Consider the following 44,361-nt stretch of genomic DNA (forward strand, 5'->3'; position numbering starts at 1 on the left):
GTGGTATACCATACACCTTGCCACCTCGAAAAAACCGGCGGCAGCTTATACACCATCGAGCTGTTGAAGCAGATCCCGGGCCTTGAGGTCGAAGTCCTCGACAGCCAGTGCTGTGGCCTAGCGGGAACGTACGGCTTCAAAACGGAAAATTATGAGACCTCGATGGCTATCGGCGGCAACTTGTTTAACCAGATCAAGCGTTCCAAAGCCGATTATGCGATAACCGACTGCGAAACCTGTAAATGGCAGATTGAGGAAAATACCCACTTGGAAACCATCCATCCTGTTTCCTTGTTAGCGATGGCTCTGGCCTAAGTCACTAGCCTTAACCCTCGATCCCGAAGTTTGCCCCAGTTCCCCGACTTTAGGGCAAGTTTCGGGATTTTTTCATTTCTGATCCTATAGTTGTATATGACAATGCAGACTTTTGTGTAGTTGTTTGCCGACATTACGGCCCACACCCAGCACTCTACATCACTGGGGTATACCACTAAACGGGGAGAGTGGAATGCAAACTCATTTATTTACAACAATTAAAGCTAAGCTCTACCTCACCAGCCTGTTTCTTATCGGTGCCATGGTGGCGTTCGGTATCCTCGAAACCCTTTCTTTTATGAAATTGGACAACCTGCAACACGCTGCCCAGGAAACAGCTCACAGCAATGCCGACCTACAGGCCCTTCGACGCTACGAAAAAGACTTCCTAGCCCGACTGGATGAAAGCTACATTGAGAAATTCAACCAGAAGCAAATCAGCCTCAATGCGAGGTTAGAGCAAGTAAAAACCCTGCTGGCGCAGTACAGCGACGAGAATAACTCAGAATTCGAGCAGGTTATGGCATCACTCGACAGCTATGCCACCCAATTTAACCTCATCGCCGATCAAACCATCCTGCTGGGCCTGACACCTTCTGATGGATTGCGGGGCAACATCCGCTCGGCCGCCAACGAAACGGAAGAATTGCTACTGGTTAGCGGCAACGAAAAGCTCTACCGCCTTCTACTGACCTTGCGCCGAAATGAAAAGGACTTCCTCATCACCAAAGATCCGAATCACGTTGCCGCCTTTAATAACAATCTCGACACGCTTTTCTCAACCTTGTCCAATAGCGAACTCTCCACAGCGGAGCAAAAAACATTAAGAAGAAGTCTTATTATCTATCAAATGATGTTTGACGAGTTGGTACAAGGCCATACCGATATTGGCCTCACCTATTCTGAGGGGCTTTATGGCGAACTACGGGCTAATATCCATGAGGTTGAAAGCCATATTGAACACCTTGAACAAACGATCATCAAGGCAATAAATGACATGCAGTCTCAGGAAAAAACGATCCTCCTACTCGGGGGCGGCGCCATTACCCTTGTCATGACACTGGTACTGTTAGTGATCAGCCGTACCATCAGCCAGCGACTCAATGCGGTTAACCATATGATGGAAGACATCGCCCAAGGTGACGGTGACCTGACTGCGCGAATGAATGACAGCGGCGATGATGAATTGGCGCAACTAAGCCGCTCTTTTGATCGGTTTACCGGAAAACTGCAAGTCATCATCAGCAATATTGCCGAGATCGCCAAACAGCTCTCCCTGTCAGCCAACGAGTCTCAATCTGCCACCTCTGGCAGCTTGGCCAATGCCGAACAGCAACAGGGGGAATCCGCCAACGTTGCCACTTCAGTCAATGAACTGCTGGCTACCAGCAGCGAAATAGCCGGCAATATCAATGATACGGCGGCGGCCGCACAACACGGGCAGGAAAATGCGGTGAGAAGTTTGGAAATCAGCCAGCAGGCGGCAGCTTCCATCCATGCGCTCGCCCACGAAATTGAGGCCGCGCAACAACAGATCCTGACGCTGGAGACACAAAGTCAAAATATCAACAAGGTGACCTCGGTGATCAGGGACATTACCGATCAAACCAACCTGCTGGCCCTCAATGCAGCGATCGAAGCTGCCCGAGCAGGAGAGCACGGCCGAGGGTTTGCCGTCGTGGCAGACGAAGTCCGGCAACTGGCCCAGCGTACCCATAGCTCGACCCAAGAAATTGAGCAAACCATCGAACAGCTGCTCAACACTGTCAGCCAGAGTGTATCTGCGATGCAGCACAGCCAAACATTGGCCGGTGAAACCGTGGCACACACCCAACAAGCGAAAGAAGCAGCCGATCTTATCGTTGAGGCCATTACCGACATTTCGGATCGGAGCCTGCAGATCGCCTCGGCGTCCGAGCAACAGGCGGCGGTGTCAGCAGAAATCGATCAAAACATCCACCGTATTGCTGAGCTGGCCACCAATACGGCAACAGCCGTCGGCCAAGCCAGCGCTAGCAGCCAAGGTGTAGCGGATATGGCTGCTCAGTTAGATGCTATGGTCGGGCAATTCAAATACAAATAATCAAACAGCAAAGCAACTTAGGTTTCTCTGGCTGAAATAAAGCCTAGCGGGGCTCAGAGGGTAATGGGGCATCGGCGCTTCCCTCTGTTCCGGCATGTAGCCGGTAACATAGTCCTGCCAGCAAGGCATAAAGCAGAGAGCCTCCCGCAATCACCCCGGTCCAGCCAAAATACTGCCAACAACCAATCAGATAGAAGCCCCCCAAGCTGCCACCGGCATAGTAATGAACCAAGTAAAGCGCCGTTGCTGTTGCCTTGGCATTTTTGGCTCTTTGACTGACCCAGCCATAAGCCAATGAATGGGTAAAAAACGACCCCGAGCTGATCAGCAACAACCCAATCACCATAGCAACCACAGACTCATACCAAGCGACCCACATGCCCAGCGCACTGACACCGGTTCCCAGTACCATCCCCAGCACAGGCGAAAACCGTTGGGTCCAACGACCACTTAACTTGGCTGATACCGTCCCACTGAGATAGCATAAGAAAATCATCGACGCCCAACTAACCGGTACCGAATAAGGCTCCGCGACTAGGCGAAAGCCCATGACCGAATACAAGTTAACAAACAAGGCAAAGTTGACCCCGCCAATCAGCATCGCCTGCCACAGCTCTGGAGTTCGCAGGTGCACCAACACACTGTAGGTTTGCTGTCTCAATTGCCCCTTGACCGGCCTGAAGTTACGCTGCTCGGGCAACAGAAAATAAATGGCTATCGCCACCAGCAAGCTAAACACGGCCATGCAGACAACCGCACCTTGCCAGCCATAACGCTCGGACAAAAAACCGCCGGAGATCCTGCCTGCAATCCCGCCAAGTGAATTGGCGCTGATATATCCCCCCACGGCCAGCATCAAGGCCCGCGACGTAAACTCTTCAGCCATATACGCCACCGCCACTGCCGCGAAACCGGCCAAGGCGGCTCCCATCAGGGCCCGGCTCAAGCTCAGCATCAGCAAGCTTTCAACGGTCAGCATCATAAATCCAATCACCGGTAATAGCGCCAGGCTGATTAACATGACCGCACGCCGCCCGATACGTTCTGACCATACCGCCCACGGCACCAGTGTAACGGCCAGCGCCAAGGTTGCTGCCGCCACCAGCCAGTTAACCTGGGTAGCCGAAACTGAAAAATGCACGGCCATCAAAGGCAGCATGGGCTGGAACAAATACAGATTGCAGAAAATAAGGAATGAACCCAAGCATAGGGCGAAACTGGCCCTTCGGTATTCAGTCGTATGTATGTCTATCATGTCGGTTGTCAGCAAAAGAAAACTGCTTTAAACGTAGCAATTCGATAGGAATAATGAAAATATATTAAAAATATGGAAGTGATAAAGGAAATATATAGCCAATGGATATCCGACAGCTCAATTACTTTGTCACGCTGGCCGACACAGCCAACTTTACTCGTGCCGCAGCCAAGCTCCATATTGCCCAACCCGCACTTAGCATCGCGGTGAAAAAGTTCGAAGAGCAACTGGGTATAGTCCTGTTCGATCGCAATGAACGGCGGGTCTCCCTTACACCGGAGGGCGAGGTATTGCTTCGCCATGCGCGCCTGATCCTACAAAGCGTCCACGATGCCACCGTCGCGATGGAAGAGTTAAAAGGGCTTACCAAGGGAGAAGTCAAGCTGGGCGTGCCCAGCTCGCTGGGTTCATACTACTTGCCCGATATTCTGATGGGCTTCAAGAGCCAATACCCCAATCTCAAACTAACCATCGTTGAGGCCGGAACGCAAACCATCCGCCGGATGCTGCTAGATAAAGAGCTCGATCTGGGAATCATCCACTGCGACCATGTGCCGGACCGGTTGGCAACCGAGCACCTGCTCACCACCCAGATGGTCGCAGCCGTCCATCCTGAAAACCCCTTAGCCGACCTAGACAGTATCGACTTCGCAACCTTCTTCGAGCAAGAGCTGGTAATGTTCAAACCCGGATATTTCCATCGCGAATACATTGATCGTATTTGCCAAGAAAATAACTTCGAGCCCAACATTGCTTTTGAAACCAATTTACTGCCGATGATATTGAAAATTGTCCGTAATGACTTTGCTGTCGCAGCGCTGCTAGACATGGTGACAGAAAATGAGTCTGGACTGGTGCCGATCCCCTTCGAACAGCCGGTAATATTGAGCATTGCTATTGCATGGCGAAAAGACGGCTATTTGTCGGTCGCAGACAAAGCCTTCATGGAATATGTAAAGAACAATCGATAAATGTAATAATCTTTACATCCCGTAACACGACAAACCCGTTATGACTTCATATAGGCAATGTATTACCTGCATTTAAGCAGATATGATTAAAAGACAAGCAAAACATAATCATTAACGTCCTTTAAACATCTGATGTTGCGTGTCTTTTCATGGTTGTAGCGCAGCATTAACACATTACTCTAAATTCTGTTTCAGATCATAAACTGGTCCGATTATTGTCGTTCCTCCACCACTTTTTAGGTAAATTTATCGAAAATAATGTGTAAGAAAATTTGATCAATTGACACATTGTTTCTTAATTTTGTGGTTTAAGAGGATTTTTTCCATGTTGGAGCTATTGATTGGCCTAGCAGTCACCATTGCTGTTGGCTATTTCATTATTAAAGGATACAAACCTGCTGGTGTGTTATTGACCGCTGGCCTACTGTTACTGCTCATTACCGGCGTATTGGGATATCAGGTGTTACCTGCCAAGATCCAAGCAACCGGTAATTTCGTGACCGACTCATTAGAGTATGTGAAGTACATGCTGCAGTACCGCGGGGGCGGTCTGGGTATGCAGATCATGCTACTCTGTGGTTTTGCGTCCTACATGACGCACATCGGCGCCAACAACGTCGTGGTAAAACAATTCTCTAAGCCACTTTCTGTAATTAAGTCACCTTATATCTTGCTGGTAGCGGCCTACATCGTTGCCTGTTTGATGTCACTAGCAGTAAGCTCGGCAACCGGTCTGGGTGTACTGCTGATGGCCACCCTTTTCCCGATGATGACAGCTATGGGGATCTCACGCCCAGCGGCGGTCGCTATCTGTGCATCACCGGCGGCCATTATTCTTTCGCCAACATCCGGTGACGTAATTGTTGCAGCAGAAAAATCCGGCCTACCGCTGCACGTATTTGCTGTAGAAACCGTCCTGCCAGTATCTATCTGCGCCATTATCGTGATGGCAGCGGCTGCGTTCTTCTGGAACAAGTACTTGGATAAAAAAGAAAATATCGTTATGGAAAAAGTCGATATTTCTGAAATCGAAGTTAAGGCACCGGCTTACTACGCTATCCTGCCATTCCTGCCGATTATCGGTGTCTTCGCTTTCAATGGTGAAACCATTCCTGGCTTGTCGCTGGATATCTACACCATCGTGGTAATGTCTATCTTCATCGGCGCGATTGTTGATTTCGTGACCAAGCGCTTCAAAGGTAAAGAGACACTGGAAGATCTAGAGGCATGTTACCAAGGTATGGCTGACGCCTTTAAAGGGGTTGTGATGTTGTTGGTTGCAGCGGGTGTCTTCGCACAGGGCCTGATGTCTATCGGTGCCATCGACAACCTGATCGGCCTGGCTGAAGCCGCTGGCGCGGGCGGTTTTGCCCTAATGCTGCTTCTGACCGGCCTAACGGTTGCTGCTGCGATCGCTACCGGTTCGGGTAACGCCCCGTTCTACGCCTTCGTTGAACTTGCCCCCGCCCTAGCGGGTAAAATGGGCCTAAGCCCTGCATTCCTTATCATCCCAATGCTGCAGGCGTCTAACCTAGGCCGTACGATTTCACCGGTATCTGGTGTTATCGTTGCCACATCTGGTATGGGTAACGTCAGTCCGTTCGAAGTGGTTAAGCGTACGTCAGTACCGGTTCTGTGTGGTCTGTTGACGGTCATCATCGGTACTGTGGCCTTGGTACCTATGTACAGCTGACCCTTTGTAGCTATCGCAATTAGCTAGCAAGCATAGAGATCCCGATATGACATTCGTTATATCGGGATTTTTTATTATCAACACTTTACTTTGATTTTTGGATCTCTGATTTGGTAAAGCCGATAAACCGCTTCAAAGAAAGCCCATTATTAGATCTTTATGCCAATTTGGCATATTAAAACAAAATATTACAGCATTTCCCTGTTAGCTGTAATTTACCTTGTTCAAAACCAGTCTACAGTAGATGTTAGACCAGTTAGAAATCTACCATAAAAAACAAAATGATAGTTTCGGCCTAATAGAGCTGCAGTATCGCTTTTGTCGTCAGGCCTTTTGCGGATTGAAGAGGAACTTGCGATGAGAAAGAACCAGCATGTGAACAATCATGAGATTGAACTTAGGCCAGACTCACAGCTTGTCACCACCACTGATACCCAGGGCGTCATCACTTACGCTAACGAGGAGTTTGTGGCGATCAGTGGCTACCGCGCAGATGAATTAATCGGACAGCATCACAATATCATCCGCCACCCCGACATGCCACGCCAGGCTTTCGCCGACCTGTGGCACCACCTGAAAAAAGGTCAACCCTGGCGTGGGTTGGTTAAAAATCGCTGCAAGGATGGTAGCTTTTATTGGGTCGATGCCTACGTCACACCGCTCTATGAAAACAACCAATTAATTGGCTACCAGTCGGTAAGGCGTAAACCCTCGACGGCCATGAAATCCACCGCCTCTGCCATCTACCAGCAGCTCAACCAGAACAAGAATCCCTATGCATTCAAGCTATCAGTAATGCAAAAACTCGGTGTCGCCGCTTTACTCGTCCTCGGCTCCGTGATCAGCTCTTTTCTCTTCCTCGACCAATACAAACTGCTTGGCGAATTGCTTCCACTTTGTTTGCTTGGCGTGCTGTACCGACAAGAGCTATTCGTTACCCCGCGTTTTTTTGCACAGCTCGAAAAAGACTATGACAGCCTCACCCGTTTGATCTATTGCGGTGATACCCCCTCCTCAATCGCGCAATTTCACCTCGCCCTCGATGACGCCCGAATAAAAACGGTGCTTGGCCGTACGGCCGATGTTTCAAAGACACTCAATGCCGTCGCCGATGATCTGCTGACGGCTTCGCAAGAGACGCAAAGTTCCATTTCAGAGCAAGATCGAGATACCCAGCTAGTCGCTTCGGCAATCACCGAGTTATCAGCGGTTGCCAATGAAATTGCAAACAACACCCAAATGACCAACGACAAGGTCAACCAAACCCAGAAACAGTGTAGCGATACCGAAACGGTGCTAACAACCACGCTTGATAACATCAATGCATTGGCAATCGAAACCCAAAACACCGCCACAACGGCCAAGTCACTCACCAAGGTCTCAGATCAAATCCACAGTATGATGGTGGAAATTCAAGGGATTGCCGAGCAAACTAACCTATTGGCACTCAATGCTGCAATTGAAGCTGCCCGCGCGGGCGAGCAAGGAAGAGGCTTTGCCGTCGTAGCCGATGAAGTCAGAGCTCTGTCTCAGCGCACCCATGGTGCCACCGAGCAAATCCAGTCGAGTATCGGGGACATCAACACCACACTTGAACAGTGGCAACTAACCACCTCCGAGAGTATTACCCGCACCCAGCAATGCGTTGACGATACCAATATCACCGCCGAAAAAGTCAGAGAAGTGGCGAAAATGGTCGATGAAATTGCTGAAATATCCAGCCAGATAGCAACCGCGGCAGAGGAACAAGGCGCCGTGACCCAAGATGTCAGCAACAACGTCCATCAAATTTCCTACCTTTCAACCAAAAACCTCGAGCATGTCGGGGTGATGGAAGCGGCATCGAAGCAAATGCGGGAAAAAGTAACCATGCTGGAAAGAATGAGCAAATCATTCGACTAAATACCGTCAGCCAAGTTGCTTCAGGGCTCAGCGATGGCACACTTGTCCCACGATGTACCTTGAAGTTACTTGGTTATGGGCTTTCGCCAACGGAGCGCATATTACAAGCCAATAAAGCCAAAGTGGTCATAATCCTGCTTTATCAACACTTCGCATGCGATATATACTAGTAACTATCTGCTTCAAACCCAGCCGCATATAACAGAAAACTAACGGTGGAAGCCGTTTGTTCCTCTATATTGGCTTTTGACTTCGCATCAATTACGCAAACAGTATGGATAATAATCATCAACCTACATTGCCCTATATCTCATTACAGTCGTTGGTCATCTCAATCAATGATCTCACTATCAAACAGGCCAACACCGGCGCTCAAAACAAGCTTCGTGTCAAAGAAATAGAGTTACTGAAAATCCTTTGTCAAAACTATCCTGAAGTGACCCTTCGAAAAGAGCTAGCAGACACTATTTGGGCGGGAACCTACGCCTCTGATTTCACCATAAACCAAACAGTTAACGGTCTCCGATCTAAGCTCTTCGAGCTGGGAAAAACATATATTGTGACAGTGCCCAAACGAGGCTATAAGCTAACCATAGCGCCACAATACCATGACAGCGAAACACAGGCAGCAACCAATTCGATTAGCTCGCACATTTCGCAATTGTCACCGAAACACACTCCTTCGCCAAAGCCGACCGACACCGCTGCAGGCATGCCGGAATCGAGCCAGAGAAACTCCCTGCCCCTTGCCCATCTCAAATCATTCCGCTTTTACCTTTTTGCATTATGTTCAAGCATTTTGCTTGTCGCCCTGCTGCATTGGCTACAGCCAACCGATACGGTCTATATGATGGGAGATACAAGCGTACTGTTCATCCCAGATGATCATGAAACAACACTACTCGAACGCGTCACGGAGCAAGGCACTTATCAATACATCGACAAAATAAAGGAAACCCTTTATGGCTGTAACGAGAATCTCGCATGTTCGAAAATAAAACCGTAATTATCCATTTCATTATTTTGGTACTCCTTTTCTCTGCAGCACTGCTCACAGCCAAAGAAAAGATCCTGCCAACATTCCGCCAACACCAAGGGATGTGGTATGGCACCATTGAAGACGACTTACGTTTCTACGTCGAGTTAAACGGCAATCAGATGAATCTTTACGGTCAAGATAGGCAAGATCATAAATTTGAGGTGAAGTATCTCAGCCACTATCAAAAAGACGTGGATAACCGTATTGTGATCAGGCAAATTGCTGCCAATGCCGACGATCTAAAGTTGAAAAATAACCTTGATCACAAAACCCATATTGTCAGCTCAGTTCGTTTTATCGCCGTGGAAAACCGGCTGCTCGCCAGTTTTTACAATGGCTATGAACTCAAGGTATATCAGCTCAAGCCAGTTCAATAACAGGGTGATCTTTTCAAAACTAACCAGACAAAAGACGACAAAGGAGGCTCAGGCCTCCTAAGATCCGTTGAATAACCCAGCTAGGAACTGCCAGCTGTTTTATCCCAATAGCTAACCCGTTGCTATAGGCAAGCAATAAGCTCTAAATGATAGTTGTCGTCTTTGCTGCTTGGCGGGGTATATCGCAGATAGCAGTTATCATTCCTCAGCGCTGGCGCTTCATTAGCAATATTGCTGTAATCAAGATTCGCTGTATCGGTAATGATCATTTTACCGTCGATTCTCGTGATAGCCCAGTCCTTATCCTGCTGATAATGTTTGCTAATACCGTCAACCAACGTCGTAATGGTATAAAAGTCAGCTTCAGGGTAACCATATCTAAAAACACAACGCTGTGCTGTATTTAACTCACAGCCCGGAATAGGAATAGGCTCACCAATATACTTACCGGTATCCTTTTCGGAAGAGTCATTGTTTGTGATATGAGGCCGACTCTCTAGCCCCGCCATCACCATTTTGCCATAACCTATCCCCACCCCCGACTCAACCGCTCCCTTTAGCCCCGCCAACGCTGAATTGCGCGCATCGGTCTGCAGGTTCAAAAAACGAGGAGCAGCCGTGACAGCCAAGATGCCGAGAATTACGATCACCACCACCATTTCTATCAGTGTAAAGCCATTCTTTTTCATCATCCAACCCATCGAGTAATTACTCTAACCGGCGTCAATTTAATGGCGTTGATTAATTTAGTCAACATAACGGATGAATATAATATGGCTTGTCACTTAAAATACTAATTCCTATTACTGGCAACTTATTAATACAACCAAACCCTATACTGTATAAGGCGACTCTTCTAAGTGGCTTTTCCTTGGCAATTGATGAATCAGCCAATAGCCGACACTCATATTGAGAACAACTGCAGCAATTCCGTATAAATACGTCACCTCCATTTCTTCCACATCAATAATTATAACCTTCCGCACAATGGCCATTAATGCTGTTGCCATAACGATTTTTACATGGATGACTTTTTCGCGAAGATAGATCGTGATATTAGTTAATAACCACTTGGAGCCTTGCTAATAAGACATCATTACTATCAATTTTCATGCTTCGCCCATCCTTATGTCGTAAACAGTTACTATGGTGTAGCATTGCATCAACACCGAATATCCATGACGTAACAATAATTTCCCTCAATACTATTCCAATACCGGAGATTTAAAATTATCGGGCTTAAGGGTAATAACAGAGCTGCTAATGTCATTAAGCAAAAACTCAGCCGTATTACCCATTAGGAAACCTGCAATTCCCGTGCGTGATAGTGAGCCTAATATCACCAAGTCCGCCCCTTGATCATTGACGTAGTTAGGCAGTATTTGCCGGGTTTCGCCCTCCAGCACTTTGATTGAAATATCTATTGGCGTGTTTTCATACGGCATCAGCAGTGATTTCAACCTTCCGAACCTTTCTTCACGCATTTTTTTCGACAGTAGAGCGATCTCTAAATCATTGTAACCACTCCACTTTCGCAAGAAGCCTTCTGAATCGAGCCGCCAAGCATGACAAACCGTCAAACGCGCCCCGGTTATCGAGCAAAACTCAACGGCTAGCGCAAGGATCTGCTCATTGAATTCACGGTAGTCCTGGTTTGAAATATCCACAGCGGCCACGACCTCTGTTAACGGTTTAGGGGCCGTGCTTATCGACCAGATAGGCACCTGAGACTTACGCATGATATGCAGTGTCGTACTGCCGCGCTGACAGGCTTGTTCCTTTGCCTCTCTGTGCGTATCGAGGATCACCATGGTGGCATGACTGTCATGAGCCTCCTTGATGATCTCGATAAACGGGATCCCGATGCGTATCTTGGTCCGAAACTTTATATTGCTATATTCCTGTTTGAGCGATTGTACCCACTCTTTGAGAATGCCGTGATAAATCTTTGTTGATTTATCAAGCAGATCAAGTGTTGTACATGAAAAGCGAGAGATTTCCTTAAGCTCAGCCAAGTCCTCTATAACCGTCAACAGCGTAACCTGTGCCGACATTTGATTAGCAAGCTTGAAAGCTTGATGAAAGCAATCATCAAGTGGCTGTTCGGGCGCAATGGGAACAAGAAGTTGATTGAAACTCATACTGCCTCCTCGGGTGCTGAGCACCGTCATGGGTACCTTGCTCAAGGACAAATATGCAGGAGTTAATAACCAAAGTATAATTAATATTAAACATGACATTCATAGGTATTTATCTATACATGTCTCAGCACTTAAGAAACCGGCTCGGCAGTATCAGGCAGTTACGGGTCTTCCTAAGCGTTTATGAACTGGGATCCGTTACCTTGGCATCCCAAGTACTAAACCTGACCCAGCCAACAGTCTCGATTCAATTACGTCAACTTACCGAATTAATCGGTATGCCGTTGTACCATGTTGTCGGCAAGAAGCTTATATTTACTCAAGCTGCAGATACCTTGGCCAAATATGCCAATGAGCTCCTTGATACCATCGATAGACTCGAGATTGAACTCGCCGATCTCAACGAGATAAAAGCCGGCACATTGAAAGTGGCTGTCGTCACTTCTGCCAAATACTTTATTCCCCACCTACTGGGCAGCTTTTGCCGCACCTACCCTCAAGTTGATATCCTTTTAAAGGTAGACAACCGAGGAAACATCCTTGCCCGCTACCACCAAGGCCTGGATGACATCTACCTGTTCAGTCACTTAGAACCACAAATGGAGCCGTATTCAATCCAATTTCTGCCCAACCGACTTTATCCCGTCGCCCCCAAGGATCATCCGCTTGCCCATCAATCCCACATAGAGCCAGAAGATTTATTGAAGTACCCTTGGCTATCTCGAGAGCCGGGCTCAGGCACACGCCACGCCATCGATGCTCATTTTAAAAAACTCAACCTCCAGTTCAAACCGAACCTGGTTATTGAAAGCAACGAGGCCATTAAACACTGCGTGATTGCCGGTATGGGGCTTACCATACTGTCAGAATATGCGCTTGAGGATCAGCCTGGTGGTGACCTGGTTAAGTTATCTATCGCTGGCTTCCCTATACTGAGCAGTTGGCATATCGTTCAAGCCCCTTTAAAACATCAAACCCCGCTGGGGGAAGCCTTTATTCAACATGCGACAGAAGGTACGGCGCTTGGCAGCATTATTCCCACTCCCAACTAGCCAGAGGTAAAAAAGGTGTAATGCGCAGCAAACGTGGTAAACTGCTCCCCTTTTTACGCCCTATACTATTTCCTAGTGCTGATACAGACCTCAGCGCTGCTATTTATCATTGGTATAGGTAAAAATACACAAGTGATCAAAAAGGCAGGACATTCAATTGTCCGGCATATGCCCCATTTTGAGAAGTAAACTGTAAGCAAATGATTTCAGACAAAATTAACGAATATCCAAAGTACTGGGCGGAATGCTACGGTACTGCACCTTTCCTGCCTACCAGCCGTGCCGAAATGGACGCGCTGGGCTGGGATAGCTGTGACATTATTATCGTTACCGGTGATGCCTACGTCGACCACCCAAGCTTTGGTATGGCGGTCATCGGACGTTTGCTTGAGGCGCAGGGTTTTCGTGTCGGTATCATCGCGCAACCTGAATGGGGCAACAAAGATGCCTTCATGGCACTGGGGCAGCCGAACCTATTTTTCGGCATCACCGCCGGCAACATGGATTCGATGATCAACCGCTATACAGCCGACCGTAAGCTGCGCCACGATGATGCCTATACGCCAAACAACGAAGGGGGCAAACGCCCTGACCGTGCGGTTCTGGTATACTCCCAGCGCTGCCGTGAGGCGTACAAAGACACCCCAATCGTACTGGGCGGTATTGAGGCTAGCCTTCGTCGCCTTGCCCACTATGATTACTGGTCTGATAAAGTTCGCCGCTCAGTATTGCTTGATGCCAAAGGCGATATTCTGCTATTTGGTAACGCCGAACGTGCTCTGGTTGAAGTTGCCCACCGTCTTGCCGATGGCGAAAACATTGCCGAGCTGACCAATATTGCAGGTACTGCCGTTATCCTGCGTGAGTGCCCTGAGCACTATAAGGAAATTGACTCTAGCCGGATTGAAAAACCGGGCAGAGCCATGCCGATGCCTAACCCGTATGCGACAGAAGAAACCTGTGCAACCAACAAAAGTGAAAAAGCACAAGAATCGGAAGCCAAGCCGGTTCAAATCCAGCCTTCGCGCCATGATGCCGAGACCACGGTGGTTCGTTTGCCTTCTTTCGAGAAGCTGCGCAACGACCGTATTTTGTATGCCCATGCGAGCCGCGTCATGCACCTGGAGACCAATCCGTATTCGGCAAGAGCCTTGATCCAGAAGCATGGTGATCGTGAACTGTGGATCAACCGTCCACCGATCCCTCTGACAACAGAAGAGATGGATTTTGTGTTTGGCCTGCCTTACGCGCGCGTCCCACACCCGGCCTATGGCAAAGCCAAAATTCCGGCTTATGACATGATTAAGACCAGTGTCAATATCATGCGTGGCTGCTTCGGCGGTTGTTCTTTCTGCTCGATCACCGAGCACGAAGGACGAATTATCCAAAACCGCTCGCATGAGTCGATCCTCAACGAGCTGGAAGAAATCCGAGACAAGGTCCCGGGGTTCACCGGCACGATTTCTGACTTGGGCGGTCCGACAGCCAACATGTACCGCTTGGGCTGTTCTGATCCTCGCGCCGAGAAAAACTGTCGCCGTCCATCGTGTATCTTCCCAGAGATCTGTAAGAAGCTGGATACTGACCACAAACACACCATTGATCTATACCGCAAAGCGCGAAATGTCGATGGTATCAAGAAGATCATGATCGCCTCGGGTGTTCGTTACGACCTCGCGGTTGAATCTCCGGAATACGTCAAAGAGCTGGTCACTCACCACGTCGGTGGCTACTTGAAGATCGCCCCTGAGCATACCGAAAAAGGCACCCTGGATCTGATGATGAAGCCTGGTATGGGCACCTATGACCGCTTCAAGGAGATGTTCGAGAAATTCAGCAAAGAAGCGGGTAAAAAGCAGTACCTGATCCCGTACTTCATCTCTGCCCACCCGGGCTCTACCGATGAGGACATGCTGAATTTGGCCTTGTGGCTGAAGAAAAACGATTTCCAGTGTGATCAGGTACAGAACTTCTACCCATCGCCGATGTGTAATGCAACGGCCATGTACCACTCGGAGACCAACCCGCTCAAACGTGTGAAGTACAAGAAGCGTGAAGATCTGTTTGTTGCCAAAGGTGAACGACAGCGCCGGTTGCACAAGGCCTTCCTGCGCTATCATGACCCGCTGAACTGGCCATTGATCCGTGAAGCGCTGATCAGCATGGGCAAGAAACACTTGATCGGCGACCGAGCAAACTGTTTGGTGCCAGAAGAAGGCAGCGAAGCCGAGATGACCCCAGCGCAGCGTCGTGGGTCTGGCCGCCATGGTTCAAAACGCTTTGCAACCAAGCACCCTAACCAGCCGGATATCCGTAAGGACGGCAAGCGCGGCGGCCCGCGCAAGAATGGTAGCCAAGCTGGTAGCAACCATGCAGGCAAACCTGGCAATAAGCCACATGGTAACCGCAATGGTTCATCATCGAACTCGCGAAATGGCCAAAACGCCAAAGGCCCGACTAACGGTTCGAAGCCGCAATCAAGACAAGGTGGCAACGGTAAACCTAACAGCTCGCGTAATGGCAAACCAAGCCAGTCACGCTCCGGCGGAAACCCTAACCGCTCTCGCGCACGATAAACAACAAAGCCCGCATTAGCGGGCTTTCTTTTTCGATATCCTGCCTATCGCATCAGCTCTGATGCCATCAGCCCAACCACGGCCAGTGCCACCAGCACACCGAAACCAATCAATATTTTCTGTTGCGATTTTTCATCAAGATACTTGGTCAATAACGCTCCCAGCAACAAGAGTATGATGATTACAGCAAGCTTCAGCATCTCAACACCACAATAAATATTGGTTCATAAATAAACCATAACAGACCCATAGTGCATGATCTGTCTAACCAATCATGTTTTTGCTATTCGGCGCCGATTGTTTGTAACATACTGTTTAAACAGTAAATGACGACCTGATTCTTGCCGTTGGCCTTCGCCTGGTAGAGCGCCTGATCCGCTCTGGCAATCGACTTCTCCATATTTCCGCTGATCGCCGCAACACCAATACTGACATGAACCCGGCAAGACTTGGTACCGCTCTTGATCACCGTGGAGGAAACGCTGGCTCGGATCGCCTCCAGTATCTCCTTGGCCGCCATTAGTCCCTTGGCTGGCAGCAAAATAGCAAACTCTTCACCACCGTAACGCGCCACAATGGCATGGCGATCACTTTCCTGTCGAAGGCAATTGGCCACGGAAATGATAACTTTGTCCCCGAACAAATGGCCATAGGTGTCATTAATTCCCTTGAAGTCATCAACATCAATCATGGCCAGATAATATTTGCCGTTCGCTTTAATTTGCTTCTCTATTTCGGCCTGCAGGAAGTTCTTATTCATCAGGCCCGTCATTGCATCTGTTTGCTGGATTCTCTGCGCTAGCATGACTTGCCCCAAAGCACTTTGGGCATAGGTCCTTAGCATATTGATAAATAGCGTTAGATCCAAACGTGGGGAAATAATGTACAGCAGGCCGATCAGTTGCTTTTTCTTCGTTAGCGGAACACGAATGCAGGTTTTGCCCGGCGCGATAAATGCCGACAGGATATCCGGTTGATTCTCGGGCAGTCTGGCCAACCGGCCAAGCCTTTCCGCAGGATCATCTCGGAGCCCTTTCTCAGAAATATGGTGCTTGCACTGCGCCGATTCAAAATCGCCAGAATACACGTTGCGCATGTAAAGGTGGATAGATTGGCAGCCAATCACCCCTTCCACCATCTGCTGTAAGGCAATTTTCAGCTCGGCGATGCTTTCTACTTCACTAAGCTGCCGGCCATAATTATGGACGTGGTAAACAATATAAAATAACAAGCCAATAATAAGGATTAACACCAGCAGGGATAAGGTCACGGCACTGATACTCAGTGTGTGCATGATTATTTCTGACTTCTCTGCCCCCGATAGCACGACCCAGCCGAGCAGCGGATTCGCTTCATAGACACTGAACTTCTCCTTGTTCTTGTATTCATACGACGGAATGATCCCTGCCTGCTCTCCCGCCTGGATCCGCGCGAGAATATCGCTAGTCACACTGACCGACGGTGTACCCACTCGACTGTCATCGGGATGTATCACTATCTTGCCTGTCGCGCTTTCAATGGCATAGACATATCCATTCTCTAGCGTTCTCAGCAGGGAAACATTCTCATACAGCCTGTTGACATCAATCTCGAGTACGATGCGCACTTCCTGCTGCGCGACTGGGTCGAGTACAGCGACAAACGCCACCGTCCATTTCCCGGTGCTGCCGCTTAGATAGATAGGTGTGATATAGCTCTCGCCGATAGCTGCTTGTTTGTACCATGGCCGCTCGGCGATCAAAGAGGCAATACCTTCTTTGTAAAAACCATTGGTACCGTAGTAGTTGCCATAAGCCAGCAAACCAACTTCCAAATAGCGGCTTTTCGCACTCACTATGGTCTGAGCCGCTTTCATCACCCCAGCAATACTGTTCTTTTCTTCCCACAGCTGTTCAAGAAGGTAGAGTTGGCTTTGTGCCGAAAGGAAATGATGGTCCAAATACTCTCGCGCAATACGGACATTGGAGGTTGCCTGATTTATCGCAGCATTCTGGTTGTCTTTATATTCATTGAAGCCGACATAGACCAATAAACTCAGTACGAGCATCAGCAGCGGGAATATAAAAGAGATCAATAATCTGGGCTGTACTTTCATGTACTTCAATAACCTTTGAAGTTTGTTTTTGTCACCCAAGTCAATTTTTTGACTTGGGTTCTGCTGCCACATTATCCATATGTAGAAAAAAAGCGCCTTTAGTTATCAGGTTCTAAGCGCTATTTAGTGACACGCTGCACAAAAAACAATACACAAATGACACCAAAAACAGACTTCGCGTAACCGCTCTTTAAATTTCAAACAGTTGATAGTCTTTCAGTTCAGGAATGACTTGCTGTAGCTGCTGCTCTTCTTCCGCCAGCCCTTCAATAGACTCACAGAGTTCGCCTGCCTGTACGGCCATTTCCCCGGAACGTTGACGAACCTTGTCTTGGAGGCTTTGCTTCAATGCCATTAGCTGGGTTTGGAATTGGGAAAAACTCAGCTCACCCGCTTTCATCTCCTCAGACAAAGACGCAATCATTCCAGACACTGACTCCACACTAATATGCTTCAAGGCCTCCTCAAGCTCCTGCTTCCAACCTGAATCCATCGAACGGAAAACATCAGCAGGCATAACAAACTCACCATCAGGATAGAATTTCTGCTTGGCCTTCGCGCTGTATTCATCCACCAATTGCTCTGCACCAACAAAGGCATCACTGTTGCCAAAGTGCGCGGAGAGATCATCAATAACCTCTTGGGCAATACTGGCCCCGCTATCGGCTAGCTCTGCCATTTGCGGCAGGTAAGACTTCACATGCTCACTGTATGCTTGCAAGGCTTGCATCTGCGAGTCAGACAGCGCAACTTGCCTGCCCTCGATAAACAGCTGGTTATCCTGGTTAATCAACAGCCTCGGCTTGCCACCTTGATACACCGCCACCTGATCACCGGCAATATGGATATCATTTGGCACCTCAACCGGGCAACTTTGAGCAAAACTGCCTGCCGAGCAAGCAGCTAGAGACAGCGCAATCACTGATTTTTTCATGGTCCACTTCATCGTTATCTGTTTCACGCCGTACTTTATACCCAATTAATGTCAAATAGCCAGGGTACCAATGCACGACACCCACCTTCAATATATTGATGACTAAGCAATTAAACCCGCGTCAGGCATGCATATTACAGCCGCTTAGGTATATACTACCCTTTGGCCCAACCAATAAAGAGTAAACGTGGAAAAAGTCGCTATTTTTGTCGATGTGCAAAACATCTACTACACCGTCAAAGACACCTATGGTTGTAACTTTGATTACAATGCCTTTTGGGCCGAAGCCACCCAAGGCAGAGAGGTTGTCGCGGCTTATGCCTATGCCATTCATCGTGGTGACGAAAAACAACGCCAGTTCCAGAATATCCTTCGAGGTATCGGCTTTGACGTCAAACTCAAACCCTTTATCCAGCGCAGTGATGGCTCCGCGAAGGGTGATTGGGATGTCGGGATCACCCTGGACGTTATGGAGCATGCACCGGATGTCGACCGGATCATTCTGCTGTCGGGTGATGGAGACTTTGACCTCTTGGTTGATAAGGTCCAGAGCAAATATGGCATTGACGTTGAGATCTACGGTGTCCCTGGCCTGACGGCAGCCTCGCTGATAAACACGGCACACTTTTTCCGTGAAATTGAAGACACGCTGCTGCTCAAGCGGTAGAGATAAAAAAGGTAGGAGCCTAGCTCCTACCTAATATTGACGTCCTACATTTCGTCACGGTGAATTTAGCGAAGCTCCGTCACGGCATTGTAATCATCTGTCGCACGCAACTCCTTTAGCGCGCCGAGCATCATCTTCAGCGGCACTATCACAAAGTACACCGACGCTACGATTACCATAACAGGATCAGTGTATACCGAATATGCTGCCAAGCCGATATGCTGCATCAAGGTTGCCACAATAAAACCTACCATCACCGCGCCGCTGATCACCGTATCCATCATCCACTGCTTGGATTCGGCCACCACCAGATTTGAACCCGAACACTGGCCATACTTCCTCATGACCAGATAGGTTGCCAAACAGCCCACCACGTTTATAACCCCAAAAAGCAGTGCCAAACCGGTATCGACATCACGCCCGCCATTCAGTATGGCCATAATCGCTGAGCTGAACGAAATACAGCACATCAAGGTGATCACCAATCCCTTAAAGGCAATGACCATTGGCTCGACCTTCTGGCAGCTCTCGTTGCCTTTTCGTGCTGGCGACCGGATATACGCTGCCGCCACCAGGGATAACACGGTCAATGCCAAGCTCACCAATGAATAAGCGCCGTCGAAAATAATGACGAGTGAACCCATCCACAGACCGAAGCCAATCCCTAACAGGGCAAACAACAGCGCAGAAAATGTCGAAAATTGTAAAAGCTTGCGCTCCAGTGCCACATTACATTGCATAACTACCTCAGTGCAGGGCTTTCTTGCCTGCTTGTCTTTCTGATTTATTCTCAGTCACGATCATACCGAGGTAACAAAAAAGGCGATAATCACTGAGCGCCAATTTTTTTGGCGCTATCACTGACTTTCCATTCAGGATAGAGCATAATTCAAACATCACCCCAAACCCTCTCAGGACACAGGATTATTATGAAACTCAGTCAATTAGCTCTGTTCCTTGACACCTGCGACACCGGCTCGATCACCGAAGCGGCCAAACGGTGCGGGAAAAACCGCACGACGGTCAGTTCGGCGCTTAGCGCGTTGGAAGATGAACTTGGCGTCTCTCTGCTGCAACGTACTGGCAACCAGGTCCAATTGACCGAAATTGGTGATGCGATCAGAAACGATGCCGAGCGGATACTCATGATAGCCAATGACATCCACGCCAAGTGCCAGCAGCATCTCGAAGGGGTTGAGTCCGCACTGCGGATTGCCAGGGACGATGCCCTGCCTGAAGCATTCTGGCGCCAGCTGGTCCATGATCTGAGTATCAAATTCCCCAACAGCAGCCTCTCTATCTATGTCGCGCCGCCGCCCGAGCTAGATGAAATGGTCGAACAAAACATGGTGGATATGGCCTTCTGCCTGCTGCCGACCGACGATAACCTGCCCAACAACCAATATACCCAACTCGGCCAGATACGGATGATGTCAGTGGCACGTGCCGACCACCCGCTCAACCAGCTCAGCGAAGTACTCAGCGACGACTTGGCCCATGCCACCGAATTTGTGCTGGCCGCGATCAAAGATCAGAGCCTGACGGCCGTATCGCCGACCTCAAGCAACTATATTGCCCTGACCTTTTACGAACACCTGCGCAATGCCGTTCTTGACGGCAATGGCTGGTCAACCGTTCCCTCGGTGCTGATCAATAGCTATTTGCGGGACGGTACCCTCAAAGTACTCAACCATTACCAGTCAATGCGCTGGCAACCCTACGGAGTGATCTACGGCAAGCACATTCAGCTAGGCTCGGTATCGAGATGGCTGTCATCGCAACTGGAGGCCTACCTTGACAAGGAGTCCAACTGACTCGCAGTTGACATTAAGGATGTCACGATAGCTCAGACACAAGATGCTGCTAGAGCAAACCAGCGGATTCGAATAGCCAACTCTTTGGCGGTTTGCCTCTGCCGCCTTCAGTTTCACTGATGAGCCATTGTCTTAATGTGAAATTCCTATACTCAGTGGAGTTTCTGGCGCATTAGGAGTAGGCCTCAATGATAAAAAAACTCGTGGCCGAGTTCATCGGTACATTCTGGTTGGTCCTAGGTGGCTGTGGTAGTGCCGTCTTGGCAGCCGCTTTTCCAGAAGTTGGCATTGGTTTGCTCGGCGTTTCGCTGGCATTCGGTCTTACCGTGGTCACAATGGCCTATGCTATTGGCCATATCTCTGGCTGTCACCTCAATCCGGCCGTCACCGTGGGGCTATGGTCCGGCGGGCGCTTTCCTGCCACTGAGGTGATCCCGTATATCGTCTTCCAGGTGCTGGGGGCCGTTGCTGGCGCCTTTGTGCTCTATTTGATTGCCAGCGGGCAGGCCGGGTTCAGCCTGGCGGGAGGATTGGCCTCCAACGGGTATGGCGATCATTCCCCCGGCAGCTACACCATGATGTCAGGGTTCATTACCGAGTTTGTCATGACCTTCATGTTCCTGATCGTCATCCTTGGTGCAACCCACAAACTTGCCTCCCCGGCCATGGCTGGGTTGGCAATCGGGCTGGCACTGACCCTGATCCACCTGATCAGTATTCCGGTCACCAATACTTCGGTGAATCCGGCTCGCAGCACTGGCCCTGCCATCATGGTGGGTGATTGGGCAATGGCTCAGCTTTGGCTGTTCTGGCTGGCACCGCTGCTCGGGGCATTGCTAGCCGGGCTGGTCTACCGTTGGCTCTCCCCTGACGAGTAAACCATCGGAAACAAAAAATGCGGCGTAGCGCCGCATTTTGTTTCTCTCGCAGAAACCCAGACACGGGCCTCAGCGGCTAGTCAAAATCCGCAACAGAACCTGCACCGGATGCTTCATTTTTATATGCTCCAACCGTTTGGCTTGGCTGCGGCAGGAATAGCCGGTTGCCAGGCAGCGATCGGGATCCAGCTGGGCAATATTCGGCTGCCAGCTCAGTGCATAAACCGCCTTCGAGGTCTCGAGCTTATCCTTCTCGTGGCCGTATGTCCCTGCCATCCCGCAACAGCCGACAGAAATCGGCATCAGGTTGGCACCAAAGTGGCGGAAGATAGTCCCCCACTCTTTTTCTGCATTCGGTAGCTTGGTCTTCTCGGTACAGTGGGCAAACAGATACCAGTCATCACCTGCGACTTGTGGTGCAGCCGGCTTCTCCTCCAGCAAAGGAAGGAGCCATTCATGTGCTGTCAGCACTTCGAACCCGCCCCGCTGGCCGGCCAAGATTTCGGTGTATTCATCCCGGTAGCAAAGCACCAGCGCCGGATCCACCCCCACCATGGGAATCCCCAATTCGGCAAGCTGGTTAAGAAAATCGGCGGTACTTTTAGCTGTTTTGGCAAACTGTCGCAAAAAGCCCTTCACATGCTGGGCCTTTCCGTTCGGCTTGAACGGCACCAGCATCGGCTTTTTACCCAGCCTCTCGGCGAGGAAGACCAAATCACGAACCACTTCGGCGTCGTAATAGCTGGTGAATGGGTCCTGGACAATAAGGACGTAATTCTGACGCTCGCGCGCCGACAGCGCCTGCAGCCACTGTAGGTCAAAGCGCGTCGCGTGGTGACCATCCAGGCTTTCAAACAAGGTAGGGACAGACAGGGCAGGCATATCCACATAGCCTATCGTCTTGGCGGTCAGGCTCTTCGACCACTTAGGGCGCATAATCGCATTGAAGGTCGCCGGCGCCTTGGCCATTAGCGGTAAGTAGCTCTCGACGTAAGCAACCAGGTAGTCTTTGGCCGGGCGCTGATAACGGCTGTAGTAGATGTTCATGAAGCGTGAGCGGAAGCTTGGAACATCGACTTTGATCGGGCACTGGCTGGCACACGCCTTACATGCCAAGCAGCCATTCATGGCCTCCATGACCTCATGGGAAAAATCATAGTCGTTACGCTTACCACCAAAGGTGTTCTTGAACCGGTCGATAATTTGCTTCACCGACGGGGAGCTATCCATCAGGCTTCTCTCTAGCTCTAGGGGATCAATCCCCTGCTCGGAAAGCTGGCGCAGCCACTCTCTGACCAGCCCGGCCCGCCCCTTGGGTGAATGACGGCGATCTGCCGTAATTTTCATCGACGGGCACATCGGCGAGCTGGTGTCGTAGTTGAAGCACAGGCCGTTACCGTTGCACTCCATCGCCTGTTTGAAACTATCGCGTACCTTAACCGGGATCTGACGGTCAAAGTAACCGCGCTTCACCCCATCGACTTTCACCAGCTCATCGTTACTGTCGAGCGGCGTACATATCTTGCCGGGGTTCATCCGGTTATCGGGATCAAACGCGGCTTTGATCCGCCGCAGCTCGGTGAAGAGCTCGTCGCCAAAGAAGGCAGGGCCGTACTCAGAGCGGTAACCTTTACCGTGCTCGCCCCACATCAAGCCGCCATATTTCGCAACCAGTTCCACCACCTGATCGGAAATCTGCTTCATCAGCCTCTCCTGCTGAGGGTCGCACATGTCTAGCGCCGGACGGACGTGCAATACCCCCGCATCGACATGCCCAAACATGCCGTAATCCAACTGGTGTTCATCCAGCAGCAGGCGGAACTCGGCAATGAAATCAGCCAAATTCTCCGGCGGAACACAGGTATCCTCGGCGAAAGGCACCGGCTTCTTGCTGCCTTTTGCCGCCCCTAGCAGCCCCACCGCTTTCTTGCGCATGTTGTAGATTTTGTTGATATCAGCAAGTTCATTGCACACCTGATAACCAATGATCCCATGCTGTTTCTTTGCGAGCATCTCGTCCAAACGCTGGCACAATGCGGTCACTTGTTGCTGGTTTTCCTCAGCATCGTTACTGGCATACTCGACAATGTTGATCCCCTGCATGTCATGATTAGGCACATCGGTGATCAACTCACTCACCGTATGCCAGATGATGTCCTGCTTGGCCAGATTAAGCACCCGGGAGTCCACCGTCTCCACCGACAGTGCCTTGGCTTCGACCATCATTGGGGCATTGCGCAGCGCGGAGTCGAAGCTGTCGTATTTGATATTGACCAGAGTACGGGATTTGGGAAGGGGAGTAAGGTTGAGCCTGGCCTCGGTGATAAAGGCCAGCGAGCCTTCCGAGCCGCACAGCAAACGAGCAATATCGAACTGGCCGAGCGCTTCATCAAACACGTTCTTGAGATCATAGCCCGTGAGGAAACGGTTAAGCGGAGGAAACTTGTCGACGATTTGCTCGCGTTTTTCACGGCACACCTGCTCGGAGACTTTCAGGGCCTGATTGGCCAGCACCTCTGTTGCAGACAACTCTTGAATGACATCACTAGGCAAAGGCTCGGTGTCCAATACTGAACCATCAACCAGAACCGCCTTAAGTCCCAGCACATGATCTGACGTCTTGCCGTACTTCAACGACCCCTGGCCTGAAGCATCGGTATTGATCATGCCCCCAATGGTTGCCCGGTTGCTGGTCGAGAGATCGGGCGAGAAAAAGAAACCATGTGGACGCAGGGCATCATTGAGCTGATCTTTCACCAAGCCGGTCTGGACCCTTGCCCAGCCTTCCTCAACGTTAATTTCCAGCACTTGATTCATATGCCGCGACAAATCGACCACGATGCCGGGTGTCAGCGACTGGCCATTGGTGCCTGTACCGCCCCCTCGAGCCGAAAACGTAATAGACCTAAATGGCTGGGTTTGCGCCAACTGACCAAGAACAACCAAGTCTTGGTTTTGCGCCGGGAAGATAACAGCCTGCGGCAGTTGCTGGTAAACGCTATTATCCGTCGCCACCGCAAGTCGGCTGGCATACGAACCTTCGATATCACCACAAAATCCCGATTTCTCGAGTTCTTGCAGGAACGACAGTACTACTTCGTCAGTACCGTTTTGATGTGTCAGTGCAGGTAACATTGCTCTCCTTGTCCAGTGTTACGCCGTATCCTACGGCGACTGGCCTCTCTGGCTTTATAATTGGGTCATCATCACACTTTACCCTACCGCGATCGGGAAAAAAAGTATCTGCTTCAATCCGCTAAAACCGAACCCTTAAACGGCTGAGCAGCCCCCTCACCCATGCGGAGCCATACACCAGCCAGGCACCCAGCATTAGGTAGCCCATCGCTTTTATCGCCAGCACCACCAGGCTTCCCGTTTGCATTGTCGCCAGCATGCTGGCCGTGCTGTAAAGAATTGACGCTCCCAGCAATACCATAACGCTCGCCACGACTTTGCGGCATCGCGACAACGCCGGGGTAAGCTGACTAACCTGCAGCGCAGGGGCAACCGCCAGCGAGCATCCCAATACAAATGCAAAGAGATAAGCTTGCTGCGGCACCAGTGAAAGACTGGCAACCATACCGATCAATACACTAGATCCAAGCCAAAACCAGTGGTTCGTCAATTGCAGCTGGAAATAAGGAAAGCCCCCAGTACGCCAAACGATGAACATGGCCACAAGGGCAAAACTGAGCATCAGGCTAAGGATCACGTCACTGATAAACTGGACGCCAAACCAAACCCTGGCAATACCCTGAGTCAAAACCAGGAGCATAATCACTGTGGCAAGCCCGGCCTTTTGCCAAGCAAGAGGAAGCTTGCCCTGCCACAGGAAGCCCCATACGCCCAGCAGCAGTGTCGACATCAAAATATGAACACTCGGAAAACCAAAACCGTAAGCATTCACCTGCTGCAACTCGGGAACAATAAAATATGGCCGTGGCATCATCAGTCCATGCTTGAACAAAGACGCACCAAACAAGGCGGCCACGAATAAAAAGACAACTTCAAGCAGAAGTGGCGTTCTCAGATACCCCGCCACAATAACCACCATAATGAAGGCAAAACATGGCTCACCCACCACACTGACGCCATGCATCATCCCCTCAAACAGCCACTGCAAAGAGGCTGGCCAGGTAGAGACATGGTGCTGGAACTGCTCAATCCAGCCGAGCTGAACTTTAAGCAAGGTACTGCCGGGGTAAGCAAAGCGCTCATAGATATTGATCTCACTTTCAGGCGTTTGAGCCAACCACAGGGGTAACAAGGCAGCATCTTCAACGTACCGATAGTCGCCAGCCTCAATCGCAGACGGGTCAATCAGGTATACACGCTCAACTTCCGTGGCATAGTGCTTGGCAAACCACGAGGCCACAATGGGATAGCCTCGGTGATCCTTGAACGAGGAAACCAAGATGGGAGATGTCGCTTTACAGGCAAAAATGGCAGCCCGCCCCCGGTACTGGATCAGATGTTCCACACCGACCTCGATACCAGTTTCTTCTAGTGCTTCCCTCGCCGCTGCTTGCTCGGGAGTATCCCCCTTATCGATATATCCGCCCGGCAGGGACAACTTGTTGGTGATCACTTCCGATAACAGGATCAAATTATCGCCATTGCGGATCACACAGACAGCACCGACAATGCCATCAGGCTGTCGGCTGACAAATGTTGAACTTTGGTCTGCAACAGTGCTAAAACTCAAGACAGACAGCAAAACAAGCGCAAAATACTGGATAATAAGATTTGATTTCACCGGTTGAGCCAATCGTTTCATTGTGAGGCAATGATTTGAATTCTAACAACAAGGCAATTACTAAGCCATTGAAGTTAAGTAATGATGCGCCCGAACTACCCGCTACCTATTACCGTGACAATTTCCACTGCCTGGTCAACACCGTGGTGGAGCAGTATGCTGACTTGCTCACTCCCCAAGAGCACCTCTGGTACCGCACCTATATTGCACTGAGTAAACCGGCGCAGTGTCTCTATATCAGGCTGCTAAGCCGCAAAGGACCATATTTCCGCAGTGACAAACTCCAATACCCAGAGATAGCGCCGCTGCCTGATGCTTTGGCCGAGCTCAACAGCACCGGGATGGCCACCTTGCAGCCAGACACTATTCCATATCGCGAGTTTTGCGCCCTGTATACCAAACCAGAGCTCATCAGCCGCTTTGATTTTCTCTCGAGTAACAAACAAGCCAAAAAACCCGATCTCGTCGAGCAGGTAATCAACCACCAGCCAGATCTCAGCCAACATAGCCGGCAGATACTGGAAGTACACCATACCCAGCACCTGGAGGTGTTTTTCTTACTGTTTTTTGGCAATACCCACCAGGATCTCAGCCAGTTCGTGTTGGCCGACATCGGTATTCAGCGGTTTGAAAACTACCCTATTGATTCCGCCTATCGCCTGTTCAACCGCCGCCAGGAAATTGAAGACTGGCTAATGCTGTCGGCAATGACTGAGCAATATTGGCAGCATAAGGAATCCAAGGAACTCAAGGCCATCGCTGATCTGCAATACGCTTTGCCCGACACTTATTCGTGGCCACCGATCGAAAAGAAAAGGCAACGGCTTATTAATCATATTGCCCGAGACATCGAAAGATTGGGCAACCACGCCCCCGAGCGCCTTGAACAAGCCCGGGTGCTATACCAGCAAAGTGAGCGCGCGCCATCGCGTGAGCGGCAGGTCAGAATCCTCGATAAGCAAGGCGATATGGCACAGGCATTGGCTATCGCCAAACAGATGCTGCATTCGCCCTTCAGTGAGGAAGAAGCCGATGTGGCCGAGGTATTAACCCATCGCTTGCTCAACAAGATCGGAGACAAACAACCACCGAGAAAGAAACCAAACTTTGACAACGAGCAACTGCAGCTAAACCAGCAGCAAAGCTGTGTTGAACTCGATGTCGCCGCCTACTACCAGCAACAAGGCTGGCAGCCTTATTACCTTGAAAACACCTTGCTCTGTGGCTTGTTCGGTTTAGCCATGTGGGACATTATCTTTTCCGCAGAGCACGGGGCCTTTCTCAACCCGTTTCAACGTTCGCCAAAAGATATGTTTACCCGCGACTTCTATCTCAGCCGCCAACAGAAAATCGATCGACGCTTGGCAGAACTGAATGCAAAACAATGGAATGACTGGCTAGAGGTATTTCGTGCCAAACAAGGGATCAGTAACGATTGGGTCCATTGGGGTGTCCTCACCGAGGAGATCATCACCCAGGCCGTCTCGGCCATCCCGCCAAAGGCTCTGACCGCCATTTTCAGACGGATTTTGTTCGATCCAAGAAACAACCGCAGCGGATTTCCCGATTTAATCTTGTTCAAACCGGGACGATATTGCTTTGCCGAAGTGAAAGGCCCTGGTGATACGCTGCAAAGTAACCAAATCCGCTGGCTTAAGATGTTCCAGCAACAGCAGATTACTGCCAAAGTCGTTTATGTACAGTGGATATAATGAGTCTGAATGTATCAGGTTGATAATGAGGGCCACATAACATATGTCATGGAGCGGCAACGAAATAATAATGGATAGCCGACCATTAATATGTAAGGAAGTATTAATCGACCACCCTTTGCACTGTCTTTATTTTAATCGAAGCAAAGCACTAAACCGCCTTAATATAACAATAAAAAAACAATCACAACAGGTAAGTCAAGACAAGTTTCAAGGAGTTACAGACGGATAAGTACCACCATTATTCATGGATAAAGAACAATGAACCACATACAATAAAAATAGCACACATAATAGCACAACGCTGCTAGTGGCGTTCACTTGCACCAACATAAAACCTTAAAAAACAAGTTCGTAAAAACAATAAGTCGTAAATAATTTTTAAGTAACAATAATTATAGAGTATTTACTTTATTTTAAATCACTGGTTCTAGGAATTAAATAACTGTACACACTTAACGTAAACGCCCTACTCGGGCATATTAAAAAAACCAACAATATTCAAACAAAATACAATTAACTGGTCTGATTTGCTGTATTTATCCTCCCTCCTAGAATCCCCCTCGATTTAATGCGTATGCATTGATCACTATAAATTACATAAATACAAAAGAATTCTCTATATGTTCAAGAAGCGTTTGTTATCCTGTGCTGTATTAACGGCACTCTCTGTTGCGTCTGCACAAAGTATGGCAGCAGGTTTCCAGCTCAATAGCCAATCTGCAACCGGCCTTGGCCGCGCCTTTGCTGGTGATGCTGTTATTGCAGATAATGCCTCGGCCATGGCCCGCAACCCGGCCACTATGGCGATGTTCAAAGAAACCAGTATGTCACTGGGTTTCACCGTCATCGACACTGATGTGCGTATTAAAGACGGTACTTATAATCAGTTTAGGTCTCAAGGTATACATACGGGACAGAATGAAATTGATATTTCCGGTACCGACGGCATCGGCAGCACCGCGGTGGTGCCTAACTTCTATTTGGTGGTACCGGTCAATGACCAGTGGGCCTGGGGTATCTCGGCCTATTCCAACTTCGGCACCGGCACCGAGTTCAAAGATGACTTTGCCGCTTCCGTATTCGGCGGTACCACCGAGATCAAAAGCATGAATTTCGGTGCCAGCGTTTCCTACCGCCTCAACGAGCAGTGGAGCTTCGGTGCCGGTCTGGATCTTATCTACGGCATCGGCAAGCTGAAACGCGATATAGACTTTGAAAATTGCATCAATGAAGGCAATATTTTGAAGCCTGACTGGCAATGCAGCACAAACAAATTCAATGCCCTCGATGTCGATGCCTCCGGCTTTGCCGTCGGTGGTAATGTTGGTGTGGTTTACGAAGTTAACGACAACCACCGTTTTGGTCTTTCCTACCGCTACAGCCCGACTGTCACCGCCAAGGGTGATGTCAATACGGTGGCTGGCAACGCCGATAAAATGGACATGCCACTGCCGGACATGGCAGAGTTCTCGGGTTACCACCGTCTGCACGACAAGTTTGCCGCTCACTACAGTGTGCAGTGGGTGCAATGGAGCGCCTTTGACACCCTTTACATGGGCGGCATTGAAAAAGAGTACGCCTGGAAAGATGCTGGCCACATTTCCGTCGGTGGTACCTATTACCTGAACAACGACTGGACCCTGCGCGCCGGCTACATGTACGACGTCGCGGCGACGGATGACATCAAGTCAATTTCTATTCCGGATTCGGATCGCCAGTGGCTGTCAGCCGGTTTCACCTACCACATTGACACTCGTTCGAATGTCGATTTCGGCGCCACCTACCTGATCGGCAAGGACACCCAGGTTGATGAGTTCATGGGTATCGAAGTTGGAGATAGGCCAATTGGCACCAGCGTTTCAGCCACCACCCGCGCCGATGCGATTCTGGTCGGACTGCAATACAGCCGCACCTTCTGATAACAAAATTAGAAAACCGATACATAAAAAGCGGAAACCCATAGGGTTTCCGCTTTTTCCTTTTTATTACCAGGCTATCCGGTTGTTATTTTGGCATGTAGTCAAACAGAATACCTTGCTCTGAAATACCCTCACAGATACTGCTCCCCAGCCGCGCATCCTGTGGTGCATTCAAAGTGTTGCCCCAATCTAATTGCTCGACAAACTGACCGTCGGCATTAATCATCAGTACATTGTCCGTACTGTTACGCGGATAGCCCTCAAACAACTTATCCGTAAACCAAATGCGGGACATGGTGCTCATCAGTTGGCGATCTTGCTGGTTCGGGTAGATCGTCTCGCCGGCAATATTCACCGCCTTGTTAAAGACAAACGGCAACTCCGAGGCATGGCAGGCCTTGCCGGTACCGTTGCTATTGCTGCAACTCAATGCGGCCAAATTCCCCATCATGCCATGACCAAATGGCCAGATATTGATACTGGAGGTATAGTCGTAATGGTACAAGGTCGTTGCATGGTTCGTTGATTGCCTGTTGACCACCTCGCGGGCAGCACAGGTAAACAACAGATCATTGGCCAGTTTACGGATCTGGCCAATATTACCCAGTGCACCTTTCTCGCCTTCCTCACCCTTGCCCGCTAACGTCTTGTCATCAAACGCGGCATAGTCACTGAACTCAAGTGCTTTATTGGCTGTTTGGTTTTGCAGCCCAAGGAACAGGCGGGTAATGATCGGATACAGGTTTTGGCGTGTGACTACCTCATCCGGCATAGCCTCCAGCTCTTGTTGAATGGCCTTCATCTGCGCAGCTAACTCTTTATCTATTGCCCAGACTGCCCAATAGTACTTTTTGATTAGCGAAATCACCGCTTCTTTGGGTGCACTAATGTTTGTGGTGTCAGTCTGCGAGACACCTGGCATCACAACCGGTACTTGTTCACCGGTCTCTGGATCCTCTGTGGTGATGTTATACAAGAACATCCAATCAAGCATTGCGGTAAAGATATTGGCTTCGTCGCTGTTAAAGCCAACCACGGTAGGAACGTGAAATTCAGTATGGATTGGCTGACCGACAATGTGATAGCCGTCGATCTTACCACCACCGATAAGGCTCTTCTCCCTGCTTTCGATGTATGGCGCAAATGGCAAGAAGCCCGATGTCGCCGGGAAAGATGTCACAAGGCCGGTCACCAACTGCGTCGGCTGCTTGGCATAGGCTTGAACCTCCTTCAGTTCATCCAAGCTCAGTTCGGCCAACGATTGGCCAAATTGCTCCTGTGCTTGTTGTTCCAGTTGACTTTGCAGGCGCTGTGCCGAACCATAATCTTTATAGGCAATACCGTACGGGTTGCTTTGCATAATGGCGCGCTGGTAATACGGACCGGCAACATCCTGGTCCTGCTGCAAAATACCAATCGACATTGCACCGGCACTCTCGCCAAACACCGTGACATTGCTGTTGTCGCCACCAAAATGAGCGATATATTTATTGACCCACTCGAGTGCCCGCTTCTGATCACCGATACCATAGTTACCGCCGTGAGGATTCACCTCTGCGTCAACCCACTTGCTGCCTAGCAAGCCAACACGGTAGTTCAAGGACACCGCAATGAATGGCGCTTCACGCTCACCCAAGGCGGTATCTGAAATGCTTTGGGCTACAATGGTATCCGCCTGGTTCAATGCCGACGACCCGGCGCCACTTTCAAATGAGCCACCATGGATGAAGACATAGACTGGAAGCTCTTTTCCGGCCGGGATCCCAGCCGGACGCCAGATGTTCAAACTTAAACAATCTTCCGACTGGGCAATCGCTTCATTGCCCAACTGAGGACAGATATCGCCAAACGCTGTAGCATCTACCTGCTCTGTAGGCTCAACCAAATGACTGTGTTGGAATCGATTTGCTATTGCATAGCGAATGCCTTTATACGCCTCAACATCAACCGTTTCGGCTTGGTTATCAAGATTCGTAATCTTTATTTTTTCCAGTAAACCTTTTACCTGTGCATCCCCGACCTTGACGGTCACATTAGATGGCGCAAGATTATCTTTACCAGATGTTGATGAATCATTATTACAAGCAACCAAGGCCAACGCGATGCCTGTTGCAATTATTGAGCGGGAATAATTTTTCATAATTATAGTCTTTATATGCTTCTTGTTTTTTAATTAAAAGCCATAACCGTGCCAAAAGAAAATATCTTAAAGCACATAAATATGGCGTTTGCGGATGTTCATTATATTCGATAACCAATTAAATAGAATCTCAACCCTTACTGGTCTGACGTTTTAAAACGGGGATAAGAATGATAAAAAACAGTTAGATACAAAGACTAAGTAAATATATGGCCCAGCACTATTGGTGAGAAAAATATCACTTTTCAACTCTTGCACCCAATATAGACACATTACCATCAAACCCGTCAAATAATTAGATATATCAATCTTAATTGAAGTCATTAATCATCAAGCATCACATCAAAACCATTAGATTAAAACATAAAAAAAATGGCTTGATAAATATACTAAATATTATCTATTCGATATTTAACACCAGGAGAAAAAATAGCACACAAAATCACAAAGGAGATCTGGTCGGAGTTGTTTAAATAAATGCGCAATCTAGAATCCATTCCAAAATCCAGGCAATATAAATTTGCCAAATTAAATAATTAATAAGATATAGATATGTTCAAGAAGCGTCCGTTAATTAGTGCCGTGGTCTCGGCTATTGCGCTATCCTCTACCCCCTCGCTTGCTGCAGGGTTCCAATTAAATAGCCAATCTGCAACGGGACTTGGCCGCGCCTTTGCGGGTGATGCCGTTATTGCCGACAATGCGTCCGTCGCAGCCCGTAACCCTGCAGCCATGGCTTTGTTCAAAGAGGCAAACTTCTCCTTGGGCTTCAATGTCATTGCGACTGACGTTAAGGTGAAATCAGGGACTTACCACCAGCCAAAAGTGATTGCTAGTCCAAGCGGAGAAATCCTTGCCATAGAATCGAACAGCTACGATATTTCGGGTACCGATGACATTGGCGGTAGCTCGCTGGTGCCGAACCTGCATTTGGTCATGCCAATCAATGACCAATGGGCTTGGGGGTTGTCGGCCTACTCAAACTTCGGCACCACAACCGAATTCGAAGATGACTTTGCCGCTTCTATTTTTGGTGGTAAAACCAGTGTGAAAAGCATGAACTTAGGAGCCAGCCTGTCTTATCGCCTGAATGAGCATTTCAGTGTTGGGGCTGGCCTGGATATCATCTACGGCGTAGGTGAGCTATCTCGCGACTTTGATGCCGCAGTCTGTCCTGCGGTCATGGGCAGCCCGCTATTTTGTACCGAGCTGAAGCAGAATGTACTCGATGTTGATGCCTCAGGTACCGCGCTGGGCTGGAATGCCGGCTTGGTGTATGAAGTTAACGAAAACCATCGCTTCGGGCTCAGCTACCGCTACAGCCCGACAGTCGAGGCAAAAGGCGATGTCATGGGCGGACTGCAAACCGCAAGCTCGATGGATCTGCCTTTGCCTGATATTGCAGAATTTTCAGGTTATCACCGCCTAACCGAAAAATTTGCCGCCCACTATAGTTTGCAATGGGTTGAATGGAGTGCCTTTGATACCCTCTATATTGGCGGTATTGAAAAAGAATACAAATGGAAAGACGCGGGCCATATTTCAGTCGGTGGTACTTACTATCTGAATAATGACTGGACTCTGCGAGCCGGTTATATGTACGACGTCGCCGCCACAGATGATTTGAAATCCATTTCTATACCCGACTCTGACCGCCAATGGTTCTCTGCTGGTTTTAGTTACCATCTGAGCCAAAAAGAAAGCATCGACTTTGGTTTCACATACCTTGTTGGTCAAGACGTTACCTTTGACGAAAAACTCTCCCCAGAACTGGAAGCACCATCTATCACCGGCGCCACAACACGTGCTGATGCCATCTTGGTCGGCTTGCAATATAGCCGTTCATTTTAATAACGAGTTAGCCCCAAGCGGAAATCCTATCGGGTTTCCGCTTTATTTCTTTGTATTGTCAATATTCTGTTTCTTTTCATAAATTAGCATGGTGAACCCCGGGTCTTGGGTCTAAGATTTATTGTATCAATTTCTTGATTGCAGCATATTTTCCAGGTTTTGCTGCCATGCTCATCGTCGCATCACGATATTGGTCAATGCCATGAAAAAGACAAGAACCGTACAAAAAATCCGTTTTGGCAAAAAGCGTGGCCTACAAACAACCTTTATCAACCCGTCAGAGCTTGAGCAACTCAATCCCTTTGTGCAGTGGGATCACTACACGGCCAAAGCCTTGATCCATGCTAAGCGACTCGATTATCAGGGCCACTCTGGGGTCGATGCGGTCAGTTACCCCGTTATTGGTCAACTGAGCCACCATGACTCTACCGGCAGCCATGTCACCCTCGCCAGTGGAGACGTGCATATCATGACCTCGGGCGAGGGCGTCATTCATAAAGAGATCATGACACCGCAAAATGGCCAAATAGAATCATTCAGCCTTGGTACGGTATTGCCGGCAGGAAAAATCGAGATGGCACCTGCGAGCTGTCTTTACTTACACGCCCAACAACTCCCTCTCATCGAAGAGCACGACTCAACAACCAAAGTCATTATTGGCAGCTATAAAGACGTCTCCAGCCCTGCGGCCTACAGTATCCCCATGACCTTTCTCGATATCATGATCACCCCTTACGGCTGCTGGTATTTCGAGACCGATCCGGAGCAACTTGCCGGTTTCGTCTATTTGCGCTCTGGCAGTGTCTATATTAGCGGTAACCAACTTCATCGCCACCAAATGGCAACGCTGAACCCGTCCCCGCTACCGATAGAAATCCGCACCAGTCGTCTCGGAGCCAGAATATTTATCGCCACCGGCAAGCCTCAGCTGCAACCCCTGCTGTCGAGCCACCATTCCGTCCACTCGTCGCCACAAAACATGTCAAAAGCAATACGGCACCTCGATCATTTGCTCACAGCCAGAAAGTGATCTTGCGGTCTGCGCCAGCCTTGTGGCTGACACAAAAAAACACCGCCAGTGCAAGGCAATGGCGGTGTTTTCATGAACATTTCAATGCTTGGTTAGCGGTTGGCCAAACGAAACGTGCCTTTAGAGCTGAACCAAACAGCCTGTGATTTTTTACGTCCAAGCAGCATTGGGCCATCATCGAAAAATAGAAAGTTCTTCCAGTTGCGCTTAAAGACATCCCACTTTGTTTCAATCACATTGTATTTTTCGTAGCAGAAGTAAACGGTGGTGTTATCTTCCCAGTCCAGAAATGCCAGCATCTCTTCAGGCAATTCGGGTTCATCGCTATCCCAAGCGGCTTGCCAATCAATGGCTTGTGACCAAATCTTGTCGTTGTGGGCCCAATCCCCTTTCTCGAAATGATCCGCATCCGGGCTTTGGCGGCTGACATGCTCTCCCCAGATTTGGGCTGAGCGCGCTTGGGTAAACGGCTTGATTAGCGCCAAGTCTGATTCGGTAACAGGCATTGATGCGTGGGTAAAAATCCACTTGCGGGAATAGTTATCTAACTCTACGTAGTTCATGGGACGACCTAACAATTCAAGACCGGAGAAATGTACCTGAGTCGCCTCCGTTGTGCCAGCAAATATCCGAATTTAATTACACCACTAACAACAATCGAGCGGCACTAAGCCGCTCGCCGATCCACTAATGCAACAGCATTTTCAGACTATTTTTTCTGGTCCCACAAATTACTCACCCAGCCGCCGATTGCATCATCATAATGACAACCCGTGTAGTGCTTATCTACTGGTGTTGATTCCTGTTTGTTAGACTCAATCAACCTCGAAATGTGGCAAGCCATAGGATCGCCACCGGTCGTCAAACGGCGGCGGGTCGCTACTTCTTTGATGATTTGCAAGCGGTAAGCCGAGTTCATTTTCTTCATCGTTCCACACCTCTATTGATTGAGCCCAAATAAAAATAGGAGGCGTTAAGAAAATCGTCAAATAGCAGACCTAATATTGTCACATATGTCCGCTATGAGTCGATTTCACCCACTTTATAATTCAAAGAGTTACTCTCGGCATTCAAGCCACGACATTTGCTCGTTCCAATTGCAAAATATAATTTACTGAAATATAAAACATATCTCTGCCGCAAAAATTATTTCGCGCTTACAGATAAGTTTCCCCATCACCTGCAATCAGTGTCTGTTCGATTGAATCGACACTCGCCCACCGATTAAAGTTCACGGCACGGCTAGAAATAGCGGGAAGTACGGCGCCGGTGGCCAGTGCCAAGACGGTTTCCCCGAGTACAAAAGTATGCTCCAGGCTCTAACGAACCCTAAGCCAAGTATACTGCTGAAGTTTTTGGCCCCTTGGCTAGCCGTGGCTCTATAGAAGAATTAAAATCAAAAGCAAATACCAAAAGCAGCTTAGTCTATGTATAACCTAGCCACTAACCTTGAACGCAACGCCGACTTCCGCCCACACGACACGGCGCTGATTTTCAATGACGAGAAGATCAACTTTTCAGCCCTGAACAAAATGGTCAACGCCATTGCCAACCGCCTTTGTGAGCTTGGTATCAAGCCCGACGACAAAGTCGCCCTTTCTTGCCCTAACATACCAGCCTTTGTCATTGGCTACTACGCGATACAAAAGGTCGGGGCGGTTACCGTACCGCTGAATATCCTGCTCAAAGGCCCGGAGGTGGCCTACCACCTCAATGACTCCGACGCAGTGGCCATCATCAGCTTTCAGGGCAACAGCGCCCTGCCTAGTGGTGAATACTGCTTCGATGGCTTTAGCCAAACCCCAAGTTGCCAGCACTTTATCTCTATCGAGTCCGGCAGCGGTGAACCTTTGCCCGAAGGTGCCCACAGTTTCAACCAGTGGCTAGCATCAGGCGACACCCACTTCGAGGCCGTATACCGCCGTGCCGAAGATACCTGCGTGATCCTGTATACATCGGGAACCACAGGGCGAGCCAAGGGGGCGGAACTGAGCCAAAGCAACATGCTGTGCAACGCTCAGGCCTGCCAAGCGCTGACCAACCAGAAGGGAACGGATGTCAGCATCGCAATCCTGCCGCTGTTTCATACCTTCGGCCAATCGCTGATCATGAACACCTCCATCCTGGCAGGCAGTGCTCTGGTCTTGATCCCACGCTTTGTTCCCAAGCACGTCCTCCAGCAGATGCATACCCACAAAGTCACCCATATGGCAGGGGTACCGACCATGTTTATGGGCTTGCTCGCGTTTGCCGAGAAGCATGGCCGCACAGAAGATATCGATGAGATTGCGGCCAACTTGAAGGTGGCTATCTCCGGTGGGGCCTCGATGCCGGTAGAAATCCTCAAGCAATTCGAAGAAAAACTCAAAGTACCCGTTATTGAAGGCTATGGCTTGTCGGAGTCTTCTCCTGTTGCTGCCTTCAACCACCTGGAATACGAGCGCAAACCGGGTAGCATTGGACAGCCTCTGCCTGGCGTGGCAATGAAAGTTGTTGGTGACAATGGTCAGGAGCTGCCTCGCGGAGAAGCCGGCGAACTGCTTATTCGTGGCCACAATGTGATGAAAGGCTACTACAAGAAGCCGGAAGAAACGGCTAAGACAGTGGTCAATGGATGGCTGCATACCGGCGATATCGTTCGCATGGATGATGATGGCTATGTGTACGTCGTCGACCGACTCAAAGAAGTGATCATTCGGGGCGGATTCAATATTTATCCTCGTGATATCGAGGAAACCTTCATGACCCACCCTGATGTTCATATGATTGCGGTCATTGGCGTTCCCCACAAGACCTACGGCGAAGAAGCCAAGGCCGTGGTTATCCTGAAGGAAAATGCTTCATCAACAGCAAGAGAGCTGGTGGCATGGGGCAAAGAACGCCTGGCCGATTATAAATACCCTCGCCTCATCGAGATTGTCGAGGAGCTGCCGATGACAGCCACCGGCAAAATCCTCAAGCGCTTACTGAAATAAGCCATTCGGTATGCCCTGTTCGGCCTGCTGTGGGAGCAGGTCGATTTGGCATATTGGTGCGTGCCCTGCTAATTTAATTACATCAGCCAATATATTGAACGTAGCTAAGGTGTATGTGTGCGGGTCAACGTTTTATTGCCTATTCTGGCCTACCTAAGCAGTGTCGCCTCTGCCCAGACGTACGCCGATCCTCCCCCAGCCTTTCATCAGTGCACCAAAACACTGACATACCAGCTTTTTTTCAACAACCTGAAAATCGGCCAAATGACGCGGGTGTTAAGATGGCAGGACAAACAGGCGCAAATCAACGCCTATAGCAATATCGAGGTATTGGCGACCAAAACCCGTTTCAACCAGCAAAGTCAAGTCTACTGGTCAGAACAACAGCAAAGTTTTCTCTCCAAGGGATTTCGCCGTGAAGTCAACGGCTTGCTAGGCGGTAAATCCGATGTCTCCTTCAGCAAAGACGGCACATCGTCCAAGGTCAATGTTGATGGAAAAGTCTCTTCCTTTTCTAGCGACTCTCTACCATTACTCGATGTTGATGCGATTGGCAGCCAAATGAGGCTCGGTCTTATTGAAGGAAAAGCCCGATTTGAATACAAGCTGCAGGACACCGATGACGTCAACCGTTACCATTTTCAAGTCATGGGCAAAGAGAGGCTCAACTCCAACTTCGGCAGTATCAATACGATTCGAGTCGAACAAATAAAGAAAAGTGACAGAAAGTTGGTAATGTGGTTTTCACCGGACGTCGACTACCAACTGGTCCGAGCCACCTACAAGCGCAAGATCCTTGATCTGAAAGCGGTTTTACTCAGCAATAAGAAAGTGTGCCCCCCAACAAGCCAGTTTTCCCACTCCACTCCCCCAAACCGCCCTTAGCGGTTGCGCGCACATTCAAACTATTTCATTACCACCTTGCCACCAATCATTTTCAGTGCTGGCGCACCTCGAATCAAGGTATCCCGGGCAAAGGCTTGATCGCAGTGGGGACATATCCCCTCCTGCAGGGTGAAGTCTTTCACAATCCGCTCCTTGAAGCACTTCACCAGTGCCCCCTTGCCTCCTTTGCGGTATTTATACAGCTGGGTTTTACATCCTGCACAATAGATATCAACGGTTTTGGTTGGGCCTTTTTTATTGGGTTTTGCCATGACTATATTTTGTTCTTACCTGTGCCAGTAGTTGATCGATATGCGCGAGATGATCATCATCAACACCGGCGTGATTACCGTATTTCGGCTGATGGCGATCATTTTCCAGGGGATGATGCCAGCCCAAAGTTGTCTCGACAAATGTTTTGGCAAAAGAGCTGGAAATGGACAGGCAACCCGCCAAAACCGTGTCGACATAGGTTTGCATAATCGGCTGGATATGGCACGGCGGCTCGTGATTATCCTTGGTATATACCCACACCGGTATATCTAGCGCTATCGGCTGATGGGTCTCCAGCTGGGTGGGATCGAGCTCGATACGGCGGTAGCCCCTTTCCCGGTGGTCGAACTGCCGCAGCGCGTTTTCGTCAACTCTCACCAAGACCCCGTTGCAAACCCCGTCACCGAGCGCCGCGACAAGCGGCGAAATATGGTAAGCACTGTCAACCTTCCCCCAGTGGCGCTGCAAGCCATGGACGGTAGCAGGCTGGGCTTCTTTTGCCTGTCCGGTTAATAAACGAGATGCGTGGTTAATCAAACTGCCATAACCAAAAATATACATAGAACGACACTTACCTCTCTGATACTCGCTTATAGCGATAAGCCGAAAAAGCGTGAAAATTGCTGCCATTGCTCTACTGCCTCTGGCAATTTAGCACGTTTAAAGGTCACTGCGGTGCCCGGCCTTGCCTGCGCTAAGCGGGGCAAATCGACCCGCGCGACACAGCCCAGCTTGGGATACCCGCCGAGGGTCTGCCGATCATTGAGTAGCACGATGGGCTGACCGTTGGGAGGAATTTGAATCGCCCCCAATGCAATGCCTTCAGAGACGATGCCATCAACGGTAGCGTGGATCGGCTCTCCCGACAATCGACACCCCATACGATCGGTTTCCTGACTAACAGTATAGCGACTGGCATAAAAGCGCTGTTTTTCCTCCGCCGAAAAACTCGCCTGCTGATAGGACTCGATAACCCGCAACTCGATAGGTTTACTGTAATCGGGTACAAAGCGGCCGGAGGTTTGCCTGCCCGCCGCCAGCTCCCCCTGATGTTGAAGACAACCCGTGGGTATCGGCTTGGCGGATAACCGATCGCCTTTCTCCAGCCCCATTCCTTGGTGAAAGCCACCCAAATGGTTACGCGGTACCGCAGAGGCACTATCCAGTATCAAGGGTGACTCCAGCCCGCCTTGAACCGCCAAGTAGGCTCTCAGCCCAGTTCGGGCAAAGCCAAATACCAGGCGCTGCCCTTTTTTCACCAACAAGCTTTGCCACATTGGAACAAGCTTTCCATCCAAGGAAGGCTGCATATCAGCACCGGTCATGGCAATACGGCAATCCTGTAAAATGAGGAACTCAGCCTGACCTAAGGTTATTTCCAGCATCGCGCTGTTGGGGTCATTGGCCAGAAGATAATTGGCCCAGCAACAGGCATGCAAGTCAACCGCACCGCCCTGGCTTAGCCCCTGTGCCCCTGCACCATATCGCCCGATATCTTGGATCAGGGTCAACATCCCCGGGCGGATCACTTCCATTGCGGCCATAGCTGTCCTCCTTGCGCTAAAAATGCATCCTTGGTCATGGGGATAAATTGCACCTGATCACCAACCTGGAAAGGAGTCATGGGAATTTGGTCAGGCCGGAACAAGGTCAGCGGGCAGTTTCCGATAATTTGCCAGCCTCCGGGAGACTCATTGGGATACACCGCGGTTTGCTGATCAGCAATACCGACACTACCGGCAGGGATCTTCCTCCTCGGCTCGCTATGGCGAGGCGTGGCGATGGCCTCGTCAACCGAAGCAAGAAAAGCAAAGCCCGGCGCGAAGCCGATAGCACACACAGTATAAAGCGGCTGACTGTGACGCTGGATAATCTCATCGACACTCAATCCTTTGGTTTTCGCAAGCGCGGCTAAATCGGGCCCCACCTCTTCGCCGTAGTACACCGGAAGAGTAATGATCTTGGCCTGATAACCACCAGCCTCACTCTGAGCATCACCTTGCTGAAGGTCTTTCTCCAATTGCCCCATATAAAATTGGAGCACACCGACGAGTTGCTTAAAGCTCAATACACTAGGGCGAAACTGGATCAGAACCGAAGTGTACGACGGGATCACCTCGACCAGGGCAGGATGTGACAGAGACTGCAAGTAGGCAACAAACTGGCTGATCTTAGGCGTGAGCGACAGATCAATGTGATCACCGAAATACACTATCGCATTGCATTCAGATACGGGCTCAATCTTGAACATGGGCCAGGTCCTCGGCCAATTGACGGACAATGGCCACCGACTCATCATTGTCGCCATGAACGCAAACAGTATCGACATCCAGCTCTAGCGTATTGCCATCAATGGTGGTGATTTTGCCCACGGCAAGCTCGGCGACTTGCTGGCGGATGCGTAGGCTATCATGGTAAACCGCCCCCGCTTGCGCTCGCGGCACCAGCAGACCATCACTATCGTAAGCCCTGTCAGCAAAGCCTTCGAACAGTAACTCGACATTTTGTTGTGCCGCTAATCCTATATATTGTTGGTTATCACGCCGAGCTAAGATCATCAGCTTCAACGGCGCAGAACGGTATTGGTTTAAATCAGCAACGGCGCTGAGAATCGCTTCGAAAATCCAAGATTGTGACATCATGTCGTTGTAGAGGGCACCGTGAGGTTTAACATAGCTAACTTCACCACCGTACAACTTGCACAGTGCATCGAGCGCACCAATTTGATAGGCCACCAGTCGGGTAATGGCTTCAGCACTATGGGGGATAGAACGACGCCCGAAGCCACTTTTGTCGTCGTAACCCGGGTGGGCTCCAATCTCGACATTATCTTCCACCGCCAGCTGTATGGTCTTGGCCATATGGTCCGGGTCTGAGGCGTGAAATCCACAGGCAATGTTGGCCATGTCGATATACGGCATGACGTCGGCATCCTTCCCCATCGTCCAACGGCCAAAGCTCTCGCCCATATCACAATTGAGTTTCATATCTGCTCCCTGCTTACACCAAAGTTAGTTTGTGAGTTATCAAACTAAGTGGTTGATATTAAATCTACTCGAATAAGTATAACAAGCGGTTCTGGGAGCGGACAGTATGAGGATAGGTTGGGAAGGCCAGATACGAAAAAGCCCCAGCATTTCTGCTAGGGCTTTTTCTATGTCTGGAGCGACACACGAGGTTCGAACTCGTGACCTCAACCTTGGCAAGGTTGCGCTCTACCAACTGAGCTAGTGTCGCAAATGGAGGCGCGTCCCGGAGTCGAACCGAGGTCCACGGATTTGCAATCCGCTGCATAGCCACTCTGCCAACGCGCCTTCAATACCTGCGAGGTGTTCCCCGCTGCGGTATGGGTTGCATTCTACGGATTGAGCTAATTGAGTCAACAAGAAATTTAGTGAAACATCACCAACTGGTCGTTTTGCCATCAAGACATGTTAGGTCGTGTATATTTTCATCGAATCATCAAGCTGATCTTGCGTAGATCAGTACTAAAAGCCCATCAGCCCTCGTATTTAAAACAACACGGTCATCCTAGACTACTTGTTTATCTCAGGGGGATCTTGGAAAATAGTGAACTTTGTCACACTTAGTATATCGATAGACCATGCCAACCCTTTCCCGATTCGGCTTACTCGCCATCGCTGCCAGCCTATTAACCGCCTGCAGCCCCAAGCAACATCAGCCGATAACCACAGGGATCAGCTTTATCACCCAGGCACCTGATTATCTTCTCGAAGATTCAAGTAGCACTAACTCGAAAAGATACGCCCGCAAAAATACAGTTAACTGGCTTAGCCACCAGTACCGTGTGGCAAAAAGAAAAGCCGCAGACAACAACGCGGCTTACATCGCGTTCTACTCTGATCAACTGCGCGACAGACCTGTCCTTACCCCGGCTTTTTCGTACGTGACGGCGATGGTATCCGGTGACAGACTTGGCCCAAATAGCGAAACCGGGGTAGTTGCCGAGCACGCTATTCTCGCCAGCAATATCGACTTTGGCATGACGCAATCAAGCGCTGACGTGTTTGCCTATAACCCAAACAAAGCCCGAGCCGACGTGTTTGAACAGCAGGAAGCAAATGAATCCATCGCGTACTTGTCACTCATCAAACAGACGCATTCCGAGCAAGACGCCCCCCCAGCCGGCGATTTGGCAGTACTCGCCCACTCAGTTGACAGGCTGGCGACCCAAGGCAGGAACAAAATCGTATTGCTCAGCCAATATGACGCCCAGTACAACACGCTGATTACCGAACAAATAAAGGGGTTGGATGTGCTTATCAGTGCTGGAGAGATTAGCCATGTCGCTATTGAGCATAATACTTGCCTCGCGACATTCGCGCATACCGGGGCGAACTGGCAAACCTTGTACATCGCCTTCGACGCCGATGGGAATATTCTGCAGTGCTCGTTTTAGCGCTGCCCACAGCGATAGCCTGATGCGCCCTAAACCAACCAGCACACAGTGTGCCACTATACTGAGTTAAGCGAAGCGATAAAGCGTAATTAGACATTTCCGCGTTACAACGAGATTAAGTTTTTTTCATTCAGATAACTTTTTCTATCCCCCCGTGAACAAAATGGGTTAAGAAAACTAAGTTTCAAATCGAGCGTTACAATCTTTGGAATTCATGAGTCGATACTGCTTGGGTGAGCAATTCATAGATTTTCTAAATGCTCTTGCAAAATGAGAGGTATCCGAATAGCCCAAATTTATCGCTATTTGGTGAACTGTCCAATTCGTATCTAGCAATACCTCACATGCATACTCAATGAGAATACCATCGTTAACTTGTCGAAAAGTTGTTCCGCATAGTTTTAGATGACGTTGTAAGGTTCTTACTTTTAGTCCAGTCAAATCAGCTGCAAAATCAATCGACAACTTACCCGAGGCTCTGGAGGATCCCCACAAAATTCACGCATGATAATTGCTCCTTGCCATCATAATTAACTCTTGTTGTGCCCAGCGTAATGTTGAATTTGTAATGTGATATTCCAGCCGTCGAAAGACTTCTTTTCCTA

Annotated in this window: 38 protein-coding genes and 2 tRNA genes (1 of these 40 running past the window's edge); 19 read left to right on the forward strand and 21 right to left on the reverse strand. The window is 49.5% G+C overall.

All coding sequences use genetic code 11. The annotated features are described in order from the left end of the window. Together glpC and C9J03_RS13140 are read left to right on the forward strand one after the other, a co-directional pair. Window positions 1-315, forward strand: the end of a protein-coding gene (glpC, locus tag C9J03_RS13135) for an anaerobic glycerol-3-phosphate dehydrogenase subunit GlpC (protein ID WP_044623039.1). The gene continues 897 nt to the left of window position 1, outside the view; only the last 315 of its 1,212 coding nucleotides appear in the window; the start codon falls outside the window, past its left edge; the stop codon is at window positions 313-315. A gap of 193 nt (window positions 316-508) precedes the next feature. Next, the gene (locus tag C9J03_RS13140; RefSeq protein WP_044623038.1) at window positions 509-2,398 is read left to right on the forward strand and encodes a methyl-accepting chemotaxis protein; all 1,890 of its coding nucleotides are present in this window, start codon (window positions 509-511) and stop codon (window positions 2,396-2,398) included. A 43-nt stretch (window positions 2,399-2,441) separates the two neighbouring features. Here C9J03_RS13140 and C9J03_RS13145 read toward each other — a convergent pair whose 3' ends face one another. Beyond that, entirely contained in the window at window positions 2,442-3,653 is a 1,212-nt protein-coding gene (locus tag C9J03_RS13145; RefSeq protein ID WP_044624432.1) for an MFS transporter, read from the reverse strand. A 101-nt stretch (window positions 3,654-3,754) separates the two neighbouring features. Between C9J03_RS13145 and C9J03_RS13150 the strand changes: the two genes are divergently transcribed. From C9J03_RS13150 to C9J03_RS13170, 5 genes are all read left to right on the forward strand, one after another. Beyond that, the gene (locus C9J03_RS13150; protein WP_044623037.1) at window positions 3,755-4,624 is read left to right on the forward strand and encodes a LysR family transcriptional regulator; all 870 of its coding nucleotides are present in this window, start codon (window positions 3,755-3,757) and stop codon (window positions 4,622-4,624) included. Window positions 4,625-4,949: 325 nt separating this feature from the next. Continuing rightward, complete coding sequence (dcuC, locus tag C9J03_RS13155) at window positions 4,950-6,317, forward strand: anaerobic C4-dicarboxylate transporter DcuC (protein ID WP_044623036.1); 1,368 nt, start codon at window positions 4,950-4,952, stop codon at window positions 6,315-6,317. A 357-nt stretch (window positions 6,318-6,674) separates the two neighbouring features. Then, a complete protein-coding gene (locus C9J03_RS13160) occupies window positions 6,675-8,219 on the forward strand; it encodes a methyl-accepting chemotaxis protein (RefSeq protein WP_044623035.1) in 1,545 nt (514 codons plus the stop codon). A gap of 274 nt (window positions 8,220-8,493) precedes the next feature. Continuing rightward, window positions 8,494-9,225: a winged helix-turn-helix domain-containing protein gene (locus C9J03_RS13165; RefSeq protein WP_052829738.1), complete on the forward strand. Its 732-nt coding sequence runs from the start codon at window positions 8,494-8,496 to the stop codon at window positions 9,223-9,225. Further along, window positions 9,204-9,635 carry a hypothetical protein gene (locus tag C9J03_RS13170; RefSeq protein WP_039462622.1) on the forward strand — a complete coding sequence of 144 codons (432 nt, stop codon included), beginning with the start codon at window positions 9,204-9,206 and terminating at the stop codon, window positions 9,633-9,635. The genes C9J03_RS13165 and C9J03_RS13170 overlap by 22 nt, the downstream gene beginning before the upstream one ends. Before the next feature lie 122 nt (window positions 9,636-9,757). Here C9J03_RS13170 and C9J03_RS13175 read toward each other — a convergent pair whose 3' ends face one another. The 3 genes from C9J03_RS13175 to C9J03_RS13185 form a co-directional block, all read right to left on the reverse strand. Beyond that, window positions 9,758-10,327: a prepilin-type N-terminal cleavage/methylation domain-containing protein gene (locus tag C9J03_RS13175; protein ID WP_044624430.1), complete on the reverse strand. Its 570-nt coding sequence runs from the start codon at window positions 10,325-10,327 to the stop codon at window positions 9,758-9,760. Between the two features lie 141 nt (window positions 10,328-10,468). After that, window positions 10,469-10,690, reverse strand: a complete 222-nt coding sequence (locus C9J03_RS13180; RefSeq protein WP_107291718.1) for a phosphate-starvation-inducible PsiE family protein — start codon at window positions 10,688-10,690, stop codon at window positions 10,469-10,471. A 150-nt stretch (window positions 10,691-10,840) separates the two neighbouring features. Continuing rightward, complete coding sequence (locus C9J03_RS13185) at window positions 10,841-11,776, reverse strand: universal stress protein (protein WP_044623034.1); 936 nt, start codon at window positions 11,774-11,776, stop codon at window positions 10,841-10,843. Between the two features lie 119 nt (window positions 11,777-11,895). Between C9J03_RS13185 and C9J03_RS13190 the strand changes: the two genes are divergently transcribed. Beyond that, on the forward strand, window positions 11,896-12,828 hold the full coding sequence (locus C9J03_RS13190; protein WP_044624428.1) for a LysR family transcriptional regulator: 933 nt from the start codon (window positions 11,896-11,898) through the stop codon (window positions 12,826-12,828). Between the two features lie 200 nt (window positions 12,829-13,028). Then, entirely contained in the window at window positions 13,029-15,404 is a 2,376-nt protein-coding gene (locus C9J03_RS13195) for a YgiQ family radical SAM protein (protein WP_044623033.1), read from the forward strand. A gap of 44 nt (window positions 15,405-15,448) precedes the next feature. Here C9J03_RS13195 and C9J03_RS26725 read toward each other — a convergent pair whose 3' ends face one another. The 3 genes from C9J03_RS26725 to C9J03_RS13205 all read right to left on the reverse strand — a co-directional run bounded on the left by C9J03_RS26725 (window position 15,449) and on the right by C9J03_RS13205 (window position 18,433). Next, window positions 15,449-15,604, reverse strand: coding sequence for a hypothetical protein (locus C9J03_RS26725; RefSeq protein WP_044623032.1), 156 nt, complete (start codon window positions 15,602-15,604; stop codon window positions 15,449-15,451). Between the two features lie 83 nt (window positions 15,605-15,687). Continuing rightward, window positions 15,688-17,499, reverse strand: coding sequence for a sensor domain-containing diguanylate cyclase (locus tag C9J03_RS13200; protein WP_162845564.1), 1,812 nt, complete (start codon window positions 17,497-17,499; stop codon window positions 15,688-15,690). Between the two features lie 190 nt (window positions 17,500-17,689). Continuing rightward, complete coding sequence (locus C9J03_RS13205) at window positions 17,690-18,433, reverse strand: DUF2884 family protein (protein WP_044624427.1); 744 nt, start codon at window positions 18,431-18,433, stop codon at window positions 17,690-17,692. 187 nt (window positions 18,434-18,620) lie between these two features. Here C9J03_RS13205 and C9J03_RS13210 point away from each other — a divergent pair, with 187 nt between their 5' ends. Next, complete coding sequence (locus tag C9J03_RS13210; RefSeq protein WP_039462663.1) at window positions 18,621-19,100, forward strand: LabA-like NYN domain-containing protein; 480 nt, start codon at window positions 18,621-18,623, stop codon at window positions 19,098-19,100. Between the two features lie 65 nt (window positions 19,101-19,165). Here the strand turns inward: C9J03_RS13210 and C9J03_RS13215 are convergent, their stop codons facing one another. Next, a complete protein-coding gene (locus C9J03_RS13215) occupies window positions 19,166-19,840 on the reverse strand; it encodes a cation efflux transmembrane domain-containing protein (RefSeq protein ID WP_044623030.1) in 675 nt (224 codons plus the stop codon). 189 nt (window positions 19,841-20,029) lie between these two features. On the opposite strand from C9J03_RS13215, the gene C9J03_RS13220 reads away from it, so the two are divergent. Beyond that, window positions 20,030-20,914 (forward strand): LysR family transcriptional regulator, encoded by an 885-nt coding sequence (locus C9J03_RS13220; RefSeq protein WP_044623029.1) that lies wholly within the window; start codon window positions 20,030-20,032, stop codon window positions 20,912-20,914. 191 nt (window positions 20,915-21,105) lie between these two features. After that, the gene (gene aqpZ / locus C9J03_RS13225; protein ID WP_338064700.1) at window positions 21,106-21,792 is read left to right on the forward strand and encodes an aquaporin Z; all 687 of its coding nucleotides are present in this window, start codon (window positions 21,106-21,108) and stop codon (window positions 21,790-21,792) included. A gap of 69 nt (window positions 21,793-21,861) precedes the next feature. Here aqpZ and ydiJ read toward each other — a convergent pair whose 3' ends face one another. Both ydiJ and C9J03_RS13235 read right to left on the reverse strand, forming a co-directional pair. Then, window positions 21,862-24,927 (reverse strand): D-2-hydroxyglutarate dehydrogenase YdiJ, encoded by a 3,066-nt coding sequence (gene ydiJ / locus C9J03_RS13230; protein WP_044623027.1) that lies wholly within the window; start codon window positions 24,925-24,927, stop codon window positions 21,862-21,864. Between the two features lie 121 nt (window positions 24,928-25,048). After that, on the reverse strand, window positions 25,049-26,548 hold the full coding sequence (locus tag C9J03_RS13235; protein WP_162845565.1) for a bifunctional NUDIX hydrolase/phosphatase PAP2 family protein: 1,500 nt from the start codon (window positions 26,546-26,548) through the stop codon (window positions 25,049-25,051). A gap of 35 nt (window positions 26,549-26,583) precedes the next feature. Between C9J03_RS13235 and C9J03_RS13240 the strand changes: the two genes are divergently transcribed. Beyond that, window positions 26,584-28,260: a VRR-NUC domain-containing protein gene (locus tag C9J03_RS13240; protein WP_052829736.1), complete on the forward strand. Its 1,677-nt coding sequence runs from the start codon at window positions 26,584-26,586 to the stop codon at window positions 28,258-28,260. A 623-nt stretch (window positions 28,261-28,883) separates the two neighbouring features. Continuing rightward, entirely contained in the window at window positions 28,884-30,182 is a 1,299-nt protein-coding gene (locus tag C9J03_RS13245) for an outer membrane protein transport protein (RefSeq protein WP_044623026.1), read from the forward strand. 85 nt (window positions 30,183-30,267) lie between these two features. On the opposite strand, the gene C9J03_RS13250 is transcribed toward C9J03_RS13245, so the two are convergent. Then, window positions 30,268-32,322: a carboxylesterase family protein gene (locus C9J03_RS13250; protein ID WP_044623025.1), complete on the reverse strand. Its 2,055-nt coding sequence runs from the start codon at window positions 32,320-32,322 to the stop codon at window positions 30,268-30,270. Between the two features lie 552 nt (window positions 32,323-32,874). On the opposite strand from C9J03_RS13250, the gene C9J03_RS13255 reads away from it, so the two are divergent. Continuing rightward, entirely contained in the window at window positions 32,875-34,173 is a 1,299-nt protein-coding gene (locus C9J03_RS13255) for an outer membrane protein transport protein (protein WP_044623024.1), read from the forward strand. A gap of 202 nt (window positions 34,174-34,375) precedes the next feature. Continuing rightward, the gene (locus tag C9J03_RS13260; protein ID WP_044623023.1) at window positions 34,376-35,203 is read left to right on the forward strand and encodes a pirin family protein; all 828 of its coding nucleotides are present in this window, start codon (window positions 34,376-34,378) and stop codon (window positions 35,201-35,203) included. Window positions 35,204-35,295: 92 nt separating this feature from the next. Here the strand turns inward: C9J03_RS13260 and C9J03_RS13265 are convergent, their stop codons facing one another. Both C9J03_RS13265 and C9J03_RS13270 read right to left on the reverse strand, forming a co-directional pair. Then, window positions 35,296-35,766 (reverse strand): DUF2947 domain-containing protein, encoded by a 471-nt coding sequence (locus tag C9J03_RS13265; protein WP_044623022.1) that lies wholly within the window; start codon window positions 35,764-35,766, stop codon window positions 35,296-35,298. 146 nt (window positions 35,767-35,912) lie between these two features. After that, on the reverse strand, window positions 35,913-36,131 hold the full coding sequence (locus tag C9J03_RS13270; RefSeq protein WP_044623021.1) for a hypothetical protein: 219 nt from the start codon (window positions 36,129-36,131) through the stop codon (window positions 35,913-35,915). A gap of 499 nt (window positions 36,132-36,630) precedes the next feature. On the opposite strand from C9J03_RS13270, the gene C9J03_RS13275 reads away from it, so the two are divergent. Together C9J03_RS13275 and C9J03_RS13280 are read left to right on the forward strand one after the other, a co-directional pair. After that, entirely contained in the window at window positions 36,631-38,178 is a 1,548-nt protein-coding gene (locus C9J03_RS13275; RefSeq protein WP_044623020.1) for a long-chain-fatty-acid--CoA ligase, read from the forward strand. Window positions 38,179-38,295: 117 nt separating this feature from the next. Then, window positions 38,296-39,063 (forward strand): DUF3108 domain-containing protein, encoded by a 768-nt coding sequence (locus C9J03_RS13280; protein WP_044623019.1) that lies wholly within the window; start codon window positions 38,296-38,298, stop codon window positions 39,061-39,063. A gap of 20 nt (window positions 39,064-39,083) precedes the next feature. Here the strand turns inward: C9J03_RS13280 and C9J03_RS13285 are convergent, their stop codons facing one another. From C9J03_RS13285 to C9J03_RS13315, 7 genes are all read right to left on the reverse strand, one after another. Then, window positions 39,084-39,335 carry a hypothetical protein gene (locus C9J03_RS13285; RefSeq protein ID WP_044623018.1) on the reverse strand — a complete coding sequence of 84 codons (252 nt, stop codon included), beginning with the start codon at window positions 39,333-39,335 and terminating at the stop codon, window positions 39,084-39,086. Then, window positions 39,319-39,897 carry a gamma-glutamylcyclotransferase family protein gene (locus tag C9J03_RS13290; protein WP_044623017.1) on the reverse strand — a complete coding sequence of 193 codons (579 nt, stop codon included), beginning with the start codon at window positions 39,895-39,897 and terminating at the stop codon, window positions 39,319-39,321. The genes C9J03_RS13285 and C9J03_RS13290 overlap by 17 nt, the downstream gene beginning before the upstream one ends. Window positions 39,898-39,926: 29 nt before the next feature. Further along, window positions 39,927-40,880: a 5-oxoprolinase subunit C family protein gene (locus tag C9J03_RS13295; RefSeq protein WP_044623016.1), complete on the reverse strand. Its 954-nt coding sequence runs from the start codon at window positions 40,878-40,880 to the stop codon at window positions 39,927-39,929. Further along, entirely contained in the window at window positions 40,862-41,587 is a 726-nt protein-coding gene (pxpB, locus tag C9J03_RS13300; protein WP_044623015.1) for a 5-oxoprolinase subunit PxpB, read from the reverse strand. Before pxpB ends, C9J03_RS13295 begins: the two co-directional genes overlap by 19 nt. Further along, window positions 41,574-42,323 (reverse strand): 5-oxoprolinase subunit PxpA, encoded by a 750-nt coding sequence (locus C9J03_RS13305; RefSeq protein WP_044623014.1) that lies wholly within the window; start codon window positions 42,321-42,323, stop codon window positions 41,574-41,576. The genes pxpB and C9J03_RS13305 overlap by 14 nt, the downstream gene beginning before the upstream one ends. Window positions 42,324-42,497: 174 nt before the next feature. After that, window positions 42,498-42,573, reverse strand: a tRNA-Gly gene (locus C9J03_RS13310). Window positions 42,574-42,576: 3 nt separating this feature from the next. Beyond that, window positions 42,577-42,650: transfer RNA gene (locus tag C9J03_RS13315), tRNA-Cys, on the reverse strand. 290 nt (window positions 42,651-42,940) lie between these two features. Between C9J03_RS13315 and C9J03_RS13320 the strand changes: the two genes are divergently transcribed. Further along, complete coding sequence (locus C9J03_RS13320; RefSeq protein WP_044623013.1) at window positions 42,941-43,756, forward strand: hypothetical protein; 816 nt, start codon at window positions 42,941-42,943, stop codon at window positions 43,754-43,756. Between the two features lie 177 nt (window positions 43,757-43,933). On the opposite strand, the gene C9J03_RS27300 is transcribed toward C9J03_RS13320, so the two are convergent. Next, the gene (locus C9J03_RS27300; RefSeq protein WP_420813005.1) at window positions 43,934-44,251 is read right to left on the reverse strand and encodes a helix-turn-helix domain-containing protein; all 318 of its coding nucleotides are present in this window, start codon (window positions 44,249-44,251) and stop codon (window positions 43,934-43,936) included. Window positions 44,252-44,361 lie beyond the last annotated feature (110 nt).

Source organism: Photobacterium gaetbulicola (assembly GCF_003025515.1).
Classification (GTDB): domain Bacteria; phylum Pseudomonadota; class Gammaproteobacteria; order Enterobacterales; family Vibrionaceae; genus Photobacterium; species Photobacterium gaetbulicola.

Excerpts from the sequence above, each read along its gene's own strand:
- C9J03_RS13195 (WP_044623033.1), top strand. The coding sequence starts at position 13,029 with ATGATTTCAGACAAAATTAACGAATATCCAAAGTACTGGGCGGAATGC.
- C9J03_RS13165 (WP_052829738.1), top strand. The coding sequence starts at position 8,494 with ATGGATAATAATCATCAACCTACATTGCCCTATATCTCATTACAGTCG.
- C9J03_RS13285 (WP_044623018.1), bottom strand. The coding sequence starts at position 39,335 with ATGGCAAAACCCAATAAAAAAGGCCCAACCAAAACCGTTGATATCTAT.
- C9J03_RS13140 (WP_044623038.1), top strand. The coding sequence starts at position 509 with ATGCAAACTCATTTATTTACAACAATTAAAGCTAAGCTCTACCTCACC.
- C9J03_RS13205 (WP_044624427.1), bottom strand. The coding sequence starts at position 18,433 with ATGAAAAAATCAGTGATTGCGCTGTCTCTAGCTGCTTGCTCGGCAGGC.
- C9J03_RS13190 (WP_044624428.1), top strand. The coding sequence starts at position 11,896 with ATGTCTCAGCACTTAAGAAACCGGCTCGGCAGTATCAGGCAGTTACGG.
- C9J03_RS13305 (WP_044623014.1), bottom strand. The coding sequence starts at position 42,323 with ATGAAACTCAATTGTGATATGGGCGAGAGCTTTGGCCGTTGGACGATG.
- C9J03_RS13175 (WP_044624430.1), bottom strand. The coding sequence starts at position 10,327 with ATGATGAAAAAGAATGGCTTTACACTGATAGAAATGGTGGTGGTGATC.
- C9J03_RS13295 (WP_044623016.1), bottom strand. The coding sequence starts at position 40,880 with ATGGCCGCAATGGAAGTGATCCGCCCGGGGATGTTGACCCTGATCCAA.
- pxpB (WP_044623015.1), bottom strand. The coding sequence starts at position 41,587 with ATGTTCAAGATTGAGCCCGTATCTGAATGCAATGCGATAGTGTATTTC.
- C9J03_RS13200 (WP_162845564.1), bottom strand. The coding sequence starts at position 17,499 with ATGAAAGTACAGCCCAGATTATTGATCTCTTTTATATTCCCGCTGCTG.
- C9J03_RS13250 (WP_044623025.1), bottom strand. The coding sequence starts at position 32,322 with ATGAAAAATTATTCCCGCTCAATAATTGCAACAGGCATCGCGTTGGCC.
- C9J03_RS13220 (WP_044623029.1), top strand. The coding sequence starts at position 20,030 with ATGAAACTCAGTCAATTAGCTCTGTTCCTTGACACCTGCGACACCGGC.
- C9J03_RS13145 (WP_044624432.1), bottom strand. The coding sequence starts at position 3,653 with ATGATAGACATACATACGACTGAATACCGAAGGGCCAGTTTCGCCCTA.
- C9J03_RS13185 (WP_044623034.1), bottom strand. The coding sequence starts at position 11,776 with ATGAGTTTCAATCAACTTCTTGTTCCCATTGCGCCCGAACAGCCACTT.
- C9J03_RS13275 (WP_044623020.1), top strand. The coding sequence starts at position 36,631 with ATGTATAACCTAGCCACTAACCTTGAACGCAACGCCGACTTCCGCCCA.
- C9J03_RS26725 (WP_044623032.1), bottom strand. The coding sequence starts at position 15,604 with ATGCTGAAGCTTGCTGTAATCATCATACTCTTGTTGCTGGGAGCGTTA.
- C9J03_RS13260 (WP_044623023.1), top strand. The coding sequence starts at position 34,376 with ATGAAAAAGACAAGAACCGTACAAAAAATCCGTTTTGGCAAAAAGCGT.
- C9J03_RS13150 (WP_044623037.1), top strand. The coding sequence starts at position 3,755 with ATGGATATCCGACAGCTCAATTACTTTGTCACGCTGGCCGACACAGCC.
- C9J03_RS13255 (WP_044623024.1), top strand. The coding sequence starts at position 32,875 with ATGTTCAAGAAGCGTCCGTTAATTAGTGCCGTGGTCTCGGCTATTGCG.
- ydiJ (WP_044623027.1), bottom strand. The coding sequence starts at position 24,927 with ATGTTACCTGCACTGACACATCAAAACGGTACTGACGAAGTAGTACTG.
- dcuC (WP_044623036.1), top strand. The coding sequence starts at position 4,950 with ATGTTGGAGCTATTGATTGGCCTAGCAGTCACCATTGCTGTTGGCTAT.
- C9J03_RS13290 (WP_044623017.1), bottom strand. The coding sequence starts at position 39,897 with ATGTATATTTTTGGTTATGGCAGTTTGATTAACCACGCATCTCGTTTA.
- C9J03_RS13245 (WP_044623026.1), top strand. The coding sequence starts at position 28,884 with ATGTTCAAGAAGCGTTTGTTATCCTGTGCTGTATTAACGGCACTCTCT.
- C9J03_RS13170 (WP_039462622.1), top strand. The coding sequence starts at position 9,204 with ATGTTCGAAAATAAAACCGTAATTATCCATTTCATTATTTTGGTACTC.
- C9J03_RS13215 (WP_044623030.1), bottom strand. The coding sequence starts at position 19,840 with ATGCAATGTAATGTGGCACTGGAGCGCAAGCTTTTACAATTTTCGACA.
- C9J03_RS13160 (WP_044623035.1), top strand. The coding sequence starts at position 6,675 with ATGAGAAAGAACCAGCATGTGAACAATCATGAGATTGAACTTAGGCCA.
- C9J03_RS13320 (WP_044623013.1), top strand. The coding sequence starts at position 42,941 with ATGCCAACCCTTTCCCGATTCGGCTTACTCGCCATCGCTGCCAGCCTA.
- C9J03_RS13265 (WP_044623022.1), bottom strand. The coding sequence starts at position 35,766 with ATGAACTACGTAGAGTTAGATAACTATTCCCGCAAGTGGATTTTTACC.
- C9J03_RS13270 (WP_044623021.1), bottom strand. The coding sequence starts at position 36,131 with ATGAAGAAAATGAACTCGGCTTACCGCTTGCAAATCATCAAAGAAGTA.